Genomic DNA, 55,968 nt, shown 5'->3' with positions numbered 1-55,968 from the left:
ACCGACAATTGCCGCGGCTGCCGATACACCGAATGCGTCACGGTCTGCCCGGTGGAGTGTTTTCACGTCGACGACGCCATGACCTATATCGATCCGGAAAACTGCATCGACTGCGGCGGCTGCGCGCCGGCCTGCCCGGTCGGCGCGATCGAGCCGGACTATCGCCTGGCCGCGGACAAGAAGTACTGGATCGACGTCAATCGGAAACGCGCGGCTGAGACCCCCGTCCTGAGTGCGCGCCTGGCGCCGCTGCCGGGCGCCGACGAGCGCAAGTTGGCACTGGGCCGATGATGGCTTCTGCTGCGAACGAATTCCGCATCGCCGTCGTCGGCAGCGGACCGAGCGGCTTCTACACGAGCGAGGCCCTGTTGCGCTCGGGCGCGCCCGTGACTGTCGACATGTTCGAACGGCTGCCCGTGCCGTATGGGCTGGTACGGTTCGGCGTGGCGCCCGACCATCCGAAGCTGAAGCAGGTCACCGTCGCCTTCGACAGGATCGCGAAAGCGCCTGGCTTTCGTTTCATCGGCGGCGTCAAGGTCGGAGACGATGTCACCGTCGACGAGCTCCGCGAGGCCTATGACGCTGTCGTGCTTGCAACCGGCGCCGAACTGAGCCGGCCTCTCGGCATTCCGGGCGAAGCTCTGCCCGGGAGCCACAGCGCAGGTGATTTCGTCGCGTGGTACAACGGTCACCCGGAATTCCGCGACCTCCAGTTCGATCTCGGCCATGAGGCTGCGATCGTCATCGGTCATGGCAATGTCGCGCTCGACGTCGCACGCATTCTCGCCAAGACAGCCGACGAGCTGCGCCAGACCGACATCGCGCGCCACGCGCTCGAGGTTCTGGCGGAGAGCCGGATTCGGAAGATTTCCATCGTCGGCCGCGGCGGACCGGCCCAGGCGAAATTCAGCGCGAAGGAATTGCGCGACTTTCTCGAACTCGGCGCATGCGACACGGCTGTCGACGGCCGTGACGTCGCGCCGGACGAATTCGAACCGCAGCCCCCCGGAGATCCGGAGCTGATCGAAAAGCTGGCGCTGCTGCGCGGCTTCTCGCAGCATGCCGTGACCAAGCCGCGGCGCTGTCTCGTTCGCTTTGGCCTGTCGCCCGTCGCGATCAAGGGTCGCGGCCGGGTCGAGACGGTCTCATTCAGGCAGCGGTCAGGCGCCGTCGAGGACATCGCTTGCGGCCTCGTTTTCAGCAGCGTCGGCCGACGAACGACGCCTGTCGCCGGTGTACCCTACGATGACGATCGCGGCGTCCATGCCAACGTGGATGGACGTGTCGCGCATGGTGGTTCGGCGATCGAGGGGCTCTATGTCTGCGGATGGAGCAAGCGTGGGCCGAGCGGCACGATCGGCACCAATCGCGGCTGCGGGATCGCCACCGCAGAGGCCGTGCTGGCGGATATCGCCCACCGACGACCGCGCCCGGATACGCGTGAGGCGCTGCTCGCGCGCCTGACCGGCCGCGTCGCACGCATCGTGAGCTATCCGGATTGGGGCACGATCGACGCGGCCGAGAAACGCAGGGGAGCCGCGCTCGGCAAGCCCCGGGAGAAATTCGTCACGATCTCCGACATGCTCGCCGCGGTGGGCGCGTGACCCGAGAAGGGTCACGCCACCGGGCAACGGCAGTTATTCCTGATCGACGAGATCGTCCTCGAGGATCGCCATCTGGAACTGGAACGAGCGATCATCGTCCTCGTCGTCGACGAAGAGCACACCGATGAATTCTTCGCCGATATAGACCTCGGCGGAATCATCCTTCTTCGGCCGCGGCACGACGCGGATCTTGGGATTGCCGAATACGCGCTTCAGATACGCGTCCAGCTTTCTGACTTCTTTGACGTCCACGGCAAGTCTCCGATCGAAATTGGTCGGCGGGTTTTAGGACGAGACGCGACGAACCGCCAGCATGAATTGCCAAAGAATTTGGGGACGAAAGGGCCGGAGAATCCGGCCCTTAACTCGCGAGATCAAAGCCCCATGGCGTTGATCATCTGATCCATGGTGCGCGACGGCTCGGCACAGCCGGCTTCGCCGACGATCTTGGCGGGCACGCCCGCGACCGTGACGTTGTGCGGCACCGGCTTCACCACGACCGAGCCGGCGGCAATGCGCGCGCAATGGCCGATCTCGATGTTGCCGAGAATTTTTGCACCCGCGCCGATCAGCACGCCGTGGCGGATCTTGGGATGGCGGTCCTCGTTCTCCTTGCCGGTGCCGCCGAGCGTGACGCCGTGCAGGATCGAGACGTCGTCCTCGATGACAGCCGTCTCGCCGCAGACGAAACCGGTGGCATGATCGAGGAAGATGCCGCGGCCGATGCGCGCGGCCGGATTGATGTCGGTCTGGAACACCGCCGAGGCGCGGCTCTGGAGATAATACGCAAAGTCCTTGCGACCCTTCAGCCAGAGCCAGTGCGCCAGGCGATGGGTCTGGATGGCGTGAAAGCCCTTGAAGTAGAGCAAGGGATCGATGAAGCGCGAGGTGGCGGGATCGCGGTCGTAGACGGCGACGAGATCGGCGCGGAAGGCGTTGCCGAGATCGGGGTCGTCGCGCAGTGCCTCGTCATAGGTCTGGCGCACGAGATCGCCCGACAGCGCGGAGTGGTCGAGCCGGTCGGCGAGACGATGGATCACCGAATCCTCGAGACGGCTGTGATGAAGCACCGTCGAGTAGATAAAGGTCGCAAGCTCGGGCTCGCGATGGACGATGTCCTCCGCTTCGCCCCGGATCCGGTCCCAGATCGGATCGAGCGAGGCGAGCTTTCCTCCCGGATTGACCTGATGCACTGCCATGGGATTTGCTCTTTCGAATTGGCTCGTTTTGCGGGCTCTATAGCACAGTCTAGACGACAAAGTCCTGACCGGCTTGCCTGAGAGTGAACAGCACCTTGCCCCACGAAAGCATGCCAATACCTTGAAACACAACGATTTATTCTGGCGCCCCCAGGCGACAAGGTTGGCTCAAAGTGGTCAGGGTTTTGCCAAATTCAAGCCGGGGCGCGTCAAACTATTGGTGAATTCTCTCCCAAGCCTTATTGCGGGCATGGTCCCGGCGACGACGGAGCGGTTTTGAGCATCACCACCGATCAATTGCGCGCAGGCGCCGCAGGGTCGCTCTGGCTGCGGCTGGCGGCCGTCATCCTGCCCCTCCTGATGATCGCACCGGCGTTCTGGAACGGCTATCCGCTGTTGCAATGGGATACCGGCGGCTATCTGGCGCGCTGGTACGAAGGCTATCTCGTCCCCAGCCGGTCCACCGTGTTCGGGCTCTATCTGCACTATGGCGAAAGCTTCGGCTTCTGGATCAACCTCGCGGTCCAGTCGCTGGCCGCGCTCTGGCTGTTGCAACTCACCTTGCGCGTGCTCGGCCTGATGCAGACGTCCCGCTTCGTCGCCATCAGCCTGCTCCTGATCGTGTCGACCGCCCTGCCCTGGCTCGCCAGCATGCTGCTCACGGACATCTTCGCCGGGCTCTCGATCCTGTCGCTGTTCCTGCTGGTCATCGGCGGGCAACGCACATCGACGCTCGAAAAGATCTCGCTGTTCGGCTTTACCGCCTTTGCCGCCGCAACCCACAGCGCCACGCTCGGCGTGCTGCTCGGTCTCTGCGTCGCCGGCTGGATGGCGCGGCCGTTTCTGGGCCGCCGGCTTCCGCGCGGAGGACTGGCGCAGGCGAGCATGACGATTGTCGTGGGCGGCCTGATGCTGGTGTCGGCGAACCACGCGCTGTCAGGAAAATGGGCCTGGACGCCCGGCGGCTATGGCGTCGCCTTCGGCCGCATGATGCAGGACGGCATCGTCACGCGGTTTCTCAACGACCATTGCCCGCGCGAAAACTTCAAGCTCTGTCCCTATCGCAACCAATTGCCCGCGACCGCCGACGAGTTCCTGTGGGGCAAGAGCATGTTCAACACGCTCGGCCGTTTCGAAGGCATGAACGACGAGATGAGCTACATCGTCGTGCATTCGCTCGCCGACTATCCGGCCTGGCAGGCCGGCGCGGCGCTCAGGGCGATGGGCCAGCAATTGCTGCATGTGGCAACCGGCGAAGGCGCCAATGGCTGGATCCCGCATACCTATGGGATCATCGAACGCTACATTCCCGCGCAGGTCGCGCCGATGCGCGCGGCGCGCCAGCAGCGCTGGGGCGTCGATTTCGACTACGTCAACTGGCTGCACGTGCCCGTCGCGCTGGCCTCGATGCTGGCGCTGGTCGCGCTGCTCGTGCACGCGCTCGCGAACCGCCGGCTCGACGATCTGACCCTGCTGGCCGCGACCGTGACGCTGGCGCTGCTCGGCAACGCCTTCATCTGCGCCGGCATCTCCGGCCCGCACGACCGCTACGGCGCACGGATGGTCTGGGTGGCGACCTTCGTGGTGTTGATGGCGCTGTCACGTCGTTTGAGCACAGAGCCGGCAGACAACCCCTCAGCCGCGGCGTGAGAGGAAGTCGAGCACGCCGGTCTTGTAGACCTTGTCGCCAACCGCCCGCATGTGATCGCGACCCGGAATATCGAGCACTTCCGACCCCGGAATGATGGCGCCGAGCGCGCTCGCGGAGCCCGCGACGTCGTCGGTCGAGCCGACCGCGATCAGCACGGGCACGTCGATCCGCGCGGCCTCTTGCCTGGTCATGAGATCGCGCGTGCCGCGCAGGCAGGCGGCGAGCGCCTTGCGGTCGGACCGGGTCTGATCGGCGAACGCGCGAAACGTGCGGCCGACGGGATCGGTGACATCGTCGAGCGAGGGCACTTCCAGCGCCTTCGCCACGTTCTCGCCGGGGCCGGTGCCCTCGATCAGGCCGCCGATGCCGATGCCGCCGAGGATCGCCGAACGCAGCCGCTGCGGCTCGTTGAGACCGAGCCAGGCCGTCATCCGCCCGCCCATCGAATAGCCCATGATATCGGCCTGCGGGATGGCGAGATGGTCCATCAGCGCCAGCACGTCGCCGGCCATGGTCGGAATCGAATATTGCGCGGGCTCGTAGAGCTTTGCGCTGTCGCCATGGCCGCGATTGTCGAGCGCGATCACCCGGCGGCCGTTCTTGCGAAGCTCCGAAACCCAGGTCGGATAGACCCAGTTCACGTTCTTGCTCGAGGCAAAGCCGTGCACCAGGATGATCGGATCGCCCTCGCCTTCGTCGAGATAGGCAATTTCAACGGCGCCGTTGTGAAAGCTCGGCATCATCAGTTCCACGGGTCTTGAGGGGGGGACAATCGATCTTAGAGCATGATCCGGAAAAGTGTGCAGCGGTTTTTCCTCGCGGCAAACGCGGAACGCGATTGCGCGGAGATCATGCCCAAACAATAGCCCAGCCGCGCCGACGAATGACCTCAATCTCGTCGCGCTTTAGGCCTTAAGGGCCGCATCCGCCAGAGCGGCTTCGGCGGCGATCTGCGCGCGACGGAGCCGCTGCGCCCTCTTGCGATCGCACCAAGCCTGGGTCAGGCGCTCGGTGGTGGCCTTGATCGAGGACAACAGGCCGAACAGCGTCAAGACCGCGCCAAACAGCCACATCGCCAGATCGAACACGCCGCCGATCAGCAGCAGCGCGCCGCGCCCGAGCAGCTTCATGATCGCACGGGTCTTGCTGCCCTGCGCTTCGGCCAGCCGCGCCGCGCGCGCGACATCCTTGGGACCTTCGGCAATCCGCAGCGTGTCCATGGCACCGCGCGTGCCGGTCTTCTCGGCCACGCGCGTGACGTCCTTGCCGAGCCGGACCAGCGCACCGGCCTTCTCTGCCCGGAACGCAGCCTTGATCGCACTCACGGTCTCGCCCGGCCGGAACACGGAACCCTTGGCGACCGCGTTCTGAAGCATCGGGGTGTCGACGACGTCGCGTGCGGAACGGCCGGCCCATGCAGCTAACCCCTTGCCCAGCCGTCCGACCTTCCGCGCATCCTTCACCAGCGTCAGCCCGGCCCGCACCGGCGCTGCGCCGCCGACGGAGACGTAGGTTGCCGCCGTCACCGCAAGGCCCGCGGTCGCAAGGCCCAGCACCAGACGGTCGGTCTCCTCGCCCATCGCCAGATGCTTGCCCTCACGCACGACGTCCCTGACGTCGCCGATCACGAAGAGATCGCCGGCAACAGTCCCGGACAGGCTTGCGACATCGTCGGCGTTGCCGGTGACGAGGCCGGTGGCGAAACGTTTTGCGACATGCGAAGTGGAGTTTTCCGCCTTGACCGCATCGCTCACGCGATTGAGGAGGTCATCCGGCAGCGCGATGTTGCGGTCACGCGCCAGCGCCACAAAACTGTCGGCGAGATCGGCATCGCCTGATGCGAGCGCGGCCTCGATGTTGTCCTGGACCAGGTGGTCGTTCTGCCGCAGCAGCGCGTCGAGCCTGAGCTCGGAGAGCAGGTGCGGATCGTCCTGGGCGGCGAGCACCGCGCCGGCGTCGCGGGCATGCGGCGCGACCTGCGCAAGCAGAAGGCTGCAAGCCGCAATACCGGTCAACGCAGTGCTGATTCGGAGCCATTTCATGCGGAAAAGCCCGGACGGTCCTGGATCGCCAGCGCCCGATGATTCGTCTTTCGTCTCAAATTGCGCACGTCCACAGACATAGTATGCCAAAATTGCGACACAACGTCCCCGACGAAAGGAGGGCTTCTCTGGGGCGACAAGATTGTGTCGAATTTGCATGAGCAAATGAGCATGGGGTAGTTGCAACGTTTCGGTTCCGCTGGACTAGCAATCATCCGTACCCCCCAGTATGGTCCGCGGCGTCTCAAAAGATACCCGCGTCAGCGTTGATTGTGTCTGCCGCCACTGCCACTCCAGGATGAACTACGATGTCCGACCATGTCGTCCCGCACTTCCATAACGATGCCGGTGTCCCCGTCATCGAGATCGGCTCGCAAGAGTTCATGTGCGTGGGCGCCAATCCTCCGTTCGATCATCCGCACGTCTTCCTCGACCTCGGCAACGACAACGAGATCATCTGCCCTTACTGCTCGACGCTGTACCGCTTCGCGGCCGACCTGAAGGCGGGCGAAGCCCGCCCGCCGGAATGCGTCCTGAAGGACAAGGTGGCCTGACCGCGTCCATCGGCCAGGGGTGGCGCTCTCCCGAACGATTGTCATCGCCGGTGCCGGCATCGGTGGACTGACGGCCGCACTTGCGCTTGCCGCGCGCGGCTTCCGCATCGTCGTGCTGGAAAAGGCCGAGCGTCTCGAGGAAGTCGGGGCGGGCCTGCAGTTGTCCCCCAATGCCAGCCGCGTGCTGGTCGAGCTTGGCCTCTCCGACCGTCTCAAGCTGCGCGCCGTTGTTCCCGAGGCGGTCTCGATCATGAGCGCGCGGGCCGGCGGCGAGTTGGTGCGCATGCCGCTCGGCGAAGCGGCCTCGCTGCGCGCCGGCGCCCCCTATTGGGTGGTGCACCGTGCCGATCTGCAATCCGCGCTCGCCGGCGCGGTCGCCGACCATCCCGATATCGATCTGAAGCTGGGCGCGACCTTCGAAGACGTCGCCCCCCACGCCAAGGGACTGACCGTGGTCCATCGTAGCGGCACGATCCGCCGCAGCGATCTCGCCAGCGCGCTGATCGGCGCCGACGGCATCTGGTCGACGGTACGCCAGCATCTGTTTCCCGAGGTGCAGCCGCGCTTCTCCGGGCTGATCGCCTGGCGCGGCACGTTCGATGTCACGCAGCTGCCGAAGGACTACACCGCCCGGCGGGTGCAGCTCTGGATGGGGGCGAACGCTCATCTCGTCGCCTATCCGATTGCAGGCGGACGCCAGATCAACGTGGTCGCGGTGCTGCCGGGCACCTGGAACAGGCCGGGCTGGAGCACGCCCGGTGATCCGCGCGAGGTGATGGACGCGTTCGCAGCGCCGCGCTGGCCGCCGGCGGCGCGGATGATGCTCACCGCGGTCGACGGCTGGCGGAAATGGGCGCTGTTCGGCGTGCCCGACGGCTGCCCCTGGAGCAAGGGCCCGGTCGCGCTGCTCGGCGACGCCGTCCATGCGATGCTGCCCTTCGCCGCGCAAGGCGCCGGCATGGCGATCGAGGATGCCGCCGTGCTCGCGAAGCTCGTGAGCCTCGACGCAGCCGAGAGCACCGCGGGCATCACCGCCGCGCTGAAGCAATATGGAGCGGCGCGCCAGGCCCGCGTGCGGCGGGTGCAGCGGACCGCGCGGCAGCAGGGCCGCATCTATCATTTCAGCGGGCCGCTCGCGATCGCGCGCGATCTTGCGATCCGTGCGCTCGGCCCGGACCGCATGCTGGCGCGGCAGGACTGGATCTACGGCTGGCGGCCCTGAGGCCGGTGGAGTCTCAGCGCGCGACGCTGCCGGGTCTCGTCGGGGCGGGCTTGATCACCGGCGGCTGCGGGGTCGAGGCCGGCGGTTTTGCATCCGGCGGCGTCTCCCGGCACCTGTTGCGGCGCCAGGCGTCTTCGACGAGCTGCGCCTGCCCGCGCACCGCGACGTAGTCGTTGCGATAGGCGAGCTCGGACACGACGGCGCCGCCGGCCCCGGTCTCCGCCTTGTCCATCAGTCTCTGCAAATCGGCCGTCCGACTGGCGAGCCCCTTGCGCTCGCTCTCGAGCTGCTTGCAATCGTACAGATCGTACCTGGCGGGATCGGCAAAGGCCGGCGCGACCGTCTCGCTGATGCCGGCGCAACCGGCCAGGGCCGCGCCGCCGGCGAGCAGCACGAGAAGCGCGCCGCAAAAGCGCAGGGAAGCGGAAAGCGAAGCAGCCATGCCGGATGAATAGTCCCCGTGGATTGAGAATGCCTAAAGCAGCAACAGATGTCCGGATTGAGGCTTTGCCTTGTGCGCCCGGCTCGCTTAAGGAAGGACACAAGCCGGGCCGGCAAGACGCCAATTCCAGACGGCCGCAGGTGGACTTAAGTGTTTGATCTCGTTGGATCAAGCGGGCATGGCGGAATTGGTAGACGCAAGGGACTTAAAATCCCTCGGCGCGCAAGCGCTGTGCCGGTTCGACCCCGGCTGCCCGCACCATCCGAGCTGACGGGGCGAGGATGCCGGATGCGCCCCCTTCGATCGCATCGCGTTCGTCCTAGCCAAAAATTGAGTTTGCGCGGATACTAAACCTTAGCGAGTTTCCTGTAGACAGACGATCTACTGATGGGGCTCAACCGTGCATGGACTTCCCGTTATAGGCGGCCTAGTTAGCGGCTTGATCCTCGGCGTCTTCACTTCGTTTTTTCAGCTTATCGGACTGGCTGCGCTTGCTCTCGGTGCTCAGCAGTTTTTCAATGCCCCGCTCACGCCAAGGCAAGACTTGCTGCTTAATTTAACCGTCTATGCGATCTTGCTCTTGATCATCTTCTTTCGTGGTTTTCTCAGCAATGACGAACCAACTCGATCGCAGTCGTTCTATCGATCCGCCATCGTTACTTTCCCACTGCCGGGCATCTGGCTGATGTATGCATGGCCAACGTATGGCGGGTAGAGCTCGTGCGCGAGGCAGGCGGACGCTTAGTTGTCGCCATCAAACTAGTAGCTACTTCTGGCCCTTCTCGGACCTCGTGAAATGTCCACTTCTTCGCGCTGTTGGGGAACAAGCGGACATCGCGAATTTATGAGTACATGCCCTAGTGTGCCCGCCTTCGAGTCCGCGCGCGCTCAAACGGCAACATTCCGCTCGACCTGAAGCTCCCTGAAAACCTTCGTCACGGGCAGGTGAAACGGCAAATCCGTGTTGGTGTGGTGCCAGCGGAACGGACACGTCTTCTCGATCGAGATGCCCGGCGTCGAGTTGAGTGCGCCGAAGCCGTCGATCGTGCCCATCACGTCGATGATCTTCCTGTACCGCGGCGGCATCGCGACTGCCGCGGACACCGTGACGATCCAGAACTTGTCGGCGGGAATCCCCTGCTCGACCGCCGGTGTTTCCTTCAGCTCGTACAGTGCCTCCGAGATCACGAGGTTGCCCTTGGAGTGCCCGGTCACCAGCGAGAAGTTGAATCGGCCATCGCTCAGCAAAGCCATGACCGTCCTTGTATCCAGGCTGATGCGGCCGAGCTCGATCGGTGACGTCGGCGGGCTCAGGGTCTCCGGACGGTTGAGCGCCCGACTCATGTCGTCCAGCTCCTCGAACTGATGGCGCAGCCGGTTGAGGGTGCCGAACCAGAACCAGCCACCGAGCGCCTCGGTCAGGAGATCGGCAAGCCCGTAACCCGACACCACGGCAGCGACCGCGACACCAAAGGCGTCAGCGACATTCCGCGCGAAGGCCGCCGCCCCCAGCGCCGAACTGCCGACGCCCGCCACCGCCAGGATGCGGACATTGGCGCCGCCGGCATTGGCGAAGTCTTCCACGGTGTCGCAGAGCTTGAGCATCCCGGCGCCGGATGGCGGAACGATCAGGATGGCGCCCTCGCGTGCCAGCCAGGGGGCGGTCTCATGCGCCTCCTCATGGGTCACCTTGCCGATGTCGTAGAAGATTCCGTCGAGGACCGCGTTCCTGCGGCGAAATGACTCCAGCGCCGCCTCGCGCAACGGCGTCCGGGATTCGAAGATCTCCGCAAAACTGTTGCGGCCAAGCTGGGCCGTCGCGAGCGAGCGTTGCGTCGAGAGCATCATGGGTCTCCGCAGCCAGTCGAGCGACGGTTACCGTAGCAAGAACCTTGCCACCTTGGGTGGTATTACCGCGCCGTTGAGGCGGGCGCGGCCCGCCATTATCCGCAAGCAGGTCCGTACCCGCCCGTCGCGCAAACCATTCGTTTACCAACCCTCCCGTCGCCTTGCGGAACCCGCCGGGAGCAACCGACCTTTACTCGACCTTAGATCGTCTTCCCTTAAATCGAAGCATGTCTGCCGCCCATCGGCGCAGACTTCAGGGGAAATGCGGGGCCTGCAGCGCCGGCTTCGATGGTGAGAGTTTTCATGGACGCGCGCGAGAATTGGTCCCGGTCCGGGATTGGCGGGGCGCCCACGGGGCTCGGACGCTACCTGCACGGGCGCGAGATCTACCTCGTCCTGATCGCGTTCCTGTCGGTGTTCTACATTTCGAACGGGCCGGTCCAGCTCAGCCATTATGACCTCGGCTGGCACATCGCCGCCGGCGACCTCATCAGGGAGCGTGGCGAGATCCCGTTTCAGGATCCATGGGCGTTCACGCTCGCAGACAAGCGCTGGTACAATCTGTCGTGGCTCTGGGACGTGATTGCCAGCGTGCTTTATCAGCACGCAGGCCTTGCCGGGATCGTCCTGCTGGTCGTCGCCTGCGGCGCGGTCATCGTCGGATACCTCACCTCATGCGGCTTGCACAGCGGCGCGTCGGTCCCGGCGGTTTGCGTCACCGTCTTCGCCGCATGCCTGCTCTACCCCTGCTACGAGGCGGCGCCCAACACCTATCTGGCGGCATCGCCGAATATCGCGACCATGCTCTTCGCGGTGATCTTCTACGGGGAATGCCTGCAGCGGCGCAGATGGTACCTGTTGCCGGTGATGATGGTGCTGTGGGTCAATCTGCACGGCGGCTTCATGCTCGCCATTCCGATCATCGGCGTCTTCGCCGGCGTCGCCTTGCTGCGGCGGGACTGGACGAATTTCAGGAATTATTGCCTCGCGGGCGTCGGATGCTTCGCTGCGATCTTCGTCAATCCGCTGGGGTGGCACATCTACGACGGCGTGATGGCGACGCTGGGCCATTTCATCCAGGCCAATATCGGCGAATGGCGTCCCTACTTCCACAACATGGAGCTGCCCGGCAGCATTCCCGCCATCGCCTATGCGTTGACGTTCATTGCGCTGGAGCTGCGCTACCGAAACTCAAAACCCATTCCGGTGGAGCCGCGCCTCTTGGCATGGCTGTTCCTGTTCCTGGGACTCTACCAGTTCAGGTACATCGCGTTCTTCTTCATCTTCTCGGCGGTCCCGATGGCGCTGCACGTCGATCGCCTGCTGCCCGAGCGCCTGTCGAGGCTCGACATCCGCCGCGCGATGCTGGCAGCCGGGATCGTCGGCCTCGTCGTGCTGCCGCTCAGCTTCCTGCAGGTGAGACCGGCGCTGGCGCTGCCGGACATGCTCTCGGAGGAGGATGCCGCCTACCTGCTCGCGCATTCCACGCATTCGCGCGTGCTGAACCACTGGAATTCCGGCGGCCTCCTGATCTTCCGCACCCACGGCAAGGTGCCGATGTTCGTGGACGGCCGGGCGGCGACCGCCTATCCGGACGAACTGCTCCGCGACTATCTCAAGCTGGTGCGCTGGGACATCGACGAGGCCGCCTGGGACTCGGTGATCAGGAAATACAGGATCGATGCGGTGCTCTGGGTCAGGGGACACGAGCAGCTGAGGCAGTTCCTCATCAGTCGCAGAGGCTGGAGAGAAGACTACACCGGCGCCTATATGAGCCTCTACACCGCGCCGCCGGCCTCATCGCCCGAGGGCCCGAACGCGGCCGCGTCGAGATAGGATCACGTCCGCTTCGGTTGGTGCGGGAGCAGGATCCAGAAACAGATCAGCGCGAGCGTGAGCTGGCCATAGCCGCCCATGAACGCGGTGACCGAGGCCGACGCCAGGACCGGAATGGCGACCGCAACCGTGAGCGCGGCGACCATCATCACCGCGGGCAGGTCGGCGACGAGAACGGCCGCATAGAGCGCCACCTGGAAGAACGTGTACTCCTTGGGCCTGGGCGTGCAGAGATAGAGCGCGTACATCGCGAGCACGGTAATGCGCATCGCCGCGGCGGGATGATCGACCAGCCAGTCGTCGAGCGCCTGGAGCAGCGAGGCCTTGCCGGCGCGCCGCTGTAGCCCGGCCATGCGCCACACCGAAACCGCGAACGGCGCCAGCACGAGCGTGATCGCGATTGCCGCGTAGAGGCCGATGACGAACAGCTTGCTGCCGGCAAGTCCAATGCGATCTGCAAGTGTCGAGGCAATCAGCAGCAGCGACGGATTGACCTCGTTCACCGGCGAATGCTGTCCGGGGATCTGGCCGGTGATCGCACTGAGCCAGCTCCGCGACAGATCCGGGTAGAACACCAGCGAAACCAGGATCGGCAGCACGAACGCGCCCGCCGCCACCACGATCAGAAGCAGCTTGCGACGTCTCGGCTGCGGCAGGAAATAGAGCGCGGCGAGGATCGGCAGGAACACCAGCTTGAACGCGGTGACGAGGCCGAGCACGGCCGCACCGGCGAGCTGCGGCACGAGGCTGGCGTCGCCCCGGTCGCCGGACTGCACGGGACGCAGCAACAATGCGAGCGACGCCGCCGTCAGCAGGCCGCCGAGGATCTCGAAATTACCGGTCGCAACGACCCAGTCGAAGCCGAGGAAACCACCGAGCACGAGCACGAACCGCAGCACGGCGTCCCGCCAGCCCCGGCGGGTCGTGCCAAGACCGGGCAACAACAGCGCGCAGATCACCGCAAGGACAAGATAGATCGGCTTGTAATGGGCGACGAGAAAACCGCCGGTGCAGAGCGGCCGAAAGGCATCGAGAGTGACCGGAAGATAGGGATAGGAGAGTTTCGTATCCTTCAGGTTCTTGACGAAATAGGGATCGAGCCCATGAAGGTGAGCGTCCACCGCGGCGCAATTGATCCGCACGTCCCAGCCAAAGGTATTTTCTGCGGCGAGGTCGACGGTGACGGACATAGCGACAAGCGCCGCCGCGAGCAGGATCAACCAGGTCAGCCAGCGGCTCCCTGACGCGTTGGCGGCCAGGGATCCGGCATCCGCGGACGAGGCGAGGCTCGTCATGAATGCATGTCCTGCGCCTCAAGCCGCATCGGCTCCGCGCGAAAATCGAGCAGCAGGATCCAGAAGCATGCCAGCGCGACAATGAGGAGGATGAAGCCGCCCTCCACCGTGTGCCCCGTGATCGAGACCAGGCCGGGAGCGAGGAGACCGACGGTGAGCATGGCGGCGAGTGCCAGGGCCGGAAGATCGGCGATGAGAACCGCGGCATAGACCGCGAGCTCGAAGAAGGCATATTCCTTGAGGCGCGGCGAGCTGACGTAAAGCGCAAACATCGCAAGCACGGTCACGCGCGAGGCCACGTGGGGATGGTCGATCAGCCAGCGGTCGAGCCGCGTCAGAAGCGATCCCCCTGCCCGAGCCGGTCCACTGCCGACTGCACGCAGGACGGACAAGACGAACGGCACGAGCACGAGCGCGAGTGCTGCGAGCGCATAGGTGGCGAACATCACCGGCTTGCTGTCGCCGAGTCCGACCTGCTCCAGGAGGCTACGCGCCAGCAGCAGCAGTGACGGATTGGTTTCCATCAGCTCGACGGCATGCTGATCCGGGATCTGCTTCGTCAGCACACCCACCCAGCTCGAGAACAGGTCGGCGTAGAACACCCTTGAGATCAGGATCGGCAATGCGAAACCGAATGCGGCCACCGCGATCAGCACCAGCTTGCGCGCGCGCGGCAGCGGCAGGAAATAGAGCGCGGCGATCACGGGACAGAACACCAGCTTGAACGAGGTCACGAGACCAAGTAGTACGGCGCCGCTGACGCGAAACGAGAAGCCGTGGTCTTCCCATGCGCCAGATGTCGTTGGGCGAAGCAGAAGCCTCAGCGCGACCGCGTTCAGCGCGCCGCCCAGCATCGCAAAATTCCCCGACGCCCAGACCCATTCGAAGCCGATGAACGCGCCGAACACGCAGAGCAGCCTGAGCGCAACGTCGCGCGGGCTGGTTCGCGTCCGGCCAAGCCCCGGCAGCAGCAGGCCGCAGAGCACGGCGAGCACGAGATAGAGGCCCATGTGATGAGCGACGAGGGCGCCGCCTGCGCACACGGGACGAAACACGTCGAGCGTTACAGGCAGATAGGGGTAGGAGAACCTGGTGCCCTTCAAATTCCGGACAAAATAGGGATCGAGCCCGTCGGCATAGGCATCGACCGCGGCGCAATTGACGCGAACGTCCCAGCCGTAATTCAGGGGAAGCGTGCCGTCGCTGACGAGATTGCCGAGCACCAGCAGCGCCGTCAGCCCGATCAGCCAGGCAAGCCAAATGTTTCGCCTTGTGTTTCGCCTTTCGGTCATGTCGACCGAGGGGCCCAACCATCGTGCTACGTCGGACACTGCGAAAGACCTGTCTTGCCGGGTTCCTCTGGGGCGCCTGCATGGCGCCCCGTCAGGCCACAATGGACAGGATGAGTTGCGGATTCATCTCCCCGCTGGGCCGTCCGCGATCTTATGGTGAATGACTGGTTGCCGGCCCGCGGCTGGAATGTCAGCGGAACTCGTCGCCAGCCTATCGCGGCGCGCGAGCGGCCAGCCAGGCATCGAGCGCTTCACGCGTATCCCGTGTTGCCGCCATGCGCGCGAACTGCTCCCCCTCGATGGCGAGACCTTCGGAAATGGAGACGTTGAGGCCCCGCGTCGCGGCCGTGATGACCGGGCGACGGCCAGCTGCGAATGCCTGACGATGCGACCCGCCAGCGCGAAGGCGGCGTCCATGAGCTGCTCGTGTGGCACGACGCGGTTGACCAATCCCATCTCGAGCGCCCGCTGTGGTGAAAAGGAATCTCCCGTCAGCAAATATTCCAGCGCCCGCTTCCGGCCCGCGAGCCGCGGCAGGCGCTGGGTGCCGCCAAATGTCGGCGTGATGCCGATGGCAATCTCGGGCTTGGCGAAGCTTGCCCGCTCGCTCGCGACGGCAAGATGCACGGCTTCGGTGATCTCGCAGCCGCCGCCGAAGGCGATGCCGTTGACCGCGGCGATGACCGGCTTTGGAAACGCCTCCAGGCGCGCCGTCATCGCCTGGCCGCGCCGCACGAACGCCTTCACCGCGGCGTCGGGCCCGGCTTTCACGCTCTCCGAGAATTCGGCGATGTCAGCGCCGGCCGAGAACGCCTGGTCGCCCGCCCCGGTCAGGACGACGGCACGGATATTGGCATCGTCCTCGATGCGGTCGAGGATCACCATCAGGCGGTCGATGAGGGCGTAGCTCAGCGCGTTGAGCTTGGTCGGGCGATTGAACGTCAGCAGCGCAACGGCGCCGCGCGTTTCCGAGAGGACGAGATCGGACAAGTGGTGGCTCCTTCCAGGTCGAACAGGCGCGGAAGTCAGCACAGCGGCCTTGCCGTGTATACTCACTAGGCAGTATACATCGAAGTCATGTCGAGAAGCGGTGACAGCACGCGGGAGCAGATCGTCGTTGCGGCGACGCGCCTGTTCTATGGCGAAGGCATCAGGGCGGTGAGCATGGACGCCGTCGCCGAGAAGGCCGGCGTGACAAAGAAGACGCTCTACTATCATTTCACCAGCAAGGACGAGCTCGTCGCCGAAACCATTGCGGCCAGGGACCAGCCGACACTGGAGCTCTACATGCGCTGGTTCGCGGAGACCGACGGCAGCGTGGCCGACAAGGTCCGCGGTCTCTTCACCAAGCTCGGACGCTCCGTGAACACGCCGCGCTGGCGCGGCTGCGGCTTCCTCCGCACCATCGCCGAGCTCGCGAACACCCCGGCACATCCCGCCGTCAAGGCCGGCGCGGCCCACAAGAAGCGCTTCGAAGCCTGGCTCGCGACGGAATTACACGGCCATGGCATCGCCGGTGCGACGGCGCTCGCGCGCCAGATCGTGATCCTGCTCGACGGCGCCACCACCGTGATGCTGATCCATCGCGATCTCGACTATGTCGAGACGGCGGGGCAATTGGCGCTCGGCCTCGTCAAACAGGCCCGCAGCGCTGACTGACCTGTCCAATCAACGATAATTCTCGTCTTTGTCATGCGCCAGGCACCAACACAGCCTGGGATAGATCTTTTTCTTTCGTTCGATTTAAAGTACAGTAGGATCATTAAATAAGACCGAGGCGATCAATTTCAGATTCATATTTTTCAGGAGCGCCGGCATGCCTTTGACAGATGATCAAATCATCGAAGCGATTCAAAAGACGAACTCAGAAGCAATCGAGAAGAAGGTATATGACAAGATCAAAGGTGATTTGCTGAAACTGAAGTTTGCCGGCGGGATAGGCGTCTCGCTCGTTCTCTTGTTTGGGTTGTTCCATCAAGCCGCATTCAAGATAGTCGTTGAGCAAGGGGGCGCGGGACTACGAACAGAGATCCGCCAAGCAGTCAAAGATGACCTGACGCGTCTCGACGAAATCAAGCTAAGAGTCACGACTATGCGCGACTTGACGCAAAGCGATCTCAGCAATGCGTTAGCAAATGTCGCCAAGAGCCGCAGCGAGATGGCGGAAATCGAAAATCGCTGGAAGAACAAAGTCGACGTGACGAATAATCTCGTAGACTCATTGAACCAGAAGGCAGCCGAATTTGCTGACCGTGCCAAGGTGCTTGATGAGCGCATAAAAACCGCTCAATCGACGTCCGAAGCGATGGAGCGCCGGTACAAGCCCATCATCGAGAGTCTAGCCAAGAACCAGGAGCAGATATTCAACAACCAAAAAGAAACCGCCAGCCAATTGAAGACGTCGATTGCTGCTGTATCGAACGTCAGCGTGCCCGCAGCAGAATCATCGAGCAAAGGTATCGTGTACTTTCAATTTTCTGGTTACAGCAAAGATGAGGTCGATGGCATCAGGAAGGCAATAAGCGACGCAAGATGGACCGTGCCTGGAGCCGAGAATGTCCCCAGGAACATCTCAACCGAAGTCCGTTACAATCCCGCAGATGAGATCAAAGCTGAGGCTCTCCTGATAGATGTAAAGAATGTGCTCCGCAGACTAGGCATTAACGCCGATATCGCCCTCAGCAAAGAACCCTTGGTAAAGCCGGGAATATTGGAGCTTTGGATAGCCAAGACGACGAGCTGACATCCTTTCGGCCACAGGAGGCCACCCATATCCTCCTCCAACTCGTCTGCTTACCACTTCGGTCGGTCCGCCAGACCTCCACGTCATGCACCTCGATCCGGGCGGGCTACCTCACCAACTCGTGTCCGCCCCCGCCCCGCCTGACAGCCATCCCGAAACATGGGTTGTGCGCCGCAGCATAGACGTTAGAAAAAGCCCTGATTTCTAGAGGTGAGCTTCCTTGTCCGACGTCAATGCCGACGATTGGGTGTCCTCGGGACACCGGCCCATGGGTTTTCCCGAATTCGTCATCGTGATCGCGTCCATCATGGCGCTGAATCCGCTTGCGATGGACATGATGCTGCCGGCGCTGCCCAATATCGGCGCCGCGTTCAAGATTCCCGTCGCCAATCATCTCCAGCTGGTGCTGTCGACCTTCCTGATCGGCTTCGGCGTCGGCCAGTTCGTCATGGGCCCGTTGTCGGATCGCTTCGGCCGCCGCCCGGTGTTGCTCGGCGGCATGGCGGTCTATGCGATCGCGAGCGTGCTGGCCGTTGCCGCGCCCTCGTTCGAGACGCTGCTGCTGGCGCGCGCGCTGCAGGGGCTCGGCACGTCGGCGACGCGCGTGATCGCGACCTCGATCGTGCGCGACTGCTATGTCGGCCGCCGCATGGCGAGCGTGATGTCGCTCGCGATGATGGTGTTCATCGCCGTGCCCGTGATCGCGCCGTCATTCGGACAGGCGGTGCTGCTGGTGACGGCGTGGCGCGGCATCTTCGTCGTGCTGATGCTCTACGGCCTGCTCGCGCTTGCATGGTGCGTGCTGCGGCTGCCCGAAACCCTTCCCGAATCGGAACGCCGGTCGCTGGCGCCCGCCGACGTGCTCTCGGCCTTCCGCGAGACCGTGACCAATCGCCAGACCATCGGCTATGCGACGGCCGCCGGCAGCGTCATCGGCGCACTGTTTGCCTACGTGTTCTGCGCCCAGCAGGTCTTCACCGGCATCTATCACCTCGGCCATTACTTCCCGCTCGCCTTCGCTGCGATCGCGGCCGGCACGGCTGTGGCCGGTTTCCTCAATTCGCAACTGGTCGGACGGCTCGGCATGCGCGTGATCTCGCACGGCGCGCTGACGCTCTACACCGTGGTGGCGAGCGTGATGCTGCTGACGGAGATACTTGGCGCGCTGCCGCTCGCTTTGTTCATGGCGCTCTCGGCGCTGATGATGTTCTCTTTCGGCATGATGGTTGCCAACTTCACTGCGCTCGCCATGGAGCCGCAAGGCCACATCGCCGGCACCGCTTCGTCGCTCTACGGCTCGATCACGACCCTGATCGGCATCGTGGTCGGCATGGCGATCGGCCAAAGCTTCGACGGCACGCTGCTGCCGTTCTCGGTCGGCTTCTTCCTGTCGACGCTGGCAGCTCTCGGAATCGTGCTCGTGGTGGAGAAGGGACGGCTGTTCAAGCCGCATCATCGTCCCCTGACGTAGGAACTTCCCAGCGGCCTCGATGTTGTACTGCAGCAATTCGAAAGGCCGCTGCTATGGAACCGGAACTCCGCGAAGACCAACACGCCTCGGTGCCGAAGGACTCGGAGCGCCCCGAGCCGAATGCGGAGCAGGCCGCGTTCACCGCTCCTTTCGCCAGCGAAGGGCTCGAGCAGGTGCGCGACAGTCACTGCTGAGCGCGCGCCCTACTCCGCAGCCCGCTTGCTGGCGCTGAAATCTTCGGCGGCGCTCTCCGGTGCCGCGCTTCGTCCACGCGGCGGCACCATCAGCACCACCACCTCCCGCATCAGACCTGGCTTGCCCCATAGTGTCGCCTGCACGGTGAACTCGCGCTTGACGAAATGACCGGCGTGCGAAGACACCCCCTCCATCCAGTGGCCGCAATGATCCTGGTCGCGGAAGCAGAGTGCAGCCCAGCCGCGGTCCAGCGTCGTCTTGCGCGGCAAGCCCCAGCTGTATTGATACTCGAACGGCCGTGCATAACGCGGATGGTCGGGGCTGTAGAAGGCCGTCGCAAACGCCAGCGAATCGTCGCCGCTCACGGCGCCGAGCGGCTCGCCGGTCAGCGCGCGCCATTCGTGGGTCAGTTCGTTCGCGGCCTGCGCGTAGAAGTTCCGCCCCTCTTCGTAGCCGTGACTGTTGCGATAAACGGCATGGATCGGGGCCGCGACCAGAACGGCGGCAAGCGCAACGCCGGCCACGATCACCGTGACGTTGACGGTGTAGAAGCGCTCGATCGGATAGCGGGTGCCGCAGACCACGAGCACGACGAACAGGAACAGCCCCTGCAACGCCCACAGCGACGGCAGATCCGTTCCCATCGCCAGCGACGTCAGCACCGGCAGCACGATCGTGCCGATCGCAACGTAGAAGAGAAGCCGCAGGCCCCCACGCATCGCAGCGAAGTCGGCCGAAAACTGCTTCAGCCGCGTGCCGGCGATCATCGCCCAGCACACGGCCGACACGCTCATGGCCGCCGCCAGCCCCAGCAGGAAGTTCCTGACCTCGCTGAGCGAGCTCACGACATTACCGTTGGCGTGGGCCAATGCGTATGTGAAGGCCGACGCGCCCGTCGTCGCCAGCCAGTACAGATGCGGCGACAGCGCCGCGAGCCCGACGGCGACCGAGATCCAGGGCGACGCCGAGAAGAAATAGGCGCGCCGTCCCGGGTGTGCCAGCGCGGCAAAGGCGAAGCTCGCGACGAGGAAGATCGAATAATATTTGCCGACCATCGCCAGCGCCGTCGTGCACCCCACCGCAACCGCCCATGGCGCGGTGCGCGTCTCGAACGCGCGCAGGAAGCACCAGGTCGCCAGCGGCCAGGTCGCAAGCAGCACCGCATTGGCGTTGAAGCGCTGGGCGTGGAATTGATAGGCCGGCGTCAGCATCAACAGCAGCAGCACCAGCACGCGCTTGTGCCCGGTCACGAACTGCCGCGAGATCAGATCGACGAAGAACAGGGCGAGCCCGGCATTGGCCATCGCCATCAATTGCAGCGACCAGTCACCGAGCGGAAACACCGAGGTCCACGCTGCCGAAACCCAGCCCATCAACGGCGGATGCTTGTGATAGCCGAAGGCGAAGTTCCGTCCCAGCGTCCAGGCTTCGAGCGTATCGGGATGCAGGCCGCCGCCGGCATAGGCGATGGTGAGATAGAGCGTCCAGACCAAGACGAAGCAGGCGATGAGCAGCGGCACGGCCCAGCCCGCCTCGACGCCATCGAGCCAGCGCAGGAAAGGCCGGCGCCAGCGCGCCGGCGCGCGATCGGACCGTTCGGCCATCGCCTGGAATGCAAAATCGAACGGCACAGGAAGCAAATGGGACAAGGAAAACGATGCGCGAAGACGCCACATCTATTTCAGAACAGAAATAAATAGCAACAATTGGAAACTGGAAAGGTTAAAAAGCGGCCGCCTTCAACAAACGAAAACGGCGCCGCTGATGACAGCGGCGCCGCGGTGATGGTCGAGACGTAAGGCGCGAGCAGCGCCTTCCCCTACTCGGACTTGGTCTTACTCCGTCTTGTCGATGTTCCAGAACACCGGCGTTGCCGGGCCGTCGATCACGCCGGTGAGCGACTTCCGCCACGCGCTCGGCGCCTGATATTGACCGAGCGGCATGTAAAGCACCTGGTCATAGGCTTCCTTCTGGATCTCGGTCGCGATCTTCTTGCGATCCTCCGCCGAGCTCGCGCGAACGAAGGCGTCCTTGAGCTGCTCGATCTTGGCGTCCTCCGCCCAGCCGAACCAGCCGCCCTTCTTGCCCTGCCCGCCGACGGCGACGTTGGAGATCGGGTTGTCCACGTCGGCGCTGACCCAGTTGGTGATGAACATGTTCCAGCCCCCCTCCTTCGGAGGCTTCTGGCTGGCGCGCCGGCTCACCACCGTCTGCCAGTCGGTCGCCTGCAGGTCGACCTTGAAGCCGGCTTCGCGCAGCTGCTGGGCCACCACGATCGGTTGGGCCTTCAGCAGCAGCACGTCGCCCGGCGCCATGAGCACGACCGGGGTCCCGTCGTAACCGGACTCGGCGAGCGCCTTCCTGGCCGCAGCCATGTCGCCACCCTTCGCGAGGGTCTCGCCGCCAATGTCCGTCGCGAACGGCGTGTCGCAAATGAAGGCCGCAGCACAAGTCTTGTAGTATTTGGGATTGCCGATCAGCGCATCGAGCACGTCCTTCTGCTTGACCGCCAGGAATGCGGCGCGGCGGACCTTGACGTTGTCGAACGGCGGATGAAGGAAGTTCATCCGTGCGCCCGTCTGGAATCCGAACTTGTTCAGGATCTCGATCTTGAGGTCCCTGTCGGCTTCAATGGCGGGCAACATTTCGATGGCGGGATATTCCATGAAATCGACGTCACCCGACTGCAGCGCGTTCAACGCTGTCTGCGCGTCCGGCATCGTGATCCATTCGACACGGTCGACCTTCACCACCTTGCCGCCCGTGGTCCAGTTCGCCGGCTCCTTGCGCGGCACATAGTCGGTGTTCTTGACGTAGACCGACTTCACTCCCGGCTGGAATTCGCCCTGCACGAACTTGAAGGGGCCGGAGCCGATCTGCTCGGGGATCTGCTTGTCCACCGGCGTCTCGGCGAGACGCTTCGGCATCATGAAAGCGACCCGCGAGGACGGCTTGCCGATCGATTCCAGCACAAGCGCGTAGGGCTCCTTCAGCTTCAGCGTGATCGTCTTCGGGTCGGTCGCCTCGATGCTCGCGGTGAACAGCATCATCTGCTGCCCCATCCCGTCGACGGCGGCCCAGCGCTTCAGGGAGGCAACGCAATCTTCCGCGGTGACGGGCGTGCCGTCATGCCACTTCAGGCCGTCGCGGAGCGTGAAGGTGTAGGTCAGCTTGTCGTCGGAGATCTTCCAATCCGCCATCTGCGGCTGGATCTTGAAGTTCGAATCCGTCGAGATCAGCGTGTCATAGACCATGTAGCCATGGTCGCGCGAGATATAGGCGCTGGTGAAGATCGGATCGAGGATGCGCAGATCCGAATGCATCACGGCGGTGATGGTCTTGTCTGCGGCAAGAACTGGCGAGGCCAGTGCCGAAAACGCCACGACCGAAAGCGCGAGTTTGGAGGCGAACGCGAGACGTCCCCGGCGGATGAGTTGGAACATCGAAGCTCTCCTGGCAGTTCTGTTGGCAGTTTTCTTGGCAATTCTCCTGGCAAGCGGCGCCGCTGATGCCAGCGGCGCCGCGATGGTCGAGCTGAAAGGCGCGAGAAGCGCCTTCCTTACTTGGACTTGGCCTTACTCGGACTTGTCGACGTTCCAGAACAGCGGCGTTGCCGGGCCGTCGAGCACGCCGGCGAGCGATTTGCGCCAGCCGCTCGGCAGCAGGTACTGCCCGAGCGGGATGTAGATCACCTGCTCATAGGCTTCCTTCTGGATGTCGGCTGCGATCTTCTTCTGCTCGTCGGCCGAGGATGCACGAACGAAAGCGTCCTTGAGCTGCTCGATCTTGGCGTCTTCCGCCCAGCCGAACCAGCCCTTCTTGCCCTGGCCGCCGATCGAGAGATTGGCGATCGGGTTGGAGACGTCGGCCGCGACCCAGTTGGTGAAGAACATGTTCCAGCCGCCCTCCTTCGGCGGCTTCTGGCTGGCGCGGCGGCTCACCACCGTCTGCCAGTCGGTCGCCTGCAGGTCGACCTTGAAGCCGGCCTCGCGCAGCAGCTGGGCGGCCACGATCGGCTGCGCCTTGAGCGTCGTGACGTCGCCAGGCGCCATGATCACCACCGGAGTGCCGTCATAGCCGGATTCGGCCAGCGCCTTCTTGGCTTCCGCCATGCCGTTGCCCTTCACCAGGGTTTCGGAGCCGACGTCGGTCGCCAGCGGCGTGTCGCAGACGAAGAACGCGCCGCAGATCTTCTGGTACTTGGCGTTGCCGACGAGCGCGTCGAGAACGTCCTTCTGGTTCATCGCCAGCAGAGCGGCACGGCGCACCTTCACGTTGTCGAACGGCGGATAGAGGAAGTTCATCCGGCCGAGGGTCTGAAAACCGAACTTGTTGGAGACCTCGAGCGTGAGCTCCTTGTTCGCTTCCAGCACCGGCAGCATGTCGTAGGGCAGGTTCTCCATGAAGTCGATGTCGCCCGACTGCAGCGCGTTCACCGCGGTCTGCGAGTCCGGCATCGTGATCCACTCGACGCGGTCGACCTTCACCACCTTGCCGCCGGAGGTCCAGCTCGCCGGCTCCTTGCGCGGCACGTAATCGGTGTTCTTGACGTAGACCGCCTTCACGCCGGGCTGGAATTCGCCCTGCACGAACTTGAAGGGACCCGAGCCGATCTGCTCGGGGATCTGCTTGTCCGGCGGCGTCTCGGCGAGACGCTTCGGCATCATGAAGGCGACGCGCGAGGACGGCTTGCCGATGGAGTCGAGGACGAGGCCGTAGGGCTCCTTCAGCTTCAGCGTGATGGTCTTGGCGTCGGTCGCCTCGATGCTCGCCGTGAAGTCCATGAGCTTCTGGCCCATGCCGTCAACCGCGGCCCAGCGCTTGAGCGAGGCGACGCAGTCTTCCGCCGTCACGGGCGCGCCGTCATGCCATTTCAGGCCGTCGCGCAGCGTGAAGGTGTAGGTGAGCTTGTCGTCGGAGATCTTCCAGTCCGCCATCTGCGGCTGGATCTTGAAGCTCGAATCGGGGGCCACCAGCGTGTCGTAGACCATGTAGCCATGGTCGCGCGTGATGTAGGCCGTGGTGAAAATGGGATCGATGATGCGAAGGTCGGAATGCATCACCGCGGTGAGAGTCTTGCCAGCCGCAAGCACTGGCGAGGCCAGCGCCGTTGAAAGCGCGACGACCGACAGCGCAAGTTTGGAGGCGAGCGCGCGAGGCCCCCGGCGCATGAAGTTGGACATAAAAAGTTTCTCCTGACGTGAAACTGTTCAAAGGCAGGTTATTGGTTGAGCATCCGGTTCGTTCCTTGGGCGAACTAACCTCATGCAATGCCTTTATCTTTTCGAGACTTGCAGACAGTGTTGAGCGCGTCAATCCGGTTTCGTCGCAGCCCCTCGCGGCGCGCGCACGGGCTCCACAAAGATCGGTTTGGCTCTACAACGCTCTCCGCTTGTCCTGCCGCGCGCTGATGCAATGCGCGTTCCATCTTTCGCAGCTTGAGAGACATTAAGATGAATCCAGCCAATCTTCCCTTCGATTCCGAGGCCATGCTCGAGGGCCTGCGCACCTGGGTGGAATGCGAAAGCCCGACCTGGGACGCGAACGCGGTGAACCGCATGCTCGATATCGCCGCGCGGGACATGGCGATCATGGGTGCGACGATCGAGCGCATCGCCGGCCGTCAGGGTTTTGGCGGCGTGATCCGCGCGCGCTTTCCGCATCCGAAGCAGGGCGAGCCGGGCATCCTGATCGCCGGCCACATGGATACCGTCCACCCGGTCGGCACCATCGAGAAGCTGAAATGGCGGCGCGAGGGCAACAAGTGCTACGGCCCCGGCATCTACGACATGAAAGGCGGCAATTATCTCTCGCTGGAAGCGATCCGGCAGCTGGCGCGCGCCTCGTTCACGACGCCGCTGCCGATCACCGTGCTGTTCACACCCGACGAGGAAGTCGGCACGCCCTCGACGCGAGACATCATCGAGGCGGAAGCCGCGCGCAACAAATACGTGCTGGTGCCCGAGCCCGGCCGCCCCGACAACGGCGTCACCACCGGACGTTACGCCATCGCACGCTTCAATCTCGAGGCGACGGGACGGCCGAGCCACGCCGGCGCGACGCTGTCGGCAGGACGTTCGGCGATCCGCGAAATGGCGCGGCAGATTCTCGCGATCGACGCGATGACGACCGAAGACTGCACCTTCTCGGTCGGCGTCGTGCATGGCGGCCAGTGGGTGAACTGCGTTGCCACGACCGCCACCGGCGAGGCGCTGTCGATGGCCAAGCGCCAGGCCGATCTCGACCGCGGCGTCGAGCGGATGCTGGCACTCTCGGGCACCAACAACGACGTCACCTTCAAGGTGACGCGCGGCGTGACGCGGCCCGTGTGGGAGCCGGATGCCGGCACCATGGCGCTGTATGAGAAGGCGCGCGGCATCGCCAAATCCCTTGGCGCGGAATTACCGCATGCGAGTTCCGGCGGCGGCTCCGACGGCAACTTCACCGGCGCGATGGGAATCCCCACGCTCGACGGCCTCGGTGTACGCGGCGGCAACGGCCACACACTGGAGGAGTTCATCGAGGTCGATAGCCTCGTCGAGCGCGGGCGCCTGATGGCGGGATTGCTGGCGACGCTGGAGTAAATTGAATCAACTTCGCACTGCACAATGCGTTGGCAGTAGCGGTCTAAATTTAGCCTTGTCTAAAAATGAGGCGTATCGTACTGCTCGATCGTCCACGCGACGATGCGGGAGAGATCGCAACGAAGGTTTTCAGCTTTCGTTGCGGCGCCGACGGAGCAACCGCCCCGGAAACTCTCAGGCAAAAGGACCGTATCGTCAGGACGATCTGGAGAGAGGCGGCGCGATTTCAGGCAGTCGTGACGTCCACCGAAGGGGATAGTCCGTTGCAGGATCCGCAGCGGATCAAGCTCTCAGGTAACCGTGACAGATGGGGCGCCGCCAACGGCCTTTGGCCGGCGGTCAGCCTATCCTAACTCACGGGAGCCCCGAACCTGCCATGACCCATATCGCCATCATCGGCGCCGGCATCACCGGCGTGACGACTGCCTATGCCCTGCTCGAACGCGGCTTTGAGGTGACGGTGCTCGACAAGCACCGTTATGCCGCGATGGAGACATCGTTCGCCAATGGCGGACAGCTCTCGGCCAGCAATGCCGAAGTGTGGAACAGCACCGCGACGATCCTGAAAGGCCTGCGTTGGATGTTCCGGCGCGACGCGCCGCTGCTGATGAACCCGCGGCCGAACTGGCACAAATATTCGTGGATGAGCGAGTTCGTCGCCAACATCGGCAACTACCGCGCCAACACCATCGAGACCACGCGGCTTGCGATCGAAGCCCGCAAGCATCTGTTCGAGATCGCGGCGCGCGAAGGCATCGACTTCGATCTCGAGCGCCGCGGCATCCTCCACATCTATCACGACAAGAAGGGTTTCGAATCCGGCCTGCGCGTCAACGCGCTGCTGCAGGAAGGCGGCCTCGATCGCCGTCCGGTGACGCCGGAGGAGATCCGCGCGATCGAGCCGACGCTGAGCAAGGCCTATTATGGCGGCTTCTACACGCCGTCGGATGCGACCGGCGATATCCACAAGTTCACCCGCGGGCTGGCGGATGCCTGCAAGCGGCGTGGTGCGACCTTCATCCACGAAGCCGATATCGATTCAGTCGCGCGCGCCGGCAACGGCTTCGTGCTCGGCTGGGCCGATCTTGCCGCAAGCGATGCCGCAGCGCCTGCGCGCGGCATGCTGAAGGCGGATGGAGTCGTGGTCTGCGCCGGCGTCGCCAGTCGCCACTTCGCCGCCCTCCTCGACGATCGCATCAACGTCTACCCGGTGAAGGGCTACTCGATCACCGTGCAGCTCGACACCGCCGAGAGCCGCAGCGCGACACCGACCGTGAGCCTGCTCGACGAAGCCGCCAAGATCGTCACCAGCCGGCTCGGCGCCGATCGTTTTCGTGTGGCCGGCACGGCCGAGTTCAACGACTTCAATCGCGACATCCGCGCCGACCGCGTGCAGCCGCTGGTCGACTGGGTGCGCAGCAACTTCCCCGCCATCGAAACATCGCGCGTCGTGCCCTGGGCCGGGCTGCGTCCGATGATGCCGAACATGATGCCGGTGGTGCGCGCCGGACGGATACCGGGCGTGTTCTTCAACACTGGCCATGGCCATCTCGGCTGGACCCTGTCGGCCGCAACCGCGCAGATGATTGCCGGAACCATCGACGGCTGGCGCGGGCTCAACGGGCCGCCGATCGCGCCTTCACTTGGGGTTGAGCGCGAGTATCGTCATGCATCCTGAGTGGTTCCAATCGGGCGCGGGGCGGCCCCTTGCGACCGCCCTGCCCTTGGCACACAATTTGCCCCGAAAGACCGGTATCTCCGGCCGGCTTTCCCAGCCCGAGTGACAGGCGCGCATGATAGACACGTTCGAATCCACGGGCGCCCGAGAGCCCCACAAGTTCCGCAGCCGGAGATAGGTGCATGCTAGGTTATCTCATTCGCCGCGTTCTGGCCGCGGTGCCCGTGATGGGCGTCGTCGCGCTGTTCGTGTTCCTGCTGCTGCGGTTGACCCCTGGCGATCCCGCCGCGATCCTCGCCGGCGACAACGCGACCCCGGAGCGGCTCGAGCGCATCCGCGAGTCGCTCGGCCTCAACGAGCCGCTGATCGTGCAGTTCATCACCTGGGTGAACAAGCTGCTGCACGGCGACCTCGGAACCTCGCTGATCTCCAACCTGCCGGTGATGAAGATGATCGGCCAGCGCGTCGAGCCGTCGATCTCGATCGCGCTGTGCACCATCATCCTCGCCGTCATCGTCGCAGTGCCGCTCGGCGTGATCGCCGCGTGGAAGCACGGCACCTGGATCGACCGTTTCGTCATGGGCCTGTCGGTCCTGGGTTTCTCGGTGCCGGTGTTCGTGGTCGGCTATGTCCTGATCGAGGTCTTCGCGATCGATTTGCGCTGGGTGCCGGTGCAGGGCTTCCGCAGCATCTTTAACGGCTTCGGCCCGTTCTTCGAGCGCATCATCCTGCCGACCTGCGCGCTGTCCTTCATCTACATCGCGCTGATCGCGCGCATGACACGCGCGGCGATGCTCGACGTGCTCGGTGAGGACTATGTCCGCACCGCACGCGCCAAAGGCATCAACGAGGTCGCCGTGATGATGCGGCATGCGCTGCGCAACGCCGCCGTGCCCGTGATCACCGTGATCGGCACCGGCTTTGCGCTGCTGATCTCCGGCGTCGTCGTCACCGAGAGCGTGTTCAACATCCCCGGCATCGGGCGTCTCACCGTGGATGCGGTGCTGGCGCGCGACTATCCGGTGATCCAGGCCATGATCCTGCTGACGTCGCTGATCTACGTCGTCGTCAATCTTCTCATCGACGTCGCCTACACCCTGCTCGATCCCCGGATCCGGTACTGAGGCAAGGACAAGAACAAAATGTCGGTCGATACCCTTCCCCAGTCGTCCATCCCGATCACGTCGCCGCTGCGGCCGCGCTTCGGATTTCTCACCTCGACCCCGATCATCGCCGCGGCGACGTTCCTGCTCGCCCTGATCGTGGTGATCTCGATCCTCGCGCCGCTGATCGCGCCGCATGATCCGATCCAGCTCGCGCCCTCGCAGCGATTGAAGCCGGCCTCGGCGCAATTCCTGCTCGGCACCGACGCGTACGGACGCGACCTGTTGTCGCGCGTGGTCTATGGCGGCCGCATCTCGCTGCTGATCGGCATCGGCTCGGCGATCCTGTCGATCGTGATCGGCCTTTCGATCGGCCTCGTCTCCGGCTTCTTCAAGCTGGTCGATTCCGTGATGATGCGCATCATGGACGGCCTGATGGCGATGCCGAGCATCCTGCTCGCGATCGCCGTCGTCTCGCTCTCCGGCGCCAGCATCTGGACCGTGCTGATCGCGATCACCATCCCTGAGATTCCGCGCGTGGCGCGCCTGGTCCGCTCGGTCGTGCTGTCGGCGCGCGAGGAACCTTACGTCGAGGCTGCGATCTCGGTCGGCTCGAGCCTGCCGAAGATCATGTGGCGGCACCTGATGCCGAACACGATCGCGCCGCTGATCGTCCAGGGCACCTATGTCTGCGCTTCCGCCATCCTGACCGAGGCGATCCTCTCCTTCCTCGGTGCCGGCATCTCGCCGGAGACACCGACCTGGGGCAACATCATGGCCGAGGGCCGCCAGTACTTCCAGATCAAGCCCTCGCTGATCTTCTGGCCGGGCCTGCTGCTCTCGATCGCCATCCTCAGCATCAACCTGATCGGCGACGCCGCCCGTGACGCCCTCGATCCCCGCATGAAGCAGCGGGAAGGGAAGTGATGAGCAAGAGTTCAGTCATTCCGGGGCGCGACGCAGTCGCGAGCCCGGAATCCATTTCACGTCTTGTGTTGCGGCCCGATGGATTCTCAGGTGCGCAATTGCGCACCGTAGCTCGCGCTGCGCGCGCCCCGGAATGACGAGAGAGTCTGCATGACCAACCCTGTTCTCGACATCAACAATCTCGTCGTCTCCGTCGGCAAGAAGCCGAAGGGCGCCAACATCATCGACGGCATCTCGATCCAGGTGCGCGAGCGGGAGACGCTGTGCCTCGTCGGCGAAAGCGGCTCGGGCAAGTCGGTGACCTCGCTCACCACGATGGGCCTCCTGCCGAAGGGCACGCTGGTGCCGACCTCCGGCAGCGTCAAGCTGGTCGGCGAAGAGCTGCTCACCGCCACCGACCGCCGCCTGCGCCAGCTCCGCGCGACGCAGATGGCGATGATCTTCCAGGAGCCGATGACCGCGCTCAATCCGGTGGTGCCGGTCGGCCGCCAGATCGACGAGGTGCTGCGCGCCCATACCAAACTCGATGCGAAGGCGCGCAAGAAGCGCATCCTCGACATGATGGAGCAGGTCCGCCTGCCCCAGGTCGAGCGCATCTTCGCCTCCTACCCGCACCGCCTCTCCGGCGGCCAGCGTCAGCGCATCATGATCGCGATGGCGTTGGTGCTGGAGCCGAAGCTGCTGATCGCGGACGAGCCGACCACCGCGCTCGACGTCACCACGCAGAAGCAGATCCTGACCCTGATCCGCGACCTGCAGCGCGATCATGGCACCGCCGTGCTGTTCATCACCCACGACATGGGCGTCGTCGCCGAGATCGCCGACCGCGTCGCGGTGATGCGGCAGGGCCGCCTCGTCGAGACCGGCCCGCTCGAGACCGTGCTGCGCAATCCGACCATGGAGTACACCCGCAACCTGCTCGCCTCGGTGCCGAGCCTGGTGCCGCGGCCGCCGCGGGAGGAGAGCCGCGAGCCCGTGGTGCTGGAGGCCAACGACCTCAGCAAGGTCTACAAGGAGCGCGCGTTCTTCGGCAAAGGCCGCGAGGTCGTCGCCGCCGACAAGGTCACGCTGACGCTGCGCAAGGGCCGCACGCTCGGCATCGTCGGCGAAAGCGGCTCGGGCAAGTCAACGGTGGCGCGCTGCATCGTCCGCCTGATCGATCCGACCTCGGGCGGCGTGCGCCTGGCCGGCCGCGAGATCTCCGACATCTCGCGCCGCCTGCTCCAGCCGCACCGGCAGAAGATCCAGATCGTGTTCCAGGATCCCTACCGCTCGCTCAACCCACGCGTCAGCGTCGGCGAGAGCATCGCGGAGGGTCCGATCAATTACGGCGTCTCGCATGTCGACGCGATGAAGCGCGCCCGCGAGCTGCTTGAACTCGTCGGCCTGCCGGCCGATGCGGTGTCGCGCTATCCGCACCAGTTCTCCGGCGGCCAGCGCCAGCGCATTGCGATTGCCCGCGCGCTTGCGCTCGATCCGGACGTGCTGGTCGCGGACGAAGCGGTCTCAGCGCTCGACGTCTCGGTGCAGGCGCAGGTGCTGGAACTGCTCGACGAGATCCAGAAGCGGCTCGGCATCGCCATCCTGTTCATCACCCACGATTTGCGCGTCGCCGCGCAAATCTGCGACGAGGTCGTGGTGATGCAGCACGGCCGCGTCGTCGAACAGGGCCCCGCCGCCGAAGTGCTGACGCATCCGAAGGAGGCCTACACCAAGGCGCTGCTGGACGCCGCCCCCGGCCGCGACTGGGACTTTGCGAACTTCCGGCCGGTGGCGGAGGGCGTGGCGGCCACGCTGTAGCAACACTCACCGGTGTCGTCCCGGCGAAAGCCGGGACCCACCGCGTGATCTATCGACTGCGAGTGGCGCCAGTCCCGAACGACCAGTCTTCGCCAAACTTCTCCCTGGGGTTATGGGTCCCGGCGTGCGCCGGGACGACATCGAGGATGTGGTTGGCGGAGCGGCTCACAACGCTCCACCGCATCCGCAGCATTCCCAAAACGTCTTGACCCTATGCGTGGCGCGATTGCTTCCCGCCTTGCTCTCCTCGCAAAGCCGGGGCTAACGTCGCGCACTCTGATCGACTGGACTGGAATTGATGACACGCATCGCCGTCGGCGGCTTCCTGCACGAGACCAACACGTTCGCCCCGACCAAGGCGACCTTTGCCGACTTCCAGCACGGCGGCGGCTGGCCGGCGATGACTGAAGGTGCGGACGTCCTGAAGGTGATGCGCCGCATCAATGTCGGCCTCGCCGGTTTCGCAGACAGCGCCGAAGCGAATGGCTGGGAACTCATCCCGACCATTGCCTGCGGTGCGAGCCCGTCGGCACATGTCACCAGGGACGCCTTCGAGCGCATCGTGAAGGTGATGGTCGACGGCATCAAAGCCGCCGGCCCGCTCGATGCCGTCTATCTCGACCTGCACGGCGCGATGGTGACCGAACATCTCGACGACGGTGAAGGCGAGATCCTGGCGCGCGTGCGCCGTGTCATCGGCAAGGATGTTCCGCTGGTCGCGAGCCTCGACCTGCACGCCAATGTCACACCCGCAATGATGGAACACGCGGACGCATTGATCGCCTACCGCACCTACCCGCATGTCGACATGGCCGACACCGGCCGCGCCTGCGCAAGGCATCTCGCGCTGCTGCTGAAGACCAAGCAGCGTTTCGCAAAGTCCTTCCGGCAATTGCCGTTCCTGATCGCGATCAGCTGGCAATGCACCAACGACTTTCCCACCAAGGGCATCTACGAGCAACTGGCCGCACTGGAGAGCGATGCGGTTCCGACGCTGTCCTTCGCGCCGGGCTTCCCCGCCGCCGACTTCCGCGATTGCGGCCCGAGCGTGTTCGCCTATGGCAAGACACAAGCCGACGCCGATCGCGCGGCGGATGCGATCGTAAAACTGATCGAAAGCCATGAGGACGATTTCGACGGCAAGATCTGGACGCCCGACGACGGCGTCCGCCATGCCATGGAACTTTCGAAGGGCGCGAGCAAGCCGATCATCATCGCCGACACCCAGGACAATCCCGGCGCCGGCGGCGATTCCGATACCACGGGCATGCTGCGCGCGCTGGTGCGCAACAAGGCGAGCGCGGCGACCGGCGCGATCTACGATCCGGAGTCGGCGAAGGCTGCGCACGAAGCCGGCGTCGGCGCGACCATCACGCTGTCGCTTGGCGGCAAGTCAGGCATTCCCGGCGACGAGCCCTACCGCGAGACGTTTGTGGTCGAAAAGCTCTCCGATGGCCGCTTCATCGCGCCCGGTCCCTATTATGGCGGCCGCGAGATGGAGATGGGTCCTTCCGCAGCCTTGCGCATCGGCGACGTCCGCGTCGTCGTCTCCTCGCACAAGGCGCAGCTCGCCGACCAGGCGATGTACCGCTATGTCGGCATCGAGCCGACGCAGGAGAAGATCCTGGTCAACAAGAGCTCGGTGCATTTCCGCGCCGATTTCGAGCCGATTGCGGAAAAGTTGATGATCTGCGCCGCGCCCGGCGCGATGCCGGCCGACACCGCCTCCCTGCCCTGGACGCGCCTGCGGCCAGGCATCCGCATCAAGCCGAACGGCCCCGTTTTCAATCCTCCTTCACGCTAACCAAACAGGACCACATGCCCACGATCGACCGCATCGACGGCTACGCCGACGAACTCACCGCCATCAGGCGCGACCTTCACGCCCATCCCGAGATCGGCTTCGAGGAGGTGCGCACCTCCGGCATCGTTGCCGACAAGCTGAAGAGCTGGGGCATCGAGGTGCATCGCGGTCTCGGCGGCACCGGCGTGATCGGCGTCATCAAGGGCAAGGGCTCGGGCGGCAAGCGCATCGGCCTGCGCGCGGACATGGACGCGCTGCCGATGGAAGAAAACACCAATCTGAAATGGAGCTCGAAAATCCCCGGCCGATTCCACGGCTGCGGACATGACGGCCACACCACGATGCTGCTCGGCACCGCGCGCTATCTCGCCGAGACCCGGAATTTTGACGGCACCGTGCATCTGATCTTCCAGCCGGCCGAGGAAGGCCTCGGCGGCGCCCGCGCGATGATCAAGGACGGACTGTTCGAGAAGTTCCCCTGCGACGAGCTCTATGGCCTGCACAACGCGCCCGACCTCAACCACGGCGAGATCGCGATCCTGCCCGGCCCGGCGATGGCCAGCGCCGACTTCTTCGACCTCCGCATCACCGGCTACGGCGCGCATGGCGCGATGCCCGAGCGCTCCAAGGACGCGGTGATCATTGCGACCACGCTGGCGCAGGCGATCCAGACCATCGTCAGCCGAAACGTCGAGCCGCTGCAGGCTGCGGTGGTGTCGATCACCCAGATCCATGCGGGTTCCGCCTATAACGTCATTCCGGGCGAAGCGCATCTCTGCGGCACTATCCGTACCTTCTCGAACGAAGTCCGCGCCCTGGTCGCCGAACGCATCCGCACGATCTGCGCCGGCATCGCGGCCGCGTATCAGTGCACCATCGAAGCGGACATCCGCGACACGTTCGGTGTTCTGGTCAACCAGGTCGAGCAGTCCAAGGTGGTCGAGGAGGTCGCGCGCACCATCGTCGACCCCGCCAACGTGATCACCCGTGCCCAGCCGAAGATGGGCAGCGAGGATTTCGCCGACATGCTGGAGACCATTCCCGGCGCCTATTTCTGGGTCGGCCATGACGGCTCGGTGCCCGTGCACAATCCCGGCTTCGTGCTCGACGACAAGATCCTGCCGATCGGCGCCAGCATGTTCGCCCGGATCATCGAGACCCGTATGCCGGTAGGTTAGCAATGCATAAGAAGAGTCCTGAGGAAGCGGTCACCTCGCTGCACGATCTGTCCGCGGTCGATCTGATCGCGGGCTATCGGGCAAAACAGTTCTCGCCGAGCGAGGTGCTGGACGACGTGCTCACGCATGTCGCTGCGTGGGAACCGCATCTGAAGGCGCTCTATGCGTACGACCCCGACGGCGCGCGCGAGGCCGCAAAGGCCTCGACCGCGCGCTGGTCCGGCGGCGAGCCGTCAGGTGCACTCGACGGCGTGCCTGTCACCGTGAAGGACAACATCGCCACCAAGGGCGTGCCGGTGCCGCTGGGCGCAGCCAGCGTCAAGCTGGTGCCGGCAGAGAAGGACGCTCCGCCCGCCGCGCGGCTGCGCGAGGCCGGTGCGGTCATCTTCGCCAAGACCACCATGCCCGATTACGGCATGCTGTCCTCGGGGCTCTCCTCTTTCCACGCGCTCGCGCGCAATCCCTGGGATCTCTCCAAGAATCCCGGCGGCTCCAGCGCCGGCGCTGGCGCCGCTGCCGCGGCCGGCTATGGTCCCCTGCATCTCGGCACCGATATCGGCGGCTCGGTTCGCCTGCCCGCCGGCTGGTGCGGCCTCGTCGGCCTGAAGCCGAGCTTCGGCCGCGTGCCGATCGATCCCACCTATGTCGGCCGCGTCGCAGGTCCCATGACCCGCACCGTCGATGATTGCGCGCTGATGATGAGCGCGATCGCAAAGCCGGACCGACGCGACGGCATGAGCCTGCCGGCCGAACCGCTGAACTGGAAAGGCTTGGAAAAATCTCCGCGAAAACTGCGCATCGGCCTGATGCTCGATCCCGGCTGCGGCCTGGCGCTGGAGAAGCCGGTGCGCGAGGTCGCGGTGAAGGCCGCGAAGGCATTTGAATCCGCGGGCGCAGTCGTGACGGAGGTCGACGGCATCCTCACACGCGAGATGCTCGACGGCCTCGACAATTTCTGGCGCGCACGGATGTGGGACGATCTGTCGAAGTTGACGCCGGCCGAACAGGCAAAGGTGCTGCCCTACATCTTCAAATGGGGCGAGTCCGGCGCAAAACTCTCGGGTGTCGACGTCATCCGCGGTTTCAACCAGACCATGGCGATCCGTGCTGCGGCAGGAAAGCTGTTCTGCGAGCTCGACTATGTGATCTCGCCGACCGCGCCAAATGTGAACTATCCCGCGGAGTGGGCCTCGCCGACCAACGATCCCATGAAGCCGTTCGAGCACATCGCCTATACCGTGCCGTGGAATATGTCGGAGAATCCGGCCGTCTCCGTCAACGGTGGCTTCGATGCCAAGGGTTTTCCCATTGGCGTGCAGATCGTCGGCCGCCGCTTCGACGACATCGGCGTGCTCGGCATGGCCAAGGCCTTCGAGGGCTTGCGCGGCGCGCAGAAGCCCTGGCCCAAGCCGCCGGCCAACTGATCGCACCGTCGTCATTCCGGGTTGCGCCCTCTTGGCGCAAGCCCGGAATCCATTCATCGGCACTACTGGTACGGAAAGATGGATTCTCAGGTACGCAATTGCGCACCGGAGCTCGCGCTTCGCGCGCCCCGGAATGACGTGCTAGAGAGACCGACAAAGAAACAGGGAAGGAAACACCCATGGCGTATGAGACGATCAAATACGAGGTCGCCGAGCAGATCCTCACCATCACGCTGAACCGGCCAGACAAGCTCAACGCCTTCAACGCGCAGATGCAAGGAGAGCTGATCGACGCGTTCGATGCCGCCGACAAGGATGACAACGTCCGCGCCATCATCGTCACCGGCGCCGGCCGCGGCTTTTGCGCGGGCGCGGATCTGTCGTCCGGCGCCGACACCTTCGATCGCGACGCGCGGCGCGGGCCGGTCAAGCGCTTCGCCGACGGCAAGGTCGATTACAGCGATCCGCAGGTGCGCGACGGCGGCGGCCAGGTCACGCTGCGCATCTTCAAGTGCCTCAAGCCCGTCATCGCCGCGGTGAACGGGCCCGCGGTCGGCATCGGCGTCACCATGCAGCTCGCGATGGACATCCGGATCGCCTCGGAGGCAGCGCGCTTCGGCTTCGTTTTCTCCCAGCGCGGCATCGTACCGGAGGCCGCCTCGAGCTGGTTCCTGCCGCGCATCGTCGGCATCTCGCAGGCGCTGGAATGGTGCTATTCGGGCCGCGTCTTCCCGGCGCAGGAGGCGCTTGCCGGCCGTCTCGTCAGCAAGGTCGTGGCTCCCGACGATCTGCTCCCGACCGCTCGCGCATTGGCAAAAGAGTTTGCCGCCAAGACCGCGCCGGTGTCGGTGGCACTGATCCGCCAGATGATGTGGCGCATGATGGGCGCCGACGATCCCATGGAAGCCCACAAGGTCGACAGCCGCGGCATCTACGCCCGCGGCCGCTCCGATGATGTGAAGGAAGGCGTGGTGTCGTTCCTGGAGAAGCGTCCGGCGCAGTTCAAGAACAAGGTGTCAACGGATATGCCGGACTATTTCCCGTGGTGGACGGAGCGGGAATATAAGTGATGCTCTCGTAGGGTGGGCAAAGCGAAGCGTGCCCACGCACTTTTCGCGATCGAGAGAGTTGGTGGGCACGGCGCAAGAGCGCCTTTGCCCACCCTACGGCACCGTCACTACGGCCGCATCACTCCATCACCAGCGCCACGCGCCCGATCGCCTTGCGGTCGATCAACAGCCGCATCGCCTTCGCGTACTCCTCCAGCGGCAGGCGGTGCGAGACGTTGGGGCGCAGCTTGCCCTCCTCCGCCCACTGCAAGAGCGCCTTCAGGCGCACTTCGCCGAGCGCGGGGTTCTTCCGCACCGCTTCGCCCGCGCGCACGCCGAGCACGCTGGCGCCCTTGATCAGCAGCAGGTTGGTCTTGGCCGAACCGATGCCGCCGGTGAAACCGATCACCAGCAGCCGCGCGCCCCAGGCGATGCAGCGCATTGAGTCCTCGAACACTTGGCCACCGACGGGATCGAACACGACGTCGGCGCCACGACCATCCGTGATGCGTTTGACCGCATCGCGAAACGGCTCACGGTCATAGCGCACGAGATGATCGGCGCCACGCGATTTCGCGATCGCAAGCTTCTCGTCGCTGGAGGCCGTCGCGATCACGGTCGCGCCCAGCATCTTGCCGATCTCGACGGCGGCAAGGCCGACGCCGCCGCCGGCGCCGTGCACCAGCAGCACCTCACCCGGCGCGACCCGGCCGCGATCGATCAGTGCATGATAGGCCGTGCCGTGGCCGGCGAGATAGGTCGCAGCTTCGGCGTAGTCAAAGGTCGAGGGCATCGGCGTGAGCTGTGACGGCGTGACCACAGCTTCATCGGTGAAGGCGCCATGGCGCATCTTGACGATGACCTTGTCCCCGACGGCGACGCCCTTCGCCTCCGCGCCCAATTCGGTCACGTCACCGGCAGCTTCCATGCCGGGTGTGAACGGCAGCTCGGGCTTGAGCTGATATTCACCGGCGGCCATCAGCACGTCGGGAAAATTCAAGCCGGCCGCGCGGATCGCGACGCGCACCTCGCCCGGCCCCAGGGCGCGCGATGGAAACTCTTCCAGCAGCAAGCTTTCGGGCGCACCAAGCGCGCGGCAGACGACAGCGCGCACCATCAGGCCGCGCTCGCCTTGCTGCGCATAAGTGCCTCGCGGATCAGTGGCAGGCGGTCGTTGCCGAAATACATGTCGGTCTTGTTGACGAAGATCGTCGGCGAGCCGAAGCCGCCGCGCGCCACGACCTCTTCGGTGTTGGCCTTGAGCTGGTCCTTGATGCCCTGCTCGGAGATGCCGGCAAGGAATCTCTGCTCGTTGATACCGACCTTCCTGCAGATCTCGGCGAGCACCGCGTCCTGCGAGATGTCCTTGTCCTCACCCCAATAGGTCTCGAACACGGCGGTCGCGAACGGCACCATGTCCTTTCCGAGCCAGATGCAGCCGCGCATCGCCTTGACGCTGTTCACCGGAAACACCGTCGGCGGCATCTTGATCGACAGGCCCGCGGAGCGCGCCCAATCGGCGAGATCCTTTTTCATATATCGCGCCTTCAGCGGCACCGGCGTCTCGCGCTGCGCATAGACGCTCGGATTGACCGTGTTGAAGATGCCGCCGACCAGGATCGGCCGCCAGGTGATCTCAGTGCCAAGCTCTTTGGCCAGCGGCTGGATGTTGTGAAAGGCGAGATAGGTCCAGGGGCTGGAGCAGTCGAAGAAGAATTCGATCATGGCGTTTCCTTGTGTCTTGTTTCTCTCGATCTCTCCCCCGTCATTGCGAGCGAAGCGAAGCAATCCAGACTGATTCCGCGGAAAGACTCTGGATTGCTTCGCTTCGCTCGCAATGACGAGGAGGGAGCGGAGGCCTACCTCTTTCCCAACACTTCCTTCGCACGCTGGCCGAACATGATCTTGCGTGATTCCTCGTCGAACGGCTCTTTCACGAATTTGCCGATCGCAAGCCCCGCCTGCACCTGCGGCCGCGCGCGCACCTCGGCGTACCAGCGCTTCACGCTCGGATAATCGTCGAGCGTAAAGCCTTGCGCCTTGTGGGTCATGGTCCAGGGGAAACAGGCGATGTCGGCGATGGAATAGTCGCCGGCGACATAGGCGCCGGTCTTGGCGAGCTGCCGGTCGAGCACGCCGTAGAGCCGCGCGGCCTCGTCGCGATAGCGCTCGATCGCGTAGGGGATCTTCTCGGCCGCATAGAGCGCGAAATGACCGTGCTGGCCGAGCATCGGCCCGAGCCCCGCCATCTGCCACATCACCCACTGGATAGTGGTGGAGCGCCCGCGCAAATCGGTCGGCAGCAAGCGACCGGTCTTCTCCGCCAGATAGATCAGGATCGCGCCGGTCTCGAACGCCGAGAACGGCGCGCCGCCATCGGCGGGCTCATGATCGACGATCGCGGGAATGCGGTTGTTTGGGCTGACTGCCAGAAACTCTGGGCCGAACTGCTCGCCGGCGCGGATGTTCACGGGGATCACCTTATAGGGGAGCCCGAGTTCCTCCAGCATGATCGAGATTTTCCAGCCGTTCGGCGTCGGTGCGTAATAGAGGTCGATCATGACCCGTCCCTTGGCCTTTCCTCTGGGCCTTCCCTGTCGCCGCCGCTGGAATAGAGAGCGACTTTCGTTGTTCTGTACCTCGACGTTAGGACATGGCAGGAAGGGGCGCAACTGAACCTGCCGGGAGGGCCGCCATGCTGTTTCCAACCACGATCGCCGGCTCCCTGCCGAAGCCGGAATGGCTCGCCGAGCCCAACATGCTGTGGGCGCCCTGGAAGTCTCAGGGCGACGAACTTGCCCGCGCCAAGCGCGACGCGACGCTGATCTGGCTGAAGGTCCAGGAGGACGCCGGCATCGATATCGTCACCGAGGGCGAGCAGGCCCGGCAGCATTTCGTGCACGGTTTTCTGGAGAAGATCGAGGGCATCGATTTCGCCCACAAGGTCGAGATGGGCATTCGCAAGGACCGCTACAAGGCGATGGTGCCGCAGGTGGTCGCGCCGCTTCGACTGAAGGGCCGCGTCCATGCCTTTGAGGCGCGCGTCGCGCGCACGCACACGAAGAAACAGCTGAAATTCACCCTGCCCGGCCCGATGACCATCATCGACACCATTGCCGACCGTTACTATGGCGATCGGGTCAAGATGGCGTTCGCCTTCGCCGAGCTGCTGAATGAGGAGGCAAAAGCGCTGCAAGCCGACGGCGTCGATCTCGTGCAGTTCGATGAGCCCGCGTTCAACGTCTACATGGACGAGGTCAACGACTGGGGCATCAAGGCGCTGGAGCGCGCCGCGCAGGGCCTCACCTGCGCAACCGCCGTGCACATCTGCTACGGCTACGGCATCAAGGCCAATACGGACTGGAAGGAGACGCTCGGCGCGCAATGGCGGCAATACGAGCAGATCTTCCCCGCGATCGATGCCAGCCCGATCCAGCAGGTCGCGATCGAGTGCCGCAATTCGAAGGTGCCGCTGGACCTGCTCGCGCTGCTCAAGACCAAGATCGTGCAGGCCGGCGTGATCGACGTCGCCAGCGATACGGTCGAGACCGCCGAGGACGTCGTCAAGGTGATCGAGGCCGTGTCGAAATTCGTGCCGAAGAGCAACATCATCGCCACCACCAATTGCGGCATGGCGCCGATGCGGCGCGAGATCGCCGAAGCCAAGCTGATGGCGCTCGGTGCGGGCGCGGCGCTGGCGCGCGAGAAGCTGGGATGATGGCGGTACGCGTCGCCTGCATCGTCGCCGTGCTGGTGGTCGCCGTATTGCCGGCGAGCGCGGAGGACCGCTCGGTGCTTGTCAATTGCAAGGCGACGGTGGAGCGCGCATCGAAAAGTGCGACTGCCGTAAGCGAAGCCGAGTTGACCCGCTGCCGCCAGGTGATCCGGGAATGGGCGCTGCGCGATGCGCGGATGACCGTCGACGAACTGGGGCGGCCTATACGCTAGCGCGAGGCCGTCGGATGCAGCACGGGCTGATATCCGGCGATGATCGCACGCAGCGTGGACGGCGGCGTCAGCAACATCGGACGATCGAGGGCGCGCGCATGCGGGGCGTAGCCCGCGAACGACCACAGCAGCGCCCTGCCCTGCATCACAAGAAAGCTCTCGGCGCCCTGCTGCACCATTGCGCCATCGGGCAATTGCGCGAGCGGCATCGGCAATTCATGCAGGCGTTTCTTACCGCGATCGAGTCGCTCGCGATGCAGGACGGCATCCATTGCCTTCGCACTCACACTGCTCACGCCATTGCCCTTCTCCCACGCTGCGCGAAAGCGCCTGGCATCGTCGCGCCGACAGAAGAAGCAGGGCCGGTGTCCCGCCGCGAAGGCCGTCGCTTCGTCGAGGAAGAACAGCTCGGTCCAGCTCCGCCGCGCCATCACCGGCCGCCGCCAGCCGCGGAATTCACACAGGCAGGTGATCCATGCCGGCGTCGACCAACGCTTGTTCAACAGCGTCTTCGTGGAGGGATCGTGAATGATGCCGCGGTTGCCGGTGAAGAGGCCGCGATGTGGCGTCGCGATGATCTCACCGCTCGGCGTGACGCGGTTTTGCAGGGGCATGGTGGCTTACTCAACTGCCGTCATTCCGGGATGGTCCGCAAAGACCAGACCCGGAATCTCGAGATTCCGGGTTCGATGCTTCGCATCGCCCCGGAATGACTCCATGCCTCACGCCGCGCCGTCGCGCAGCGGCGGGTGGTAGGACAGCGCGGTGTCCCAGGGGAAGAAGATCCAGGTGTCCTGCGACACCTCGGTGATGAAGGTGTCGACCAGCGGGCGTCCCATCGGCTTGGCATAGACGGTGGCGAAATGCGCATCGGGCAGCATCTCGCGCACCAGCCTGCCGGTCTTGCCGGTGTCGACGAGGTCGTCGACGATCAAAAGCCCCTTGCCGGTACCGTTGCCGAGCTTCATGGCAGCCTCGGAAATGCCCTTGAGGACCTGGAGCTCGCCCTGCTTGTTATGGTCGTAGCTGGCGATGCAGACCGTATCGATGACGCGCACGCCGAGCTCGCGCGCGACAATCGCGGCCGGCACCAGGCCGCCGCGGGTGATCGCGATCACCGCATGGAACGGTCCGACCTCGTTGAGCCGCCAGGTCAGCGCCCGGCAATCCCGGTGGAACTGGTCCCAAGACACCGGGAAGGCCTTGCCAGCCTTCTCCTGCGCATTCAGTTCCGGTGCTTCACCAGCCATCGCCTTTCTCCTGCCAATCCTCTTCCGGCAATTCCCTGCTAGCGGGTGATGTTCAATCCTGCCAGCATTTCCTTCACCGCCGCCATCGCAGCCGACAGCTTATCCGCATCGCGCGAGCGCACCACCAGGTTGGTGTTCGGCTTCTGCTCTTCGTCCATGAAGGGATAGCTGCCGATGATGGTGTCGGGATGGGCGGCGGCGATCGCCCGCAGCGGGCTGCCGATGTCGCCCTCCCGCGCATTGGCGCGAACCGATTCGGAGAGCATGCGCACGCCCGATTTCAGCTTGGGCGAGACGATGTCCATCATCGCCTGCATGATCGAGGGCACGCCGGCCATCACGATGACATTGCCGATCTTGAAGCCGGGTGCGAGGATGGTGGCGCTCTGGATCAGCTCGGCGCCGTCGGGGATGCGGGCCATGCGCAGGCGGGCCTCGTTGAGGTCCTGCTCGCTCCAGCGCTCGCGAAAGCGGGCGACCACCTCCGGGTGGTGATCGATGCCGACGCCAAAGGCCTTGGCGACGCTGTCGGCGGTGATGTCGTCATGGGTCGGCCCGATGCCGCCGGTGGTGAAGACGTAGTTGTAGCGATGCCGCAGTGCATCCAATGCGGCGATGATGTCGGCTTCGTCGTCGGAGACAACCCGGACTTCCTTCAGGTCGATGCCGATATTGGTCAGGTATTCGGCGATGAAGCCGATATTCTTGTCCTTGGTCCGGCCGGACAGGATTTCATCCCCGATGACCAGAATGCCCGCCGTGACGATCTCGCTCATAAACTCTGTCCCTCACCTGTGGCGCCGACTTTGCCGAGGTAACGCGTTGAAGTCACGCGGTTTTGCTGCCGAAATAAGCAGTCCTCAGCCATTTTTTCAGGCAAGCCGCCGGTCATCCCCGGTAAATCCTGCCAGTCCATGCTTATCGCGCTGGCCCGGCCCTTGCTACCACATGAAAGTCATGCACTGTTGACGCATGGCCACGGAGAACAGTCGGGATCTATGGCAGTCGCGTTTGATGAAATGAATATTCCCGGTGGGGACCTTCGCCCCGCCTATCAGGAGCTGGCACGCTGGCTCAAGGAGACGCCTCCCGAGGCGCTCGAATATCGCCGCCAGGAGGCCGAACTCCTGTTCCGCCGGATCGGCATCACCTTCGCCGTCTATGGCGATTCCGAATCCACTGAGCGCCTGATTCCCTTCGACGTGATCCCCAGGATCATGTCCGGCAAGGAATGGGCGCTGCTGGAGAAGGGCCTGAAGCAGCGCGTGCGCGCACTCAACATGTTCCTGCGCGACATCTATCACGGCCGCGACATTCTCCGCGCCGAGGTCGTGCCCGACGATCTGATCTTCCAGAACCCGGTCTTCCGCCCCGAGATGAACGGCCAGCAGGTGCCGCACGACGTCTACGTGCACATCGCCGGCATTGACATCGTCCGGGTCGACGCCGAGGACTTCATCGTGCTGGAGGACAATGCGCGCACGCCCTCGGGCGTGTCCTACATGCTGGAAAACCGCGAGATCATGATGCGGTTGTTTCCGGACCTGTTCGCCCGTCACAGGGTGGCGCCGGTGGAGCGCTATCCGGACGAGCTGCTCGCGGCCTTGCGCTCGGTGGCGCCGCAAAGCGCCTCGGGCGAGCCGACGGTCGCCCTGCTCACGCCGGGTGTCTATAACTCCGCCTATTACGAGCACTCGTTCCTGGCCGACAAGCTCGGTATCGAGCTGGTCGAGGGCCGCGACCTCATCGTCAAGAACAACGAAGTGTTCATGCGGACGACCGAGGGCGTGAAGCGGGTCGACGTGATCTATCGCCGCGTCGACGACGACTTCCTCGATCCCCTCACCTTCCGCCCCGACTCCGTGCTCGGCGTGCCCGGACTGATGTCGGCCTATGCGGCCGGCAACATCACGCTCGCCAACGCCGTCGGCACCGGCATCGCCGATGACAAGGCGATCTACTCCTACATGCCGGACATCGTGAAATTCTATCTCGGCGAGGAGCCGATCCTGAAGAACGTGCCGACCTGGCGCTGCCGCGAGCCGAAGGACCTCGCCTATGTGCTGGACAATCTCGGCGAGCTCGTCGTCAAGGAGGTGCACGGCTCCGGCGGCTACGGCATGCTGATCGGCCCGGCCGCGACCAAAGCGACGATCGAAGCCTTCCGCGAAAAGCTCAAGCGCGAGCCGGAAGGTTTTATCGCCCAGCCGACGCTGGCGCTGTCGACCTGCCCGACTTGCACGGCCTCGGGCCTTGCGCCGCGTCACGTCGACCTTCGCCCCTTCGTGCTCACCGGCAGCAAGAGCACCACGATCGTGCCGGGCGGGCTGACCCGCGTCGCGCTGAAGGAAGGCTCCCTGGTGGTGAATTCGAGCCAGGGCGGCGGCACCAAAGACACCTGGATTTTGGACGAGTAGTCAGATGCTGTCGCGTACCGCCGAAAACCTCTACTGGCTCGCCCGCTACGTCGAACGGGCCGAGTATCTCGCACGCACCATCGATGCGACGCTGCGCGTCACCGCGCTTCCCGCCGCCTATATCGGCAAGACCAACGAATGGGACTCGGCGCTACTTACCGCCGGCGTCGCCGCGAGCTTCTATCAGGCCTATGAGGAAGCCAACGAGCACAACGTCGTCGAGTACCTCTCGTTCTCGGCGAACAACCCGTCCTCGATCAGGAACTGCATCGAGGCGGCGCGGCTGAACTCGCGCTCGGTGCGCACTGCGCTCACCAGCGAGATGTGGGACACCATCAACTCGGCCTGGATCGAGCTCCAGGCGGTCTGGAGCAAGGGCACCTCCACGCGCGAGGACCTCGCCAAATTCCTGCGCTTCGTGCAGGAGACCTCGCTGCGCTTCGACGGCTCGGCCTACCGGACCATGCTGCGCAACGACGCCTACTGGTTCTCGCGCATGGGCGTGCACCTCGAGCGCGCCGACAACACCGCCCGCATCCTCGACGTGAAGTACCATGTGCTCTTGCCCGAGGAAGAGCATGTCGGCGGACCGCTCGACTTCTACCAGTGGAGCTCGATCCTGCGCTCGGTCTCGGCGCTGACGGCCTATCACTGGGTCTATCGCGAGACGCTGAAGCCGTGGCTGATTGCGGATCTCCTGATCCTCAACGACACGCTGCCGCGCTCGCTGGCCAGCTGTTACGGCAATCTCGTGCGCAATCTCGACCAGATCGGCGTCGCCTATGGCCGCCAGGGTCCGGCCCAGCGCCACGCCCGCGGCATCCGCAACCGGCTGGAACACAGCAATATGAACGACATTTTCCAGCATGGCGTGCATGAATTCATTCAGGAATTCATCGCTGATAATTCCAGGCTGGGCGAAATCATCACGAAGCAGTATTTGATCTGATACACGCAGTCGTCCCGGGGCGCCCGAAGGGCGGCCCCGGCATGACGGAATCGAAACACCATGCGCCTGCGAATCCAGCACACCACGACCTATCGCTACGAGCCGCCGGCCACCAGCGTGATCCAGATCCTGCGCATGACGCCGTGCAGCCATGACGGACAATATGTGGCGGAGTGGCAGATCGACGTCTCCACGGACACCAAGCTCGACACCCATGAGGACGCCTTCGGCAACGTCACCCACGTGCTGTCCTGCGGACCCGTCGGCGACATCAAGATCACCGCCGAGGGGCTGATCGAGACCCACGACACCGGCGGCGTGCTGCGCGGCGCCGACGAGCGCTTTCCGGCCGTCATGTTCTTGCGCGCCACCGATCTCACCTCGGTTAATCCCGCGATGGCGGCGGTCGCACGGCAGCTCCGCAGCGAGGCCGAGAGCGACACGCTCGGCTTCCTGCACGCGCTGATGAGCGAGATCAGCGACCACATGACCTTCGACGAGGACCCGACCAACAGCGGCACCTCGGCGGCGGAAGCGTTCACGCTCAAGCGCGGCGTCTGCCAGGACTACGCGCATATCTTCATCGCCTGCGCCCGCACCGGCGGCGTGCCGGCGCGCTTCGTCTCCGGCCACTTTTTGCGCTCCGACGGCACGGTGCACCAGGATGCCGGCCACGCCTGGGCGGAGGCGTTTGTCCCCGATCTCGGCTGGGTCGGCTTCGATCCCGCCAACTGCATCTGCACCACCGATGCGCATGTCCGCGTCGCCATCGGGCTCGACTATCTCGGCGCCGCCCCCGTGCGCGGCACCCGCTATGGCGGCGGCGCGGAAACGCTGACGGTGGCGGTCAAGGTCGAGCAGGCCGGCCGCGGCGGGCAATCGCAGTCCCAGCGCCAGAGCTAGCAGCGTTACAGCCGTAACCGACGACCGCCGCGTTGAAACCGCGCCGTAGCACTGACTGTTCAACCTCCCTTGCGATCCGTTCCCGCAACAGAGGTTGAGACAGATGCGGCTTCAAGAAAGACTCAGCGATCACTTCGCACTGCGCGCCCCCCAGAAAGCCATGCTTATGGGCATCCGGGAATTGGCACCCGAGATCACGGCACGCACCGCCGAGATCGAAGCTGCACGCCGCCTCCCGCCCGACCTCGTCGAGCGGCTGCGATCGATCGGGATCTTTCGCATGTTCGTCCCGCGGAGCCATAGCGGGCTGGAGCTCGATTTTCCCGATGGCGTCGAGGTCATCAAGGCACTGACCCGTCTCGACGGCTCGGTCGGCTGGACCGCGATTGTCGCCGGCGTCGGCAGCCTGTTCGCTGCGGCGGCACGCCCTGAACTGTATCAGCAAATGTATCAGGACGGTCCTGACGTCGCGATCTGCGGCTCGTCCCAACCGGCAGGTACGGCGGAGCGCGTGTCGGGCGGCTATCGCGTCAAGGGCCGCTGGCCGTTCGCCAGCTCCTGCATGCATGCCGACTGGATCGGCGGATTCTGCATCATCACCGAGAATGGCAAGCCGGTCCCCGGCCCGCACGGCATGCCTCAGATTGGCGCCGTCGCCTTGCCGGCGCGCGAATGGGACCTCGAGGACACCTGGCACGCGGCCGGGCTCAAGGGCACCGGCAGCCATCACATCGCGCTGCGGGAGAGGCTGGTTCCCGAAACCAATGTCTTCGATCTCGAGACTCCCCCTCGCATGTCCGGTCCGCTCTATCAGGCATTGCGGCAATGGCTGCCAGTGGCGCACGGCGCATTCTCGGTGGGCCTCGCCGAAGGCGTGGTCGATGACCTGCTCGCGCTGGCACACACCGGGCGGCAACAATTATATGCGACCACCCCGATGCGGGAGTCCGAGACCTTCCAGTACGAGCTTGGCCGGATTTCCGCCGACCTCCGGGCTGCGCAGGCCTTTCAAGAGGTCCAGGTCGCAAGCCATTGGCGCCACGCGCTGGCCGGCACGCTGAACGACGAAGACCTCGTGATCGAGGGGGCGAGATCCGCGATCTGGCTCGCCACGACCTGCGTCGGCATCGCGGATGCGTGCTTTGCGCTGGCGGGAAGCAGCGCGGTCTACGACACTTCGCCGCTGCAGCGGCGCCTGCGCGACCTTCACGTCGGAGCGCAGCACGCCCATGCGCAGCAAAGGCAATATGTCGACGTCGGCAGACTGGCCTTGCGCCGCTCGACTGAGCATGCCGTCTGACCGCGTGAGCCGTGCTACACTCGCGGGATCAGACCCGACCCTGCGAGGCCCCCCCATGGCGACCGTAAAGCTGCTTTCGGACGACGAACTCTCCAGCGAGGCGCGCGCCGTTTTCGACGACATCCGCAGGGTGCGGCAATCGGATTTCGTCAACAATTTCTGGCGCGCGCTGGCGCATGATCCGAAGACACTGCGGCGGACCTGGGAAAGCCTCAAGGAGGTGATGGCGCCCGGGGCGCTCGATCCCAAGGTCAAGGAGATGCTCTATGTCGCGGTTTCCGTGGCGCATGGCTGCAGCTACTGCATCCATTCCCACACCGCGAGCGCCCGGGCCAAGGGCATGACCGCGGCCGAGTATGGAGAGCTGCTCGCCATCGTCGGCATGGCGGCGGAAACGAACCGGCTGGTCACGGCGCTCGGCGTTCCCGTCGACGAGGCGTTTCTCATTGATGCTGCGGATTGAGGTGGGCCACCGCCGCGCCGCGGAATGACGACCTCCCCGCGGGAATCGGGGGTTGGAGCGGCCCCTGAAATTCGCTAGTAATTCCGCGCAAACGCGTTCGGGGACTGGATAATGACCTATTGCTGCGGAATCCTGGTTCGGGACGGTCTGGTGATGATCGCCGATACCCGCACCAATGCCGGTCTCGACAACGTCTCGACCTTCCGCAAGCTGCATATCTTCTCCAAGCCCGGCGACCGCATCATGGCGATCGCCAGCGCCGGCAACCTGGCCATCAGCCAGTCGGTGCTGTCGACGCTGACCGAAGGCCTCGAGGACCCCAATACGGGCGAGATCGAGACGCTGATGAACGCGCCGACCATGTTCCAGGCCGCCCAGCGCATCGGCCGGGCGATCCGGGCCGTGCATGCGACCGAAGGGCCGGCGCTGAAGTCCGAGGACGTCTCCTTCGACGTCTCCTTCCTGTTCGGCGGCCAGATCAAGGGCGCCCGCATGCGCCTGTTCATGGTCTACACCGCCGGCAATTTCATCGAATGCACCACCGACACGCCGTACTTGCAGATCGGCGAGCACAAATACGGCAAGCCGGTGCTCGACCGCGCCATGCATTACGATGTCGAGCTCTACGAGGCGCTGAAGACCGGCCTGATCTCGATGGACTCGACCATGCGGTCCAATCTTGGCGTCGGCCTGCCGATCGACGTGCTGGTGGTGCGCACGGACGCCTGCGAGGCCGATCTCAATCACCGCATCGAGGCGGGCGAGCCCTACTTCCACGATCTGCGCTCGCGCTGGTCGGCGGCCTTGCGCGCCGCGCACCAGAACATCCCGCGCCCGCCTTACAAGAACGAAAAAGAACCCAAAACCTGACAACTTAAGAGAAAAGGCAGGAAACGATGAGTGAAGCGAAAAAGATCGCAGTGGTGACGGGCGCCGGCACCGGTGTCGGGCGCGCGGCGTCGCTGGCGCTGATGAACGCCGGCTTCACCGTAGTGCTGGTCGGACGCCGCATGGAGATGCTCGAGGAAACCGCAAAGCTCGGCCCCGCGGGCAAAAGCCTCTGCGTCACCGCCGACATGACCAAGCCGGACTCGATCGCCGCGCTGTTCGACAAGGTGAAGGCGACCTATGGCCGCCTCGACGTGCTCTTCAACAATGCCGGCATGGGCGCGCCCGCGGTGAACTTCGAGGACCTCAGCCTCGAGCAGTGGCAGGCGGTGGTGAACACCAACCTCACCGGCCCGTTCCTGTGCACCCAGCACGCCTTCCGCATCATGAAGGACCAGACCCCACGCGGCGGCCGCATCATCAACAACGGCTCGATCTCGGCGCATGCGCCGCGGCCGTTCTCGGCGGCCTACACCTCGACCAAGCACGCCATCACCGGCCTCACCAAGGCCAGCAACCTCGACGGCCGCATGTATGATATCGCGGTCGGCCAGGTCGACATCGGCAATGCGGCAACGCCGATGACCGATCGCATGGTCAACGGCCCCGGCGTGCTGCAGCCCGACGGCACCACCAAGCACGAGCCGCGCATGGACGCGAAGGCGGTCGGCGATGCCGTGGCCTACATGGCCGGCCTGCCGCTCGATGCCAACGTGCTGACGATGACGGTGATGGCCACCAAGATGCCGTTCGTGGGTCGGGGCTAACCGATCGTGTGCCCCGGACGCTGTGCGGCATGAAATGACGCGCTGCTGAGCCGGGGCCCATCTCTCTCCCGCGTCACTCGCGGTGACGTGGGTCCCGGCTCAGCGGCGCATCGCTTGCGCGCTGCGCCGCGTCCGGGACACGAGACCTCCCGTCACTCCAGACTCTCCACCTGCCGCAGGGTCGGAAACAGCTTCATCCAGAGCAGCGCCACCGCCACGGTGCAGACGCCGCCCAGCACCGCCGCCGGCATCGTGCCGAACAGGGCGGCCGTGAGGCCGCTCTCGAACTGGCCGAGTTGGTTCGAGGCGTTGATGAAGAGGAAATTCACCGCGCCGACACGGCCGCGCATCTCGTCCGGGGTCGAGAGCTGCACCAGCGAGAAGCGGATCACGACGCTGATCGTGTCGGCCGCGCCGAGGATCGCGAGCGAGAGCACCGACAGCCACATCCAGGACGACAGCGCGAACACGATCGTTGCGACGCCGAACACGATCACGGCCTGGAACATGCGCAGGCCGACATGCCGCGAGATGGCATGGCGCGCCAGCACCATGGTCATCAGGAGCGCGCCAACCGCAGGCGCCGCACGGAGCACGCCGAGGCCCACCGGGCCGGTCTGGAGGATGTCACGGGCATAGATCGGCAACAGCGCGGTGACGCCGCCGAACAGCACCGCGAACAGGTCGAGCGAGATGGTACCGAGGATCGCGGGATTGCTGCGGATGAAGCGGACGCCGGCAAAGATATTGTCCGCGTCGTCCATGTCCTTGGCGACCGCCTGCGGCCGCGGCCGGATGAACCCGGTCAGGATCATCCCAAGAATCCAGAACACCAGCATCACGGCATAGGCGAGATGCGGCGCGATCGCGTAGGCGAAGCCGCCGAGCGCAGGACCGGTGATGGTTGCGACCTGCCCCGCACCGCTCGCGACGGCCGTCGCGCGCTGGAGCGATCCCTGCGGCGCGATCAGCGGCAGCAGCGCCGCGGTCGTCGGGCTCTCGAACGCGCCGGCAATGCCAAGCACGAAGGTCGCGATGAAGATCTGCACCTCGCTGACCGCGCCGAGATAGGTGATGACGCCGAGATAAAGCGCGGTCAGGGCTTCCACGAGCTGGCAGAGCTGGACCACACGCTTGCGCTCAAAACGGTCGGCGGCGTGGCCGGCAACGAACACCAGGAGCGCGGTGGGCAGGAACTGCACGAGCCCGACCATGCCGAGGTCGAAGGCCGAGCCGGTGAGATCGTAGATTTGCCATCCGATCGCAACCGCCGCGATCTGGCTGGAAAAGCGCGATAGGCTGCGCGAGAGCAGGAAGTACAGGAAGGCGCGGTGGGCGAGGAGCACGCCGGCGCTGACCGGCGGATTTTGGGATCTTCGCTGCTCTGGCATCGCCTCTTCGGTCACCTCGGACTGTCCGCCCCCTTGATCTGATGGGCCTCCGCGTGGCTGAGGCGGACCCGCTTGTCAACAAGGAGCCGCTTCCGTCGTCCGTCGGCATTGCCTTTGCAACGCATGCGCGGCCATAATCATTGGGGGTTTTGGGGACATCATGCTTCGGCTGCAATCTGCACTCGGCATTTTCGCATTGCTGTTGATCGCCTTCGCGCTGGCAGAGAATCGCCGCGCGGTCTCGCTGCGCCAGGCGGCGATCGGCCTCGCCGCGACCTTCGTCACCGCGGGCGTGCTGCTGAAGCTGCCGGTCGTCGCGCATGCCTTCGGCGCCATCAACGACGCGGTCGGAGCCATCTCCGCGGCTTCGCGCGCCGGCTCCTCCTTCGTGTTCGGCTATATCGGCGGCGGCACCCTGCCCTTCGACCTGAAGGTGCCCGGTGCGGACTTCATCCTGGCGTTCCAGGCGCTGCCGATCGTGCTGGTCATGAGCGTGCTGACGACGTTGCTGTTCTATTGGCGCGTGCTGCCGCCGATCGTGCGCGGCATGGCCTGGCTGCTGGAGCGGACGCTCGGCGTCGGCGGCGCGGTCGGGCTATCGACCGCGGCCAACATCTTCCTCGGCATGGTGGAGGCGCCGCTGTTCGTGCGGCCGTATCTGGCCCAGATGACGCGCAGCGAATTGTTCCTGGTGATGACCGGGGGCATGGCCGGCATCGCCGGCACGGTGCTGGTGCTGTATGCGACGCTGCTGGCGCCGCTGATCCCCGACGCGGCCGCGCATTTCGTCATCGCCTCCGTGCTGGGCGCGCCGGCGGCGATCCTCGTCAGCCTGATCATGGTGCCCGAAACCTCGGACAAGCGCACCGGCGGCGCGCTGGAGGATCCGGAGATGGAGGTCTCCAGCACGATGGACGCGATCGTGAAGGGCACCGGCGCAGGGCTCGAGCTGCTGCTCAACATCGTCGCCATGCTGCTGGTGCTGGTGGCGCTGGTCTATCTCGTCAACGCCATCCTCGGCCTGTTGCCAAACATCGGCGGCGCCGCGATCTCGCTGCAGCGTCTGCTGGGCCTCGTCATGGCGCCGGTGTGCTGGCTGATGGGATTGCCGTGGGACCAGGCGGTGACCGCCGGCAGCCTGATGGGCACCAAGACCGTGCTCAACGAATTGATCGCCTATGTCGATTTCTCAAAGCTGCCGCCCGATACGCTCGATCCGCGCTCGCGCCTGATCATGCTCTACGCCATGTGCGGCTTCGCCAATTTCGCGAGCCTCGGCATCATGATCGGCGGCCTGGGGGTGATGGCGCCGGAGCGGCGCGAGGAGATCAACGCACTGGGGCTGAAGTCGATCGTATCAGGCACGCTGACGACGTGTCTGATGGGGGCGGTGGTCGGGGTGTTGGCGTGACGCCGTAGCCCGGATGAGCGTAGCGATATCCGGGACCTCGTGCCTCGTCGCTTGCGGTGCCCCGGATGTCGCTGCGCTCATCCGGGCTACGAGGCTGGCGAAGGTCTCTCCGCTCGTCATTCCGGGGCGCCGCAAAGCGGCGAGCTACGGTGCGCAATTGCGCACCTGAGAATCCATTGGGCCACAACACAAGCGGAGAAATGGATTCCGCGCTCGATGCTTCGCATCGCCCCGGAATGACGGCGGAGAGCTATAAGGCGCGACTGCGCGTCAACCTACGCCTTCAACTCCACCGTCTTGAACTCCGCCGGCAGGATCACCTCCAGCAGCTCCACGTCGTCCGAATAGTCCAGGATCATGTGCTTGATCTTCGGTGGCTGGGTCCAGGCGCTGCCTTCTTTCATTAAGGTCTCGCCCTGCCCGTCCATGTAGGTCTTCACCCAGCCCTTGAGCACGTAGACCATCTGGAATTCGACGTCGTGGAAGTGCAGCTTCGAGACCTCCGCCGGATTGCAGGGGCCTTGCAGGCGGATCACATGCGCCTGCGCCAGGCCATGGGTTGCATCGGCAATGCCGAGGTCGCGATACTTCGCGTAGGCGCGCAGGCCGTCGGCCTTGAAGTCTTCCTCGCGGTGATGGCTGATCGCGATGCGCTGCCTGGGGCGTGCGGGCTTCTTCGGTGCGGCCGTGCGCGCCTTTGCCTTCACCGCCTTGCGTGCCGAGGATCGTGCCGCCACCTTGGTGCCGCTCCGCTTCTTCACGGCAGTCTTGGTTGCGGGTCTTGATGCCTTTTGCTTGGCCATTGTCTGCCTCCCTGATCTGAGCCGCGTCCGCCGGACGGGGACCGCCCGACGGCAGATTAGCCAGTCCTGGACCAGGCAGCAATTGCGGCTTGGGCCAGCAAACGCGATGAGCCGACCGTTCGTAGCTTGTCCGAAGCTGTCGTACCGATCGACCGTCGTCTCGTATTCGTTCCCCCGCCGACTTAATCTCACGCAAGAGATTCTGGGGGATTGATTCATGAGCAACAGCGTAGGTCAGCGTGCATTTCACAATGCCCGGCTTCAAAAGCGACAGAAAGCCGAAGTGCTGCCATTGCTCGGGCTGGCTCTCCAGTTGCACAAGCAAGGGCTTCTCCCCGAAGCCCGGGCTGGCTATCGCCAGGTCCTGCAGCTCGACCCCAACCAGTTCATCGCGCTGCATATGTTCGGCAGTTTGGAGTCTGATACCAAGAACTATCAGGAAGCCGAAATTCTGCTGAGCCGGGCGGTTGCCGTGGATCCGAAATCTGCCGACGCTCACATGAGCCGAGGCATCGCGTTGAACAAGCTACGACGTCACGATGAGGCCCGCGAGAGCTATCGCAGGGCCCTCGCCCTGCGCCCCAACTTCGCCGTAGCCCTGTCCAATCTCGGCAACGCGAGCGTGCCCCTCGATCTTCAGCAAGCGCTCGAGTGCTACGACAAGGCGCTCGCAATCGACGGAAACCTTGCTGAAGCCCACAACGGCCGGGGTTGGGTGCTCTGCCGTCTGCGCCATTATGACGAGGCCATCGCAAGCCTGAACCGCGCGCTAGCGATCAAGCCCGGCTATGCCTCGGCGCTGGCGAACCGCGCCATCGTATTGCAGGAGCTTCTGCGATTTGACGAAGCCATGGCGGATTGCAATCAGGCCATCGCCCTGGCGCCCGACGACATGAGCGGGTGGTTCGGGCGCGCCAGCGTCTGGCTCCAACTCCAGCAAATGGCCGAAGCGTTGCACGATAGCGAGAAAGCTATCGCGCTCGATCCCGAAGCCGCTCAAGCTCATTTGGTCCGGGGCGTTTGCCTCTCCGCACTTGGGCGGGTCGACGAAGCCCTGGCCAGTTACGACAGAGCGCTCGAGATCGAGCCTAACTTCTCGAGCGCGATCTCCAACAAGATATTCACGCTCGATTTCGCGGCGGATGCCAGCGTTGAGCAGCATCAGCAAGCGCGGCAAGTCTGGTGGGAGCGGATCGGCTCGACATTGGTTTCAGAAGCGGCGGGCCCCCACGACAACAGCCGCGATCCGGATCGCCGTCTGGTGCTTGGCTATGTCTCAGCGGACTTCAACGCGCATTCGGCCGCGTTCATCTTCAAGCCGGTCCTGCAATACCATGACCGGACACAGTTCGAGGTCGTGTGCTACTCCTGCTCGTCGAAAGTGGATCCGGCGACCGCCGAATTTCAAAAGATCGCCGATCGCTGGCGCGACGCCTCGCAATGGAGCGACGATCGCCTCGCCAGTCAGATCCGCGCCGATGGCGTCGATATCCTGATTGATCTGTCCGGCCACACCAAGGGAAACCGCCTCGGCGTGTTTGCGCGCAAGCCGGCGCCGATCCAGGCCCATGGCTGGGGTCACGGCACCGGCACCGGATTGCCGACGATCGACTATCTGTTCTCGGATCCGGTCGCGATTCCTTCCGCGGTCCGGCATCTGTTTGCGGAAACCGTTGTCGATCTGCCGTGCTTTGTGACGCTGGAGCCACTGCCGCTCGAGCTTGCGCAGACGTCGACGCCGGCGATCTCGAACGGCTTCGTCACATTCGGCGTATTCAACCGCATCAGCAAGATTTCGGATCAGGCCGCGCAGGCCTGGTCCCGGATTCTCGAGCGGGTGCCGGGGTCGCGACTGCTGATCAAGGATGTTGCGCTGGACGATCAACTGGTCCGCGACAATCTGCTGGCACGGCTTGCAGCTTGCGGCGTGCCGGCCGAACGCGTCGAACTGCTCGGAACCACCTTGCGCATCGATCATCTGGCAGCGTTCACGCGCGTCGATATCGCCCTCGACCCGTTCCCGCAGAATGGTGGCGTGAGCACCTTGGAAGCCTTGCAGATGGGCGTGCCCGTGGTGGCGAAGCTCGGAAACAGTCTGCCCAGCCGTGCCGCCGGCTCCATCCTCTCCGCGCTTGGCCTGCCGGACTGGGTGACGGACAGCGAGGAGGCCTATGTCGACATCGCGGTGAGCCGTGCGGCTGATCTGGGCGACCTCGACAAGTTGCGCAGCGAGTTGCCCGGACAGGTCAGGGCTGCGGCCGCCTGCAACCCGGTCGCCTACGCGCAAGCGGTGGACGAGGCCTATCGCGCAATGTGGAAGCGCTATTGCAGCGGCGACGCCTGATCGCGTGTTCGTGGGCAAAGCGACTTGTCCGCCGTAGCCCGGAGCGCGAAGGCGGAAGCGTGCCCACCATTGTCGCGGAGAGTTTGGTGGGCACCGCGCGCAAGTGCGCGCCTTTGCCCACCCTCATATGGGGATTTTTGAGTCAAGGCTTTTCGATTGGCTTGGGTGAGGTCGGGGAAGTGCGAGGGCGGCG

50 protein-coding genes, 1 tRNA gene, 1 pseudogene and 2 riboswitches (1 of these 54 only partly in view) are annotated in these 55,968 nt (G+C 64.6%); of the genes and pseudogenes, 32 read left to right on the top strand and 20 right to left on the bottom strand.

Features of this window, described 5'->3' with window-relative positions:
- Together JQ635_RS37195 and JQ635_RS37190 are read left to right on the top strand one after the other, a co-directional pair.
- Positions 1-291: the 3' portion of a ferredoxin family protein gene (locus JQ635_RS37195; protein WP_211414728.1), read on the top strand. 15 nt of this gene lie to the left of the window's left edge; 291 of the gene's 306 nt are visible here — the last part of the coding sequence; its start codon lies off the left edge, out of view; the stop codon is at positions 289-291.
- Positions 288-1,604 carry an FAD-dependent oxidoreductase gene (locus JQ635_RS37190; protein ID WP_211414727.1) on the top strand — a complete coding sequence of 439 codons (1,317 nt, stop codon included), beginning with the start codon at positions 288-290 and terminating at the stop codon, positions 1,602-1,604. Before JQ635_RS37195 ends, JQ635_RS37190 begins: the two co-directional genes overlap by 4 nt.
- Positions 1,605-1,637: 33 nt before the next feature.
- On the opposite strand, the gene JQ635_RS37185 is transcribed toward JQ635_RS37190, so the two are convergent.
- Entirely contained in the window at positions 1,638-1,856 is a 219-nt protein-coding gene (locus JQ635_RS37185; protein ID WP_007602550.1) for a DUF3126 family protein, read from the bottom strand.
- 122 nt (positions 1,857-1,978) lie between these two features.
- Positions 1,979-2,803 (bottom strand): serine O-acetyltransferase, encoded by an 825-nt coding sequence (cysE, locus tag JQ635_RS37180; protein ID WP_018647046.1) that lies wholly within the window; start codon positions 2,801-2,803, stop codon positions 1,979-1,981.
- 276 nt (positions 2,804-3,079) lie between these two features.
- Between cysE and JQ635_RS37175 the strand changes: the two genes are divergently transcribed.
- Entirely contained in the window at positions 3,080-4,453 is a 1,374-nt protein-coding gene (locus tag JQ635_RS37175; RefSeq protein ID WP_211414726.1) for a hypothetical protein, read from the top strand.
- Here JQ635_RS37175 and JQ635_RS37170 read toward each other — a convergent pair.
- Both JQ635_RS37170 and JQ635_RS37165 read right to left on the bottom strand, forming a co-directional pair.
- Positions 4,439-5,194, bottom strand: a complete 756-nt coding sequence (locus tag JQ635_RS37170) for an alpha/beta fold hydrolase (protein ID WP_211414725.1) — start codon at positions 5,192-5,194, stop codon at positions 4,439-4,441. The genes JQ635_RS37175 and JQ635_RS37170 overlap by 15 nt on opposite strands.
- A 165-nt stretch (positions 5,195-5,359) precedes the next feature.
- Positions 5,360-6,496: a hypothetical protein gene (locus JQ635_RS37165; RefSeq protein WP_211414724.1), complete on the bottom strand. Its 1,137-nt coding sequence runs from the start codon at positions 6,494-6,496 to the stop codon at positions 5,360-5,362.
- A gap of 308 nt (positions 6,497-6,804) precedes the next feature.
- On the opposite strand from JQ635_RS37165, the gene JQ635_RS37160 reads away from it, so the two are divergent.
- Positions 6,805-7,050 carry a zinc-finger domain-containing protein gene (locus JQ635_RS37160; protein ID WP_007602543.1) on the top strand — a complete coding sequence of 82 codons (246 nt, stop codon included), beginning with the start codon at positions 6,805-6,807 and terminating at the stop codon, positions 7,048-7,050.
- Between the two features lie 19 nt (positions 7,051-7,069).
- Complete coding sequence (locus JQ635_RS37155) at positions 7,070-8,272, top strand: FAD-dependent monooxygenase (RefSeq protein WP_211414723.1); 1,203 nt, start codon at positions 7,070-7,072, stop codon at positions 8,270-8,272.
- A 13-nt stretch (positions 8,273-8,285) separates the two neighbouring features.
- Here the strand turns inward: JQ635_RS37155 and JQ635_RS37150 are convergent, their stop codons facing one another.
- The gene (locus tag JQ635_RS37150; RefSeq protein ID WP_211414722.1) at positions 8,286-8,714 is read right to left on the bottom strand and encodes a twin-arginine translocation pathway signal; all 429 of its coding nucleotides are present in this window, start codon (positions 8,712-8,714) and stop codon (positions 8,286-8,288) included.
- A 172-nt stretch (positions 8,715-8,886) separates the two neighbouring features.
- Between JQ635_RS37150 and JQ635_RS37145 the strand changes: the two genes are divergently transcribed.
- Both JQ635_RS37145 and JQ635_RS37140 read left to right on the top strand, forming a co-directional pair.
- A tRNA-Leu gene (locus JQ635_RS37145) sits at positions 8,887-8,975 on the top strand.
- A gap of 178 nt (positions 8,976-9,153) precedes the next feature.
- Positions 9,154-9,429: a hypothetical protein gene (locus JQ635_RS37140; RefSeq protein WP_211414721.1), complete on the top strand. Its 276-nt coding sequence runs from the start codon at positions 9,154-9,156 to the stop codon at positions 9,427-9,429.
- Between the two features lie 173 nt (positions 9,430-9,602).
- Here the strand turns inward: JQ635_RS37140 and JQ635_RS37135 are convergent, their stop codons facing one another.
- Positions 9,603-10,559, bottom strand: a complete 957-nt coding sequence (locus tag JQ635_RS37135) for a hypothetical protein (RefSeq protein WP_211414720.1) — start codon at positions 10,557-10,559, stop codon at positions 9,603-9,605.
- Positions 10,560-10,865: 306 nt separating this feature from the next.
- Here JQ635_RS37135 and JQ635_RS37130 point away from each other — a divergent pair, with 306 nt between their 5' ends.
- The gene (locus JQ635_RS37130) at positions 10,866-12,398 is read left to right on the top strand and encodes a hypothetical protein (protein WP_211414719.1); all 1,533 of its coding nucleotides are present in this window, start codon (positions 10,866-10,868) and stop codon (positions 12,396-12,398) included.
- Positions 12,399-12,400: 2 nt separating this feature from the next.
- On the opposite strand, the gene JQ635_RS37125 is transcribed toward JQ635_RS37130, so the two are convergent.
- The 3 genes and pseudogenes from JQ635_RS37125 to JQ635_RS37115 all read right to left on the bottom strand — a co-directional run bounded on the left by JQ635_RS37125 (position 12,401) and on the right by JQ635_RS37115 (position 15,975).
- Positions 12,401-13,693 (bottom strand): hypothetical protein, encoded by a 1,293-nt coding sequence (locus JQ635_RS37125; RefSeq protein WP_211414718.1) that lies wholly within the window; start codon positions 13,691-13,693, stop codon positions 12,401-12,403.
- Positions 13,690-14,985 carry a hypothetical protein gene (locus JQ635_RS37120; protein WP_246584021.1) on the bottom strand — a complete coding sequence of 432 codons (1,296 nt, stop codon included), beginning with the start codon at positions 14,983-14,985 and terminating at the stop codon, positions 13,690-13,692. The genes JQ635_RS37125 and JQ635_RS37120 overlap by 4 nt, the downstream gene beginning before the upstream one ends.
- 211 nt (positions 14,986-15,196) lie before the next feature.
- Positions 15,197-15,975 (bottom strand): annotated as a pseudogene (locus JQ635_RS37115) (crotonase/enoyl-CoA hydratase family protein).
- A gap of 87 nt (positions 15,976-16,062) precedes the next feature.
- Between JQ635_RS37115 and JQ635_RS37110 the strand changes: the two are divergent.
- The 4 genes from JQ635_RS37110 (at position 16,063) to JQ635_RS37095 (ending at position 19,393) form a co-directional block, all read left to right on the top strand.
- Positions 16,063-16,644: a TetR/AcrR family transcriptional regulator gene (locus tag JQ635_RS37110; RefSeq protein WP_211414716.1), complete on the top strand. Its 582-nt coding sequence runs from the start codon at positions 16,063-16,065 to the stop codon at positions 16,642-16,644.
- Between the two features lie 157 nt (positions 16,645-16,801).
- Positions 16,802-17,728 (top strand): hypothetical protein, encoded by a 927-nt coding sequence (locus JQ635_RS37105; RefSeq protein WP_211414715.1) that lies wholly within the window; start codon positions 16,802-16,804, stop codon positions 17,726-17,728.
- 220 nt (positions 17,729-17,948) lie between these two features.
- Positions 17,949-19,199 (top strand): multidrug effflux MFS transporter, encoded by a 1,251-nt coding sequence (locus JQ635_RS37100; RefSeq protein WP_211414714.1) that lies wholly within the window; start codon positions 17,949-17,951, stop codon positions 19,197-19,199.
- Between the two features lie 53 nt (positions 19,200-19,252).
- Positions 19,253-19,393, top strand: coding sequence for a hypothetical protein (locus tag JQ635_RS37095; RefSeq protein ID WP_211414713.1), 141 nt, complete (start codon positions 19,253-19,255; stop codon positions 19,391-19,393).
- Between the two features lie 9 nt (positions 19,394-19,402).
- Here JQ635_RS37095 and JQ635_RS37090 read toward each other — a convergent pair whose 3' ends face one another.
- The 3 genes from JQ635_RS37090 to JQ635_RS37080 all read right to left on the bottom strand — a co-directional run bounded on the left by JQ635_RS37090 (position 19,403) and on the right by JQ635_RS37080 (position 24,577).
- Positions 19,403-20,998: a glycosyltransferase family 39 protein gene (locus JQ635_RS37090; RefSeq protein WP_246584020.1), complete on the bottom strand. Its 1,596-nt coding sequence runs from the start codon at positions 20,996-20,998 to the stop codon at positions 19,403-19,405.
- A gap of 231 nt (positions 20,999-21,229) precedes the next feature.
- The gene (locus tag JQ635_RS37085) at positions 21,230-22,837 is read right to left on the bottom strand and encodes an ABC transporter substrate-binding protein (RefSeq protein ID WP_211414711.1); all 1,608 of its coding nucleotides are present in this window, start codon (positions 22,835-22,837) and stop codon (positions 21,230-21,232) included.
- Positions 22,838-22,969: 132 nt separating this feature from the next.
- On the bottom strand, positions 22,970-24,577 hold the full coding sequence (locus tag JQ635_RS37080; RefSeq protein ID WP_211414710.1) for an ABC transporter substrate-binding protein: 1,608 nt from the start codon (positions 24,575-24,577) through the stop codon (positions 22,970-22,972).
- Positions 24,578-24,847: 270 nt separating this feature from the next.
- Between JQ635_RS37080 and JQ635_RS37075 the strand changes: the two genes are divergently transcribed.
- From JQ635_RS37075 to JQ635_RS37035, 9 genes are all read left to right on the top strand, one after another.
- Positions 24,848-25,978: a M20/M25/M40 family metallo-hydrolase gene (locus JQ635_RS37075; RefSeq protein WP_211414709.1), complete on the top strand. Its 1,131-nt coding sequence runs from the start codon at positions 24,848-24,850 to the stop codon at positions 25,976-25,978.
- 95 nt (positions 25,979-26,073) lie between these two features.
- Positions 26,074-26,178: riboswitch (glycine riboswitch) on the top strand.
- A gap of 3 nt (positions 26,179-26,181) precedes the next feature.
- Positions 26,182-26,287: riboswitch (glycine riboswitch) on the top strand.
- A 67-nt stretch (positions 26,288-26,354) separates the two neighbouring features.
- Positions 26,355-27,656 carry a D-amino acid dehydrogenase gene (locus JQ635_RS37070; protein ID WP_211414708.1) on the top strand — a complete coding sequence of 434 codons (1,302 nt, stop codon included), beginning with the start codon at positions 26,355-26,357 and terminating at the stop codon, positions 27,654-27,656.
- Between the two features lie 182 nt (positions 27,657-27,838).
- Positions 27,839-28,780, top strand: a complete 942-nt coding sequence (locus JQ635_RS37065) for an ABC transporter permease (protein WP_211414707.1) — start codon at positions 27,839-27,841, stop codon at positions 28,778-28,780.
- An 18-nt stretch (positions 28,781-28,798) separates the two neighbouring features.
- Entirely contained in the window at positions 28,799-29,686 is an 888-nt protein-coding gene (locus tag JQ635_RS37060) for an ABC transporter permease (RefSeq protein ID WP_211414706.1), read from the top strand.
- A 150-nt stretch (positions 29,687-29,836) separates the two neighbouring features.
- On the top strand, positions 29,837-31,486 hold the full coding sequence (locus JQ635_RS37055; protein ID WP_211414705.1) for an ABC transporter ATP-binding protein: 1,650 nt from the start codon (positions 29,837-29,839) through the stop codon (positions 31,484-31,486).
- Positions 31,487-31,784: 298 nt separating this feature from the next.
- Positions 31,785-33,290, top strand: a complete 1,506-nt coding sequence (locus tag JQ635_RS37050) for a M81 family metallopeptidase (RefSeq protein WP_211414704.1) — start codon at positions 31,785-31,787, stop codon at positions 33,288-33,290.
- Between the two features lie 14 nt (positions 33,291-33,304).
- Positions 33,305-34,468, top strand: a complete 1,164-nt coding sequence (locus JQ635_RS37045; RefSeq protein WP_211414703.1) for a M20 aminoacylase family protein — start codon at positions 33,305-33,307, stop codon at positions 34,466-34,468.
- Between the two features lie 2 nt (positions 34,469-34,470).
- On the top strand, positions 34,471-35,892 hold the full coding sequence (locus tag JQ635_RS37040) for an amidase (RefSeq protein WP_211414702.1): 1,422 nt from the start codon (positions 34,471-34,473) through the stop codon (positions 35,890-35,892).
- 179 nt (positions 35,893-36,071) lie between these two features.
- Positions 36,072-36,962 (top strand): crotonase/enoyl-CoA hydratase family protein, encoded by an 891-nt coding sequence (locus JQ635_RS37035; RefSeq protein ID WP_211414701.1) that lies wholly within the window; start codon positions 36,072-36,074, stop codon positions 36,960-36,962.
- Between the two features lie 118 nt (positions 36,963-37,080).
- On the opposite strand, the gene JQ635_RS37030 is transcribed toward JQ635_RS37035, so the two are convergent.
- From JQ635_RS37030 to JQ635_RS37020, 3 genes are all read right to left on the bottom strand, one after another.
- Positions 37,081-38,058: an NADPH:quinone oxidoreductase family protein gene (locus tag JQ635_RS37030; RefSeq protein WP_211414700.1), complete on the bottom strand. Its 978-nt coding sequence runs from the start codon at positions 38,056-38,058 to the stop codon at positions 37,081-37,083.
- Entirely contained in the window at positions 38,058-38,666 is a 609-nt protein-coding gene (locus JQ635_RS37025) for a 2-hydroxychromene-2-carboxylate isomerase (protein ID WP_211414699.1), read from the bottom strand. Before JQ635_RS37025 ends, JQ635_RS37030 begins: the two co-directional genes overlap by 1 nt.
- A gap of 134 nt (positions 38,667-38,800) precedes the next feature.
- On the bottom strand, positions 38,801-39,502 hold the full coding sequence (locus tag JQ635_RS37020; RefSeq protein WP_211414698.1) for a glutathione S-transferase N-terminal domain-containing protein: 702 nt from the start codon (positions 39,500-39,502) through the stop codon (positions 38,801-38,803).
- 134 nt (positions 39,503-39,636) lie between these two features.
- Here JQ635_RS37020 and JQ635_RS37015 point away from each other — a divergent pair, with 134 nt between their 5' ends.
- Together JQ635_RS37015 and JQ635_RS37010 are read left to right on the top strand one after the other, a co-directional pair.
- The gene (locus tag JQ635_RS37015; RefSeq protein ID WP_211414697.1) at positions 39,637-40,659 is read left to right on the top strand and encodes a methionine synthase; all 1,023 of its coding nucleotides are present in this window, start codon (positions 39,637-39,639) and stop codon (positions 40,657-40,659) included.
- Positions 40,656-40,889, top strand: coding sequence for a hypothetical protein (locus JQ635_RS37010; protein ID WP_246584019.1), 234 nt, complete (start codon positions 40,656-40,658; stop codon positions 40,887-40,889). Before JQ635_RS37015 ends, JQ635_RS37010 begins: the two co-directional genes overlap by 4 nt.
- On the opposite strand, the gene JQ635_RS37005 is transcribed toward JQ635_RS37010, so the two are convergent.
- From JQ635_RS37005 to JQ635_RS36995, 3 genes are all read right to left on the bottom strand, one after another.
- Complete coding sequence (locus tag JQ635_RS37005; RefSeq protein ID WP_211414696.1) at positions 40,886-41,503, bottom strand: hypothetical protein; 618 nt, start codon at positions 41,501-41,503, stop codon at positions 40,886-40,888. The two genes, JQ635_RS37010 and JQ635_RS37005, sit on opposite strands and share 4 nt — an antisense overlap.
- 108 nt (positions 41,504-41,611) lie before the next feature.
- On the bottom strand, positions 41,612-42,139 hold the full coding sequence (gpt, locus tag JQ635_RS37000; protein ID WP_211414695.1) for a xanthine phosphoribosyltransferase: 528 nt from the start codon (positions 42,137-42,139) through the stop codon (positions 41,612-41,614).
- A gap of 38 nt (positions 42,140-42,177) precedes the next feature.
- Positions 42,178-42,915, bottom strand: coding sequence for a competence/damage-inducible protein A (locus tag JQ635_RS36995; protein ID WP_211414694.1), 738 nt, complete (start codon positions 42,913-42,915; stop codon positions 42,178-42,180).
- Positions 42,916-43,137: 222 nt separating this feature from the next.
- Between JQ635_RS36995 and JQ635_RS36990 the strand changes: the two genes are divergently transcribed.
- The 7 genes from JQ635_RS36990 to JQ635_RS36960 all read left to right on the top strand — a co-directional run bounded on the left by JQ635_RS36990 (position 43,138) and on the right by JQ635_RS36960 (position 49,826).
- Complete coding sequence (locus tag JQ635_RS36990; RefSeq protein ID WP_211414693.1) at positions 43,138-44,556, top strand: circularly permuted type 2 ATP-grasp protein; 1,419 nt, start codon at positions 43,138-43,140, stop codon at positions 44,554-44,556.
- Positions 44,557-44,560: 4 nt separating this feature from the next.
- Positions 44,561-45,505, top strand: coding sequence for an alpha-E domain-containing protein (locus JQ635_RS36985; RefSeq protein WP_018647008.1), 945 nt, complete (start codon positions 44,561-44,563; stop codon positions 45,503-45,505).
- Between the two features lie 60 nt (positions 45,506-45,565).
- Positions 45,566-46,408 carry a transglutaminase family protein gene (locus tag JQ635_RS36980; protein WP_211414692.1) on the top strand — a complete coding sequence of 281 codons (843 nt, stop codon included), beginning with the start codon at positions 45,566-45,568 and terminating at the stop codon, positions 46,406-46,408.
- A gap of 160 nt (positions 46,409-46,568) precedes the next feature.
- Positions 46,569-47,708, top strand: a complete 1,140-nt coding sequence (locus tag JQ635_RS36975; protein WP_246584018.1) for an acyl-CoA dehydrogenase family protein — start codon at positions 46,569-46,571, stop codon at positions 47,706-47,708.
- Between the two features lie 55 nt (positions 47,709-47,763).
- Positions 47,764-48,171, top strand: a complete 408-nt coding sequence (locus tag JQ635_RS36970; RefSeq protein ID WP_211414690.1) for a carboxymuconolactone decarboxylase family protein — start codon at positions 47,764-47,766, stop codon at positions 48,169-48,171.
- 111 nt (positions 48,172-48,282) lie between these two features.
- On the top strand, positions 48,283-49,041 hold the full coding sequence (locus tag JQ635_RS36965) for a proteasome-type protease (protein WP_057740901.1): 759 nt from the start codon (positions 48,283-48,285) through the stop codon (positions 49,039-49,041).
- A 26-nt stretch (positions 49,042-49,067) separates the two neighbouring features.
- Entirely contained in the window at positions 49,068-49,826 is a 759-nt protein-coding gene (locus JQ635_RS36960; protein WP_211414689.1) for an SDR family oxidoreductase, read from the top strand.
- A gap of 152 nt (positions 49,827-49,978) precedes the next feature.
- Here JQ635_RS36960 and JQ635_RS36955 read toward each other — a convergent pair whose 3' ends face one another.
- On the bottom strand, positions 49,979-51,217 hold the full coding sequence (locus tag JQ635_RS36955; RefSeq protein WP_211414688.1) for an MFS transporter: 1,239 nt from the start codon (positions 51,215-51,217) through the stop codon (positions 49,979-49,981).
- 160 nt (positions 51,218-51,377) lie between these two features.
- Between JQ635_RS36955 and JQ635_RS36950 the strand changes: the two genes are divergently transcribed.
- Positions 51,378-52,628 carry a NupC/NupG family nucleoside CNT transporter gene (locus JQ635_RS36950; protein WP_211414687.1) on the top strand — a complete coding sequence of 417 codons (1,251 nt, stop codon included), beginning with the start codon at positions 51,378-51,380 and terminating at the stop codon, positions 52,626-52,628.
- A gap of 275 nt (positions 52,629-52,903) precedes the next feature.
- Here the strand turns inward: JQ635_RS36950 and JQ635_RS36945 are convergent, their stop codons facing one another.
- Positions 52,904-53,431 (bottom strand): cupin domain-containing protein, encoded by a 528-nt coding sequence (locus tag JQ635_RS36945; RefSeq protein ID WP_211414686.1) that lies wholly within the window; start codon positions 53,429-53,431, stop codon positions 52,904-52,906.
- Between the two features lie 217 nt (positions 53,432-53,648).
- On the opposite strand from JQ635_RS36945, the gene JQ635_RS36940 reads away from it, so the two are divergent.
- On the top strand, positions 53,649-55,775 hold the full coding sequence (locus JQ635_RS36940) for a tetratricopeptide repeat protein (RefSeq protein ID WP_211414685.1): 2,127 nt from the start codon (positions 53,649-53,651) through the stop codon (positions 55,773-55,775).
- The last annotated feature ends 193 nt before the right edge of the window (positions 55,776-55,968 follow it).

Origin of the sequence: Bradyrhizobium iriomotense (genome assembly GCF_018130765.1) — a bacterium.
Classification (GTDB): domain Bacteria; phylum Pseudomonadota; class Alphaproteobacteria; order Rhizobiales; family Xanthobacteraceae; genus Bradyrhizobium; species Bradyrhizobium iriomotense_A.
Note: the sequence above shows the minus strand (reverse complement) of the source record. Positions and strands in the feature narration are given on the sequence as shown.

What these genes read in the sequence shown, in the direction of transcription:
- JQ635_RS37190 (WP_211414727.1), top strand. Translation starts at nt 288, where the DNA reads ATGATGGCTTCTGCTGCGAACGAATTCCGCATCGCCGTCGTCGGCAGC.
- cysE (WP_018647046.1), bottom strand. Translation starts at nt 2,803, where the DNA reads ATGGCAGTGCATCAGGTCAATCCGGGAGGAAAGCTCGCCTCGCTCGAT.
- JQ635_RS37170 (WP_211414725.1), bottom strand. Translation starts at nt 5,194, where the DNA reads ATGCCGAGCTTTCACAACGGCGCCGTTGAAATTGCCTATCTCGACGAA.
- JQ635_RS37165 (WP_211414724.1), bottom strand. Translation starts at nt 6,496, where the DNA reads ATGAAATGGCTCCGAATCAGCACTGCGTTGACCGGTATTGCGGCTTGC.
- JQ635_RS37160 (WP_007602543.1), top strand. Translation starts at nt 6,805, where the DNA reads ATGTCCGACCATGTCGTCCCGCACTTCCATAACGATGCCGGTGTCCCC.
- JQ635_RS37150 (WP_211414722.1), bottom strand. Translation starts at nt 8,714, where the DNA reads ATGGCTGCTTCGCTTTCCGCTTCCCTGCGCTTTTGCGGCGCGCTTCTC.
- JQ635_RS37135 (WP_211414720.1), bottom strand. Translation starts at nt 10,559, where the DNA reads ATGCTCTCGACGCAACGCTCGCTCGCGACGGCCCAGCTTGGCCGCAAC.
- JQ635_RS37130 (WP_211414719.1), top strand. Translation starts at nt 10,866, where the DNA reads ATGGACGCGCGCGAGAATTGGTCCCGGTCCGGGATTGGCGGGGCGCCC.
- JQ635_RS37125 (WP_211414718.1), bottom strand. Translation starts at nt 13,693, where the DNA reads ATGACGAGCCTCGCCTCGTCCGCGGATGCCGGATCCCTGGCCGCCAAC.
- JQ635_RS37120 (WP_246584021.1), bottom strand. Translation starts at nt 14,985, where the DNA reads ATGACCGAAAGGCGAAACACAAGGCGAAACATTTGGCTTGCCTGGCTG.
- JQ635_RS37110 (WP_211414716.1), top strand. Translation starts at nt 16,063, where the DNA reads ATGTCGAGAAGCGGTGACAGCACGCGGGAGCAGATCGTCGTTGCGGCG.
- JQ635_RS37105 (WP_211414715.1), top strand. Translation starts at nt 16,802, where the DNA reads ATGCCTTTGACAGATGATCAAATCATCGAAGCGATTCAAAAGACGAAC.
- JQ635_RS37095 (WP_211414713.1), top strand. Translation starts at nt 19,253, where the DNA reads ATGGAACCGGAACTCCGCGAAGACCAACACGCCTCGGTGCCGAAGGAC.
- JQ635_RS37090 (WP_246584020.1), bottom strand. Translation starts at nt 20,998, where the DNA reads ATGGCCGAACGGTCCGATCGCGCGCCGGCGCGCTGGCGCCGGCCTTTC.
- JQ635_RS37085 (WP_211414711.1), bottom strand. Translation starts at nt 22,837, where the DNA reads ATGTTCCAACTCATCCGCCGGGGACGTCTCGCGTTCGCCTCCAAACTC.
- JQ635_RS37080 (WP_211414710.1), bottom strand. Translation starts at nt 24,577, where the DNA reads ATGTCCAACTTCATGCGCCGGGGGCCTCGCGCGCTCGCCTCCAAACTT.
- JQ635_RS37075 (WP_211414709.1), top strand. Translation starts at nt 24,848, where the DNA reads ATGAATCCAGCCAATCTTCCCTTCGATTCCGAGGCCATGCTCGAGGGC.
- JQ635_RS37070 (WP_211414708.1), top strand. Translation starts at nt 26,355, where the DNA reads ATGACCCATATCGCCATCATCGGCGCCGGCATCACCGGCGTGACGACT.
- JQ635_RS37065 (WP_211414707.1), top strand. Translation starts at nt 27,839, where the DNA reads ATGCTAGGTTATCTCATTCGCCGCGTTCTGGCCGCGGTGCCCGTGATG.
- JQ635_RS37060 (WP_211414706.1), top strand. Translation starts at nt 28,799, where the DNA reads ATGTCGGTCGATACCCTTCCCCAGTCGTCCATCCCGATCACGTCGCCG.
- JQ635_RS37055 (WP_211414705.1), top strand. Translation starts at nt 29,837, where the DNA reads ATGACCAACCCTGTTCTCGACATCAACAATCTCGTCGTCTCCGTCGGC.
- JQ635_RS37050 (WP_211414704.1), top strand. Translation starts at nt 31,785, where the DNA reads ATGACACGCATCGCCGTCGGCGGCTTCCTGCACGAGACCAACACGTTC.
- JQ635_RS37045 (WP_211414703.1), top strand. Translation starts at nt 33,305, where the DNA reads ATGCCCACGATCGACCGCATCGACGGCTACGCCGACGAACTCACCGCC.
- JQ635_RS37040 (WP_211414702.1), top strand. Translation starts at nt 34,471, where the DNA reads ATGCATAAGAAGAGTCCTGAGGAAGCGGTCACCTCGCTGCACGATCTG.
- JQ635_RS37035 (WP_211414701.1), top strand. Translation starts at nt 36,072, where the DNA reads ATGGCGTATGAGACGATCAAATACGAGGTCGCCGAGCAGATCCTCACC.
- JQ635_RS37030 (WP_211414700.1), bottom strand. Translation starts at nt 38,058, where the DNA reads ATGGTGCGCGCTGTCGTCTGCCGCGCGCTTGGTGCGCCCGAAAGCTTG.
- JQ635_RS37025 (WP_211414699.1), bottom strand. Translation starts at nt 38,666, where the DNA reads ATGATCGAATTCTTCTTCGACTGCTCCAGCCCCTGGACCTATCTCGCC.
- JQ635_RS37020 (WP_211414698.1), bottom strand. Translation starts at nt 39,502, where the DNA reads ATGATCGACCTCTATTACGCACCGACGCCGAACGGCTGGAAAATCTCG.
- JQ635_RS37015 (WP_211414697.1), top strand. Translation starts at nt 39,637, where the DNA reads ATGCTGTTTCCAACCACGATCGCCGGCTCCCTGCCGAAGCCGGAATGG.
- JQ635_RS37010 (WP_246584019.1), top strand. Translation starts at nt 40,656, where the DNA reads ATGATGGCGGTACGCGTCGCCTGCATCGTCGCCGTGCTGGTGGTCGCC.
- JQ635_RS37005 (WP_211414696.1), bottom strand. Translation starts at nt 41,503, where the DNA reads ATGCCCCTGCAAAACCGCGTCACGCCGAGCGGTGAGATCATCGCGACG.
- gpt (WP_211414695.1), bottom strand. Translation starts at nt 42,139, where the DNA reads ATGGCTGGTGAAGCACCGGAACTGAATGCGCAGGAGAAGGCTGGCAAG.
- JQ635_RS36995 (WP_211414694.1), bottom strand. Translation starts at nt 42,915, where the DNA reads ATGAGCGAGATCGTCACGGCGGGCATTCTGGTCATCGGGGATGAAATC.
- JQ635_RS36990 (WP_211414693.1), top strand. Translation starts at nt 43,138, where the DNA reads ATGGCAGTCGCGTTTGATGAAATGAATATTCCCGGTGGGGACCTTCGC.
- JQ635_RS36985 (WP_018647008.1), top strand. Translation starts at nt 44,561, where the DNA reads ATGCTGTCGCGTACCGCCGAAAACCTCTACTGGCTCGCCCGCTACGTC.
- JQ635_RS36980 (WP_211414692.1), top strand. Translation starts at nt 45,566, where the DNA reads ATGCGCCTGCGAATCCAGCACACCACGACCTATCGCTACGAGCCGCCG.
- JQ635_RS36975 (WP_246584018.1), top strand. Translation starts at nt 46,569, where the DNA reads ATGCTTATGGGCATCCGGGAATTGGCACCCGAGATCACGGCACGCACC.
- JQ635_RS36970 (WP_211414690.1), top strand. Translation starts at nt 47,764, where the DNA reads ATGGCGACCGTAAAGCTGCTTTCGGACGACGAACTCTCCAGCGAGGCG.
- JQ635_RS36965 (WP_057740901.1), top strand. Translation starts at nt 48,283, where the DNA reads ATGACCTATTGCTGCGGAATCCTGGTTCGGGACGGTCTGGTGATGATC.
- JQ635_RS36960 (WP_211414689.1), top strand. Translation starts at nt 49,068, where the DNA reads ATGAGTGAAGCGAAAAAGATCGCAGTGGTGACGGGCGCCGGCACCGGT.
- JQ635_RS36955 (WP_211414688.1), bottom strand. Translation starts at nt 51,217, where the DNA reads ATGCCAGAGCAGCGAAGATCCCAAAATCCGCCGGTCAGCGCCGGCGTG.
- JQ635_RS36950 (WP_211414687.1), top strand. Translation starts at nt 51,378, where the DNA reads ATGCTTCGGCTGCAATCTGCACTCGGCATTTTCGCATTGCTGTTGATC.
- JQ635_RS36945 (WP_211414686.1), bottom strand. Translation starts at nt 53,431, where the DNA reads ATGGCCAAGCAAAAGGCATCAAGACCCGCAACCAAGACTGCCGTGAAG.
- JQ635_RS36940 (WP_211414685.1), top strand. Translation starts at nt 53,649, where the DNA reads ATGAGCAACAGCGTAGGTCAGCGTGCATTTCACAATGCCCGGCTTCAA.